Origin of the sequence: Streptomyces sp. NPDC056503 (assembly GCF_042794995.1) — a bacterium.
In the GTDB taxonomy this organism is placed as follows: Bacteria; Actinomycetota; Actinomycetes; order Streptomycetales; family Streptomycetaceae; genus Streptomyces.
On sequence record NZ_JBHTST010000055.1, the window covers coordinates 1 to 46,537 of the forward strand.

Here is a 46,537-nt window from a genome sequence, read left to right on the forward strand (position 1 = left end):
CCCACGAGCGACTCAGACGAGGAGCGCCTCGATCGCCGCGACGACCTCGGGGGCCTCCGGCTCGGTGCGCGGACGGAAACGGGTCACGGTGCCGTCGGCGGAGATCAGGAACTTCTCGAAGTTCCACTGCACGTCACCGGCCTCGCCCTCGGCGTCGGCGACCTGCGTCAGCTCGGTGAACAGCGGGTGGCGGGCGTCGCCGTTGACCTCGGTCTTCTCCAGCAGCGGGAAGGTGACGCCGTACGTGGTCGAGCAGAAGCTCTGGATCTCCTCCGCCGACCCCGGCTCCTGCCCGAGGAACTGGTTGCAGGGCACGCCGACGACGGTGAGCCCGCGCTCGCCGTACGCCTTCTGCAGCCGCTCGAGGCCCTCGTACTGCGGGGTGAGGCCGCACTTCGAGGCCACGTTCACCACCAGCACGGCGCGGTCGCGGTAGTCGGCCAGGGAGACCGGCTCACCGGCCAGGTTCTTCAGCGGGATGTCGTACAGACTCATGGGGGAGCTCCTCGTCGAGACTAGGGTGAGATGACAACATGAGTGAAGAACCGCTGGCAATCGCGGTCGATTCCGCCCCCGGCGCGTCGCGTCGCCTCGTCCGGTGCCGCCTCTGCGGTCGCCCCCTCACCGGAGCGGACTCCCGCCGCACCGGCCTCGGCCCCACCTGCGACGCCAAGCTCCACCCGCCGGCGCCCGACATCCGCAGCCGCCGCCACGAGGTCGACCAGGACCCCCTCCCGGGCCTGGGGACCGTCTGATCCCGCGCGCCGGGCAGGCCCTCAGGGAAGAAACCGCCGCGCCGGACCGTCGCCCAGCGGCGCCCGCGGCACCGCGAGGAGCGCCGGCTCCTCCGCCCCGTAGCCGTACGGGCATCCCTCGGCGGGGGAGGGGCCACGGCGTGGTCCTGACGGGACTCCGTCCGGGACGCGCCCGGCGAAGATTGCGACGGTACCAGCCGTCGAAAACGGTGGACCAGGCATTTCACGGCTTGTCAGGGTGGGCCGCGATGAGACCGAAACCCGCGTAACACCAGCGACCGGAGTCCCGAACATGTCCACCCTGCGCGTCACCGCCGAAGTCCTCACCGTCCATCCCCACCCCAACGCCGACGCCCTCGAACTGGCCCAGGTCGGCCTCTACCGCGCCGTCGTCGCCAAGGGCGCCTACCGGACCGGCGAGACCGCCGTGTACATCCCGGAGCAGGCCGTGCTGCCCGCCGCGCTCGTCGACGAGCTGGGACTGACCGGGCGGCTGGCCGGAAAGGCCTCGGACCGGGTGAGGGCCGTACGGCTGCGCGGCGAGCTGTCGCAGGGGATCGTCTGCCGGCCGGGCGCGCTGGCCGGCGTCGACCTGGAGCGGGCCGCCGCCGACGGCACCGACTTCGCGGAGGCGCTCGGGATCACCAAGTGGGTGCCGCCGATACCGCCGACCATGAGCGGGGACGTCGAGGCGACGTCCGACCTGCTGCCCTGGGTCGACATCGAGAACCTCCACCGCTACCCGGGCATCTTCGAGCCCGGCGAGGCGGTCGTCCTCACGGAGAAGATCCACGGCACCGCCTGCCTGCTCACCCACGTCGCCGACGGCGGCCGCACGCACGTCTCGTCCAAGGGCTTCGGCGCCAAGGGGCTCGCCCTCAAGGAGGACCCCCGCAACCTGTACTGGCGGGCCGTCCACGCGCACGGCCTGCCCGCCGTCGCCGAGCGGCTCGCCGCCCGCCTCGGGGCGACCCGGGTCGGCTTCTTCGGGGAGGTGTACGGCTCCGGCGTCCAGGACCTCGCCTACGGCGCCGACGCCCGACGCGAGGCCGTCGGCTACGCGCTGTTCGACGTCTCCGCCGAGATCGACGGCCAGGTCCGCTGGCTCGACCCGGCCGCCGTCCTGGAGCCGGGCGAGGTCCCCCTCGTACCGCGCCTGTACGAGGGGCCGTACGACCTCGACACCGTCCTCGCCCACGCGAGCGGCACCGAGACCGTCTCCGGGCGCTCCGCCCACCTCCGGGAGGGCGTCGTCGTCCGGCCGGCCGTGGAGCGGTACAGCCCGGTCACCGGCGGCCGGGCCGTCGCCAAGGCGGTCAGCCCGGCCTACCTGACCCGCAAGGGCGGCACCGAGTACGAGTGACCGGCCGGGCCGCCCCTTTCCGGATCCCGCCGGGCTCGCGGCGCGATCCGGAGGGAGCGGCCTACTCCAGCGAGCGGAACAGGCCCTCCTGGACCACCGAGACGAGCATCCGGCCCTCCCGGTCGTAGATCCGGCCCCGGGCCAGTCCCCGGCCGCCGGTCGCGACCGGGGACTCCTGCTCGTACAGGAACCACTCGTCGGCCCGGAAGGGCCGGTGGAACCACATCGCGTGGTCCAGGGACGCCATGTCGAAGCCGCGCGGGCCCCACAGCGGCTCGACGGGGATCCGCACCGCGTCGAGCAGGGTCATGTCGGAGGCGTACGTCACCGCGCAGGTGTGCACCAGCGGGTCGTCGCCCAGCGGGCCCACCGCCCGCATCCACACCGCGCTGCGCGGGTCCGCGTCCTTGACCTCGTCCTTCGTCCAGCGCAGCCGGTCGACGTACCGGATGTCGAAGGGCTGACGGCGGGCCATCCGCTCCAGCGCCTCCGGCAGGGCGCCGAGGTGGTCGCGGATCTCGTCCGCCAGCCTCGGCAGGCTCTCCGGGTCCACCAGGTGCCGGGGCGGCAGCTGGTGCGCGAAGGCGCCCTCCTCCGGCAGGTGGAAGGAGGCCGTCAGATTGAAGATCGTCCGGCCCTCCTGCACCGCCGTGACCCGGCGGGTGGTGAACGTCCGGCCGTCCCGCACCCGCTCCACCTGGTAGACGATCGGCACGCCCGGCCGGCCCGGCCGCAGGAAGTAGGCGTGCAGGGAGTGCACCGGACGGTCCCCGTCCACGGTCCGCCCGGCCGCCACCAGGGCCTGGCCGGCGACCTGCCCGCCGAAGACCCGCTGGAGCGACTCCTGCGGGCTGCGGCCGCGGAAGATGTTCACCTCGATCCGCTCCAGGTCGAGCAGATCCACGAGCCTCTCGGCGGGATTGGTCACCACGGAACTCCTCTACAGCTGTCCGACCGACGTCACGCGGACGACCGCCCGGCCCTCCTCGTCGGAGGCCGCCAGGTCCACCTCCGCGCTGATGCCCCAGTCATGGTCGCCGTTCGGGTCGGCGAAGGTCTGCCGGACGCGCCACAGGCCGTGCGCCGCGTCCTCCTCGATCGCGAGCAGCTTCGGGCCGCGCGCGTCCGGACCCGTGCCCAGGTCCTCGTACTCGTCCCAGTAGGCGTCCATCGCCTCGCCCCACGCGTCCGCGTCCCAGCCGGCGTCGGCGTCCATCTCGCCCAGCTCGCCGACCTTGTCGAGCGCCGCCAGCTCCACCCTGCGGAACATCGCGTTGCGCACCAGGACCCGGAAGGCGCGGGCGTTCGCCGTGACCGGCTTGACCTGGTCGGCCTTCTCCTGGGCCTCCTCGGCCGTCTGGACCTCCGGGTTGGCCAGCTGCTCCCACTCGTCGAGCAGCGAGGAGTCCACCTGGCGCACCATCTCGCCCAGCCAGGCGATCAGGTCCTCCAGGTCGTCCGTCTTCAGGTCGTCCGGGATGGTGTGGTCGAGCGCCTTGTACGCGCTCGCCAGGTAGCGCAGCACGATGCCCTCGGTCCGCGCCAGCTCGTAGTGGGAGGTGAACTCCGTGAAGGTCATCGCCCGTTCGTACATGTCGCGGATGACGGCCTTCGGCGACACCGGGTGGTCGCCGACCCACGGGTGCGACTTCCGGTAGACGTTGTACGCGTGCCAGAGCAGCTCCTCCAGCGGCTTCGGGTAGGAGATCTCCTGGAGCCGCTCCATCCGCTCCTCGTACTCGACGCCGTCCGCCTTCATCTGCCCGACGGCCTCGCCGCGCGCCTTGTTCTGCATGGCGGCGAGGATCTGGCGCGGGTCGTCGAGCGTCGACTCGACCACGGAGACCATGTCGAGGGCGTACGAGGGGGACTCCGGGTCGAGCAGGTCGAAGGCGGCCAGCGCGAAGGTGGACAGCGGCTGGTTCAGCGCGAAGTCCTGCTGGAGGTCGACGGTCAGCCGGATCGTGCGGCCCTCCGCGTCCGGGGTGTCCAGCTGCTCCACCACACCGCCGTCGAGCAGCGAGCGGTAGATCGCGATGGCCCGGCGGATGTGCCTCAGCTGGTTCCGGCGCGGCTCGTGGTTGTCCTCCAGGAGCTTGCGCATCGCCTCGAAGGCGTTTCCGGGGCGGGCGATCACCGACAGCAGCATGATGTTGGTGACCTTGAAGCGGGAGGTCAGCGGCTCCGGCTCGGCGGAGATCAGCTTCTCGAAGGTCGTGTCGCTCCAGGCGACGAAGCCCTCGGGGGCCTTCTTGCGGACCACCTTGCGGCGCTTCTTCGGGTCGTCGCCCGCCTTCGCCAGCGCCTTCTCGTTCTCGATGACGTGCTCGGGGGCCTGCGCCACCACGAAGCCGGCGGTGTCGAAGCCGGCCCGGCCGGCCCGGCCCGCGATCTGGTGGAACTCACGGGCGCGCAGCGTGCGCACCCGGTTGCCGTCGTACTTGGTGAGGGCGGTGAAGAGCACCGTGCGGATCGGCACGTTCACGCCGACGCCGAGGGTGTCCGTCCCGCAGATCACCTTCAGCAGACCCGCCTGCGCCAGCTTCTCCACGAGCCGCCGGTACTTCGGCAGCATGCCCGCGTGGTGCACGCCGATGCCGTGCCGGACGTACCGCGAGAGGTTCTGGCCGAACTTGGTGGTGAAGCGGAAGTTGCCGATCAGCTCGGCGATCCTGTCCTTCTCCTCGCGCGTGCACATGTTGATGCTCATCAGCGACTGCGCCCGCTCGACGGCCTGCGCCTGCGTGAAGTGCACGATGTAGACGGGCGCCTGCTTCGTCTCCAGGAGCTCGGTCAGGGTGTCGGTGATGGGCGTGAGCCGGTACTCGTACGAGAGCGGCACCGGCCGGGTCGCCGAGCGGACCACCGACGTCGGCCGGCCCGTGCGCCGGGTCAGGTCCTTCTCGAACATCGACACGTCGCCGAGCGTCGCCGACATCAGGACGAACTGCGCCTGGGGGAGTTCGAGCAGCGGGATCTGCCAGGCCCACCCCCGGTCCGCCTCGGCGTAGAAGTGGAACTCGTCCATGACGACCTGGCCGATGTCGGCGTCCTTGCCGTCGCGCAGCGCGATCGAGGCCAGCACCTCGGCCGTACAGCAGATCACCGGCGCGTCCGCGTTCACCGACGCGTCGCCGGTCAGCATGCCGACGTTCTCCGTGCCGAAGATCTTGCACAGGTCGAAGAACTTCTCCGACACCAGCGCCTTGATCGGCGCCGTGTAGAACGTGACCTGGTCGTTGGCGAGCGCCGTGAAGTGCGCGCCCGCCGCCACCAGCGACTTCCCGGACCCGGTGGGGGTCGACAGGATGACGTTCGCCCCCGAGACCACCTCGATCAGCGCCTCCTCCTGCGCCGGGTAGAGCGAGATGCCGCGCTCCTCGGCCCAGGAGGAGAAGGCCTCGAAGAGGGCGTCGGGGTCGGCGGTCGGCGGCAGCTGATCGATAAGGGTCACGTCCCCATCTTGCCTGCATTCCGCTCGGATGAGGGAACCGGCTGTCGGATGCGAAGATCACGCCCGATAGGCTGCTCCGTCGACCGGTCGTCAACTCGGCGCCGGCAGGGGAGAAACGGGGCGACACCGACCATGATGGGACCGGCGCACTCGCTGTCCGGCGCGGCGGCCTGGCTGGGCGTCGGAGCCGCCGCGGCCGCCTTCGACCACCCGATGCCCTGGCCGGTGCTGCTGGTCGGCGCGCTGCTGTGCGCGGGCGCGGCCCTCGCCCCCGACCTGGACCACAAGTCGGCCACCATCTCGCGCGCCTTCGGCCCCGTCTCCCGGGGCCTGTGCGAGATCGTCGACAAGCTGTCGTACGCCGTCTACAAGGCGACCCGAAGCCCCCAGGACCCCCGCCGCTCCGGCGGCCACCGGACCCTCACCCACACCTGGCTGTGGGCGGTCCTCATCGGCGGCGGCTGCTCGGCCGCGGCCGTCACCGGCGGACGCTGGGCCGTCCTCACGATCCTCTTCGTCCACCTCGTCCTCGCCGTCGAGGGACTGCTGTGGCGGGCCGCCCGGATGTCCAGCGACGTCCTGGTCTGGCTGCTCGGCGCGACCAGCGCCTGGATCCTCGCCGGCGTCCTCGACCAGCCGGGCAACGGCTCGGACTGGCTCTTCACCGGCCCCGGCCAGGAGTACCTGTGGCTGGGCCTGCCGATCGTCCTCGGCGCCCTCGTCCACGACATCGGCGACGCGCTCACCGTCTCCGGCTGCCCGATCCTGTGGCCGATCCCCATCGGCCGCAAGCGCTGGTACCCGATCGGCCCGCCCAAGGGCATGCGCTTCCGGGCCGGCAGCTGGGTCGAGCTGAAGGTCCTCATGCCGGTCTTCATGCTCCTCGGCGGCGTCGGCGGAGCCTCCGCCCTCGGCTTCTTCTAGGCCGTCTCTTTCGGATCCTGCCGGGCCCGATCCGAAAGAGACGGCCCAGCGCGCCACCTGAGCGCCGGCCCGGCGGCGGGGCGTCCCCCGGTCCCCTCCGCGACCCCGGCCCCCGGGGATAGCGCGGTGTTATGGACGAACGGGATTACCCGGGGGTCCGGCGCGTGACGACTCTGGTTCCACCCACTCCCCCACAGGCGGCGCTTCCGTGTGCCGTCGGAGACGAGGAACCTTGCGTACGCACCGCATATGGGCGTCGGCCGCCGCCGCCGCGCTCTCCGTGCTCGCCCTCTTCGCGCCCGCCGCCGCGGCGGCGGAGCCGCCCGCCCGCGCCGACGTCGCGGCCGTCCAGCCGATCATCGGCGGCGGCTACGCCCAGAGCGGCCCCTGGGCGGCCCGGCTCCTCTCCAACGGCAGGGAGACCTGTTCCGCGACGATCATCGCCCCCACCTGGATCCTGACGGCCAAGCACTGCGTCACCGGGGGCGGACTGTCCTTCCGGATCGGCAGCCTGGACCAGCACAGCGGCGGGACCCTCGCCAACGGCGTCCAGACCTACACCCACAGCTCGGATCTCGCGCTGGTCCGCCTGGACCGCTCCGTGACGGCGACCTACGCCCGGCTCGGCCAGCCCGGTTCCGTGAGCGTCGGACAGAGCGTCCAGGTCTACGGCTGGGGCGCCACCTCCCAGTGCGGCTCCGAGGCCACCTGTCAGTCCCGCTACCTGAAGGTCGCCAACGTGACGGTGACCGGGGGCTGCCGTGACGCGTACAACGGCTCGGCGATCTGCGCCCGGCGCGGCGACGGCATCACCGCCGGCGGCGACTCCGGCGGCCCGATGATGGCGAACGGCGTCCAGGTCGGGGTCGCCTCCACCAGCGACCGCCAGACGACCACCGCGTACACCAACGTGACGGCCTACCGTTCCTGGATCCAGTCGGTCGCGGGCGTCTGACCCGCCGCCCCGAGGACGTGACCCGCGCCCTGCCCCGGGCGCGGGTCACGGTCGTCGCCCGGGCCGGGGCGGGCCGGGCTCAGCCGTGCCAGGAGCGCCACAGCGCCGCGTACGCGCCGTCCGCCGCGACCAGGTCGTGGTGGCTGCCCAGCTCGCTGATCCGGCCCTCCTCGACCACCGCGATCAGGTCGGCGTCATGGGCCGTGTGCAGGCGGTGCGCGATCGCCACCACCGTCCGCCCGTCCAGGACCCGCCCGAGCGAGCGCTCCAGATGCCGGGCGGCGCGCGGGTCGAGCAGCGAGGTCGCCTCGTCCAGGACCAGCGTGTGCGGGTCGGCCAGCACCAGCCGGGCCAGCGCGATCTGCTGCGCCTGCGCCGGGGTCAGCGCCCGGCCGCCCGAGCCGACCTCGGTGTCGAGGCCCGCGTCGAGCGCCCGCGCCCACTCCTCCGCGTCCACCGCCGCCAGCGCCGTCCACAGCTCCGGGTCACCGGCCTCCGGGCGGGCGAGCAGCAGGTTGTCGCGGAGCGTGCCGACGAAGACGTGGTGCTCCTGGTTGACCAGCGCCACGTGCTCGCGGACCCGCTCGGCCGGCATCCGGGCCAGCTCGGCACCGCCGAGCGTGACCGCACCGGCGCGCGGCCCGTAGATGCCCGCGAGGAGCCGGCCCAGCGTCGACTTGCCCGCGCCGGAAGGACCGACGAGCGCGAGCCGGGTGCCCGGGGCCACCGCGAGGGACACCCCGTGCAGCACGTCCACGCCCTCCCGGTACCCGAACCGCACGTCGGCGGCCTCGACCGACCGCCCCTCCGGCCGCACCGACCCGTCGCCGGGCTCCGGCTCGATGTCCCGCACGCCCACCAGTCGGGCCAGCGACACCTGCGCCACCTGGAGCTCGTCGTACCAGCGCAGCACGATCCCGATCGGGTCCACCAGCATCTGCGCGAGCAGCGCGCCGGTCGTCAGCTGCCCGATGTCCATCCAGCCGTGGAGGACACCGGCGCCGCCGATGGCGAGCACCCCGCACAGCACCGTGGTGTGCGTCAGGTTGACCACCGGGAAGAGCGCCGACCGCAGGAAGAGGGTGTACCGCTCCCATCGCGTCCACTCCTGGATCCGCCGGTCCGAGAGCGCCACCCGGCGCGCGCCGAGCCGGTGGGCCTCGACCGTGCGGCCCGCGTCGACGGTCTCGGCGAGCGCGGCGGCGACCGCCGCGTACCCCGCCGCCTCCGAGCGGTAGGCCGAGGGCGCCCGCCTGAAGTACCAGCGGCAGCCGGCGATCAGCAGCGGCGCGGCGACCACCACCGCCAGGGCGAGCGGCGGCGCCGTGAGGGCGAGCCCGCCGATCAGCAGCCCCGCCCACACCACGCCGATGACCAGCTGCGGCACGGCCTCCCGCATCGCGTTGGCCAGCCGGTCCACGTCGGTGGTGATGCGGGAGAGCAGGTCACCGGTGCCCGCCCGCTCCAGCACGCCCGGCGGGAGGCCGACCGCGCGGACCAGGAAGTCCTCGCGCAGGTCGGCGAGCATCTCCTCGCCGAGCATCGCGCCGCGCAGCCGGACCAGCCGCACGAAGACCGTCTGCACCACCAGCGCGACGGCGAAGACCGCGACCGCGTTCCCCAGATGGAGCTCCCGGGCGCCTTCGGCAAGCCGGTCCACCACCTGGCCGAGCACGTACGGCCCCGCCATGGACGCGGTCACGGCGACCGCGTTCACGCCGATGAGCAGGGCGAACGCCCTGCGGTGCCGGCGCAGCAGGCCGCTGACGTAGGCCCGGACGGTCGTGCCGGCGGCGACCGGCAGGGTGGTGGCGGTCGTGGGGGCCGCCGGGTCGTACGCGGGCGGCGCCAGGCCGATCATGCGGTTTCCCCTTCCAGTGCTTCGAGCCGGTGGGCCGCCCGGGGATCCTCGGGGGGTCCGGCCGGCGCCGCGGCGTGTTCGTCGTCCGTCTCCCGGGTGACGACCGCCCGGTAGAGCGGCTCGTCCGCGAGGAGCGAGCGGTGGGTGCCGTGCGCGACGGCCCGGCCCTCGTGGACCAGGACCACCCGGTCCGCCAGGTCCAGGAGCAGCGGCGACGAGGCCAGCACCACGGTGGTCGCGCCGGAGCGCAGCTTGCGGACGCCGGCCGCGACCCGGGCCTCGGTGTGCGAGTCGACCGCCGAGGTCGGCTCGTCGAGGACGAGCACCTCCGGGCCGGTCGCCAGCGAGCGGGCGAGCGCGAGGCGCTGGCGCTGCCCGCCGGAGAGCGAGCGGCCCCGCTCGGTGATCCGTGTCCGCATCGGGTCGCCGTCGGTGTCCACCGACGCCTGCGCGAGCGCGTCCAGCACGTCGTCGCACTGGGCGGCGGCGAGCGCGTCCTCCGGCCGGACGGAGCCGGAGGAGGGCACGTCGAGCAGGTCGTGGAGGGTGCCCGACAGCAGCACCGGCTCCTTGTCCTGGACGAGGACGGCCGTCCGGGCGGCGTCCAGCGACAGCTCGTCGAGCGGGACCCCGCCCAGCCGGACGGAGACGTGGTCGTCGCCCGGCTCGGCCGGGTGCCCGCCGAGCCGGTCGGCGAGCCGTCCGGCCGCGTCCGGATCGCCGCACACCACGGCGGTGAGGAGCCCGGCGGGGGCGATGAGCCCGGTCACCGGGTCGTACAGGTCGCCCGACGCCTTCCGCACCCGGCCGTCCGGCCCGTGGCCGGCGGGCTCGGTGACCCGGCGGAGGGCCAGGACCCGCGCCGCGCGCTTCGCCGAGGGCCGGGAGAAGGCGTACGCCATGGCGATCTCCTCCACGTTCCGCAGCGGGTGGTGGGTGAGCGCGACCGCGCCGTAGACGGTGACGAGCGCGCCGACCGTGATCCGGCCGTCGAGCGCCAGGCCCGCCCCGTACACCACCACGGCGATGAGCAGCAGGCCCGGCAGCAGCACCTGCACGGCGGCGATCAGCGCCCACATGCGGGCGCTGCGCACGGCCGCCCGGCGGACCTCCTGGGAGGCGGCCCGGTAGCGGCCGAGGAACAGCTCCTCGCCGCCGATGCCGCGCAGCACGCGCAGCCCGGCGACCGTGTCGGAGGCGAGTTCGGTGGCCTTGCCGGCCTTCTCGCGCTGTTCGTCCGCCCGCCGGGTCGCGCGGGGCAGCAGCGGCAGCGCGGCCAGGGCGAGCGCCGGGACGCCGATCGCGACGACGGCACCGAGCGCCGGTTCGTACACGACGAGCCCGACGCAGACGGCCAGCAGGGTGAGGACGGCGGCGGCGAAGCGGGAGAACGCCTCCACGAACCAGCCGATCTTCTCGACGTCGCCGGTGGACACGGCGACCACTTCGCCCGCCGCGACCCTTCGCGTCAGCAGCGAGCCGAGCTCGGCGGTCCTGCGGGCGAGGAGCTGCTGGACCCGCGCGGCGGCGGTGATCCAGTTGGTGACGGCGGTGCGGTGCAGCATGGTGTCGCCGACGGCGATGCCGGCGCCGAGCGCCACGACCACCCCGCAGCCGAGCGCGAGCCGCCCGCCGTCGCCGTCGACGACCGCCTGCACGGCGATGCCGACGCCGATCGGCAGCCCGGCGATCGACAGCTGGAGCAACAGCCCCCACAGCAGCGACCGCACCTGCCCGCCGAGCTGCATGCGCCCCAGCCAGATCAGGAACCGGGTGCCCGAGCGGACGTCGGGCACCCCCGGGTCGGCGTACGGGAGTTGATGGATCTGCATGGCGTCCCCAGGGGGGCTCGGGGGCGGACAGGGGGGTGGGCCGGGGCACGCGGGCGCGCGTCGGCCGGGGTCCCGTCGAGGGACCCCGTGGGGAGGGACCCCGCGGTGCGGGATCGCTGTCAGGTTCGCCCCCCGCCGGGGCCCGCGGCAACGGGTTTTCCGGCTCCCGACGGTGCGGAGCCGGCCGTCCGGCCCCCGTCGTCCACCGCCCGTCACTCCTGTCCCGCGGGCTCCTCCGGCTGCCGCTGTCCGGGGATTCCCCGGTCGTTCTGGAGCTCCAGGAGCTCCCGGAAGAGCCCCGGCGAGGCCGAGAGTTCCTCGAACGTGCCCTCCTGCACGATCCGGCCGTGGCCGAGGACGACGATCCGGTCCGCCACCGCGACGTTCGCCAGCCGGTGGGTCACCAGCACGACCGGCCGCCCCTCGGCGACCTCCCGCAGCCCGGCGAAGATGCGGTGCTCGGCGCGGGCGTCGAGCGCGCTGGTCGGCTCGTCGAGGACGAGCACCCCGGGCCGGTAGAACGCCCGGGCGATCGCGATCCGCTGCCACTGCCCGCCGGAGAGCTCGACCCCGCCGAACCACTCCCGGGCCAGCAGCGTCCCCCAGCCGCTGCGCAGCCCGTCGACCACCTCGCCCGCGCCGGACCGCTCGGCGGCCCGCAGCAGCGCCGCGCTCCCGCCGCGCGGCTGGCCCAGCGTCACGTTCTCCTCGGCGGAGAGCGGCCAGTGCGCGAAGACCTGCGGGACGACCGCCGTGTGCCGCCACATCGCGTACGCGTCGAGCTCCCGGACGTCCCGCTCGTCCCAGGTGACCGTGCCCCGCGTCGGCAGGTACAGGCCGGTGAGCAGCCGGGAGAGGGTCGTCTTGCCGGAGCCGTTCTCGCCGACCAGGGCGACGATCTCGCCGGCCCGCACCTCCAGCGTGACGTCGCTGAGCGCGGGCCCGTCGGCGTCCGGGTAGGTGTAGCAGAGCCGTTCGGCGCGGACGGTCTTCGGCGGGTCCGGGACGACGGTGCCCCGGTCCAGGCGGTGGCCGCCCGCCTCCGCGATGAAGTCGGCCCAGTCGTCCACGTAGAGGCCGGTGCGGAAGATCCGGGTGCCGTAGCCGACGATCCCGTACAGGTTGTTGCCCACCGACTGGAGGGCGAAGACGGCGGTGCCCGCCGACGCCAGCGTCATCCGCCCGGAGGCGAGCAGCAGCACCAGCGCGCCCCACATCACGGCCGAGGCGACCCCGCCGGCCACCGAACCGGCCATCGCCCAGCGCGAGCCCCGGTGGATGGACCGGTCGGTGACGGCGTCCACGCGGGCGCCGATCTCGCGGTAGCGGCCGAGGAGGAAGCCGAACATGGTGCCGGAGCGGAGCTGGTCGGCGATCTGCCGGTCGGCGATGTACCAGCGCAGGTGGCCGAGGGTGCGGCGCTCGGCGGAGACGGCCCGGCTGCTCTCCCACTGGAGGTGCGCGCCCTTCATCCGGGCCAGCGCCTGGGGGAGCACGGCGAGGACGAGCAGCGGCAGCAGCACGGGGTGGAGGACGGCGACGACGCCGGCGGCGGCGATGATCGAGGCGAGGCAGGACATCAGCATCTGCGACTCGGTGATGAGGTCCTTGGCGACGTCGGCGCCCCGGTCGGCGTGGTCCCACTTGTCGTTGAAGCCGGGGTGGTCGTACGCGGTGAGTTCGGCGCCGGCCGCCGCGTGCAGCATCTCCAGCTCGGCCTCGCGGGAGATCCGGGGCGAGAGGCGCGAGGAGACGTCGGAGATCACGATGCCGAGGACGGCCCGCAGCCCCACGGCGGCGGCGATCAGGGCGATCGAGGGGAGCGCCTCGACGATCCGGTCCCGGATGTCGCCGGGGGCGACGAGCGAGGTGAGGGTGGCGCCGGTGGCGACGAGGCCGGTGGCCTCCAGGGCGGCCGAGAGCGCCTGGCAGGACAGCAGGAGGGTGACGGCCCTGCGGTCGACCCGCCAGCCGAGGGCGAGCCCCTTGCGGACGAGCTGCGGCAGCCGGCGGGCCATCACCCACGGCGAGGTGGGTCTGCCCTGGAGGGTGGCGAGCTTGCCCGCCTGGAAGCGGTACTCCTCGGCGGGCGGCGCCGGCGCCGGGTCCGGCACCGCGCTCTCGGTGGTCTTCTCTGCGGTCACGGTGGTGTGTTCCCCCGTCCGAGTGACGACACGGAAGGGGAGGAGCTACCCAGCCGCGTCCCCGGCGCACCGCCCCGCGGGCGGTTCACCCGCAGGGGGGAGCCGTTTCCGGCCAGCTCCCGGGGTCAGGGGCGGGTCGCCTGCTCCAGGGCGAGGAGGGCCGAGCGGTAGCGGCGGCCGGTGGCGCGGTCCATGCCGATCTCGCACATGCGGTTGGCGGAGAGGTGCGCGTCGAAGGGGCGGGCGGTGACCTCGGCGGCCTCGCGGGCCGTCGCCGAGGCGGTCAGCTCCGGATGGAGCATGCCCCGGTCGCCGGCGAAGGCGCAGCAGCCCGCGTCGACCGGCACGACGACCTCCTCGGCGCAGAACTCCGCGACGGCGGTGAGCCGGTCGTCGTCGCCGAGGTGCCGCATCGAGCAGGTGGGGTGGACGACCGCCGAGCCCACCTTCCGGCGGGCCTCCAGGCGGGGGAGGAGTTCGTCGGCCGCCCACACCAGGGAGTCCACCACGGTCAGTTCGGCATGCAGCGCGCGGTTGTCGTCGGTGAGGTGGGGGACGACCTCGTGGGCGATGCCGAGGGTGCAGGAGGAGGCGTCCACGACGAGCGGGAGCCGGCCGCCAGCGGTCCAGCCCCAGGCGGCCTCGACGATCCGGTTGGCCATCACCTCGTTGCCCCGCTCGTACCCCTTGGAGTGCCAGATGGTGGCGCAGCAGGTGCCGGCCACGTCGTCGGGGATCCACACGGGCAGCCCGGCCCGGGCCGAGACCGTGACGACGGCCTCCGGGAGGGAGGGGCCGGGGGTGCCGTCCGGATTGCCGAAGATGCGGTTGACGCAGGCCGGGTAGTAGACGGCGGCGGCCGCCGGACGGTGGGTGCGGGGCAGCCGGCGCCGCGCCGCGCCGGGGATCTCGGGCAGCCACTCCGGTACGAGGTCGGGCCGGACGGCCTTGCGGGCCAGGCCGGTCACCCGCTCCAGGAAGCCGTCGCCCATCCGGCCGGCGGCGCCCACCGCGAGCCGGGCCGAGGCCTCCACGGCCCGGAAGTGCCGGGCGGTGAGGGCGGCGATCCGCTCCTCGCGCGGGGAGTGCCGGTCGTGCCGGAACTCCTTCATCAGGGCGCCGGTGTCGATGCCGACGGGGCAGGCCAGCTTGCAGGTGGAGTCGCCGGCGCAGGTGTCGACGGCGTCGTAGCCGTACGCCTCCAGGAGCCGCTGTTCGACGGGGGAGCCGTCGGCCTGCCGCAGCATCTCCCGGCGCAGCACGATCCGCTGGCGGGGAGTGGTCGTCAGGTCGTGGCTGGGGCAGGTCGGTTCGCAGAAGCCGCACTCGATGCACGGATCGGCGATCCGCTCGACGGCCGGGATGGTCTTCAGGCCGCGCAGATGGGCCTGGGGGTCCCGGTCGAGGACGATGCGGGGGGCGAGGACCCCGTCCGGGTCGATGAGTTCCTTGGTCCGCCACATCAGTTCGGTCGCCTTCGGGCCCCACTCCAGCTCCAGGAAGGGGGCGATGTTGCGGCCGGTGGCGTGCTCCGCCTTCAGCGAGCCGTCGAACCGTTCGACGGTGAGCTTGCAGAAGTCGTCCATGAAGGAGGCGTACCGCTCGACGTCGGCGGGGTCGGCGGCGTCGAAGGCGAGCAGGAAGTGCAGGTTGCCGTGGGCGGCGTGCCCGGCGACGGCCGCGTCGAAGCCGTGCCGGCCCTGGAGGTCGAGCAGCTCCGCGCAGGCCTCGGCGAGCCGGGCCGGGGGCACCGCGAAGTCCTCGGTGATCAGGGTCGTACCGGAGGGGCGGGAGCCGCCGACGGCCGTGACGAAGGCCTTGCGGGCCTTCCAGTAGCCGCCGATGGCGCCCGCGTCACGGGTGAAGGCGTTGTCGGCGGAGGCCACCGGGGCGACCAGGTCGAGCCCGGCGAGCACCTCGCCCGCCGCCCTCTCGTACGCGGCGAGCGCGGGCTCGTCCGGCGCCCGGAACTCGACGAGCAGGGCCGTGGTCTCCTTCGGCAGCTCCGCCCAGTCGGCGGGGACGCCGGGGACGCTCACCGAGGCCCGCAGGGTGTTGCCGTCCATCAGCTCGACGGCGAGCGCCCCGGCCTCGTTGAAGCGCGGCACGGCCGCGGCGGCGGCGGGCAGCGTGGGGAAGAAGAGCAGCGCGGTGGAGACCAGCCGGTCGAGCGGCAGGGTGTCGAAGACGACCTCGGAGAGGAAGCCGAAGGTGCCCTCCGAGCCGACCATCAGGCCGCGCAGGATCTCCACCGGGGTGGCGCCGTCCAGGAAGGCGTCGAGGCGGTAGCCGTTGGTGTTCTTGATCAGGTACTTGGCGCGGATCCGGTCCGTCAGCTCCGCGTCGGCCTCGATCTCGGCCTTCAGCGCGAGCAGCCCCGCGCACAGCCGGGGCTCGGCCCGGGCCAGCTCCTCGTCGGCGGCCGGGTCGGCCGTGTCGACGACCGTGCCGCTCGGCAGCACGAAGGTGAGCGAGGAGACCGTCCGGTAGGAGTTCCGGGTGGTGCCGGCGGTCATTCCGGAGGCGTTGTTGGCGACGACCCCGCCGATCGTGCAGGCGACCGCGCTGGCCGGGTCGGGGCCGAGCACCCGGCCGTACGGCGCGAGGGCCGCGTTGGCGCGGACGACGGTGGTGCCGGGACGGATCCTGGCCCGGGCGCCGCCGTCCAGGACCTCCACCCCCGCCCAGTGGCGGCGGACGTCGACGAGGATGTCCTCGCCCTGCGCCTGCCCGTTGAGGCTGGTCCCGGCGGCGCGGAAGACCACCTCGCGGCCCTTGCCGTGCGCGTAGGACAGCACCGTCGAGATGTCGTCGACGTCCTCGGCGACCACGACCACCTGCGGCAGGAACCGGTAGGGGCTGGCGTCGGAGGCGTACCGCACCAGGTCGGAGATGCCGGAGAGGACCTTCTCGGGGCCGAGCAGCGCCGCCAGCTCCTCCCGCAGCCGCCGTGGCGTGCCCCGCGCCTGGAGGTCCGGGACCCGGTCGGGAGCCGGGGTCCGCTTCCGGCCCGGGCTGAGGGCCTGCGGGTTCGGTTCCAGCAGCGGCATGGCACGGCTCCCCTCGGCGCGGGCGCCGCGGGCGTCAGCAGCCGCTCTCCGGGACGGGCCCGGCCAGGGCGGTCAGCAGACCTCCGAGCACCTCGCGCTGTTCGACGGTCAATGGAGCCAGGATGTCCTCTGCGGCCGCCCGGCGCGCGCTGCGGAGCTCCCGCAGCGTGGCGCGCCCCTCGTCGGTGAGCTCGATGCGGATCACCCGGCGGTTGCCGGGATCGGGCACCCGGCGCACCCGCCCGGCGGCCTCCAGGCCGTCGACGAGGCTGGTCACGGCGCGGGGGACCACTTCGAGGCGGGCGGCGAGGTCGGCCATCCGCGGCGGGGCGTCCCCGAACTGGGCGACCAGGCGCAGCAGCCGGGACTGGGCCGGGGTGATGCCGACCGGCTCCAGATGGCGCTTCTGGATGCGGTGGAGCCGGCGGGTGAGCCGGAGCAGCTGCTCGGCGAGGAGCCCGTCGGGGTCGGGGGTGCTCACGGCGGGGATGTTCATGGGGGAACGATATCAGGACCTGGTTCATTGTGAACATAGGTAAGAGTGAGCTACAGTCCGATGTGCGGCCCCGATTCCGCTCGCCTTCCCGTCGCGAGCCCCGGACGGGGAGACTCGGACGGGAGCCCCCGGACGGAACCCCGGACGGGGAGCTTTCCGGACCGGGAACCTCCCGGGCGTCCCCCGGACGCCCCCGGACGCGAACCCATCGATCTCGAACCCTCGAAGGAGCCCATGCGCCCCCACGACGAGTCCACCTGGACACCCCCGCCGCGCGATCCCGCGCAGCCGAAGGAGCCCGCCCAGCTGCGGCGCATCCTCGGCCTCTTCCGCCCCTACCGTGCCCGCCTCGCGCTCGTCGGCCTCCTGGTCGGCGCCGCTTCGCTGGTCTCGGTGGCCTCCCCGTTCCTCCTCAGGGAGATCCTGGACACCGCGATCCCCGAGGGGCGCACCGGGCTGCTCAGCCTGCTCGCCCTCGGCATGATCGCCACCGCCGTGCTGACCGGCGTCTTCGGCGTGCTCCAGACCCTGATCTCCACCACGGTGGGCCAGCGCGTCATGCACGATCTGCGCACCGCCGTCTACGGCCGGCTCCAGCGGATGCCGCTGGCCTTCTTCACCCGGACCAGGACCGGCGAGGTCCAGTCCCGGATCGCCAACGACATCGGCGGCATGCAGGCCACCGTGACCTCCACGGCCACCTCCCTGGTCTCCAACCTCACCGCCGTCGTCGCGACCGTGGTCGCCATGCTCGCCCTCGACTGGCGGCTCACCCTCTTCTCCCTGCTGCTGCTCCCCGTCTTCGTCTGGATCAGCCGGCGGGTGGGCGACGAGCGGAAGCGGATCACCACCCAGCGCCAGAAGCAGATGGCCGCCATGGCGGCGACCGTCACCGAGTCGCTCTCCGTCAGCGGCATCCTGCTCGGCCGCACCATGGGCCGCGCCGACTCGCTGACCGAGTCCTTCTCCCGGGAGTCCGAGCGCCTCGTCGACCTCGAAGTGCGCTCCTCCATGGCCGGACGCTGGCGGATGTCCGTCATCGGCATCGTCATGGCCGCCATGCCGGCCCTGCTCTACTGGGCGGCCGGTTTCGCCGTGCAGGCCGGCGGCGCCGCGATCTCGCTCGGCACCCTGGTCGCCTTCGTCTCGCTCCAGCAGGGGCTCTTCCGGCCCACCGTGAGCCTGCTCTCCACCGGTGTCCAGATACAGACCTCGCTCGCGCTCTTCCAGCGCATCTTCGAGTACCTCGACCTGCCGGTGGACATCACCGAGCCCGACGAGCCCGTCCGTATCGGCTCCGTCCGCGGCGAGATCGGCTTCGAGGGGGTCCGCTTCCACTACGACCCCGAGGGTCCGGGCCGTCCCACCCTCGACTCCATCGACCTCACCGTGCCCGCCGGCGGCAGTCTCGCCGTCGTCGGTCCCACCGGCTCGGGCAAGTCCACGCTCAGCTACCTCGTGCCCCGGCTCTACGACGTGACCGGCGGCCGGGTCACCCTGGACGGTGTCGACGTGCGCGACCTCGGCTTCGACACCCTCGCCGGCGCGATCGGCGTCGTCTCCCAGGAGACGTACCTCTTCCACGCCTCCGTCGCCGACAACCTGCGCTTCGCCAAGCCCGACGCGACCGACGCGCAGATCGAGGCCGCCGCCCGGGCCGCCCAGATCCACGACCACATCGCCTCGCTGCCCGACGGGTACGACACCCTGGTCGGCGAGCGCGGCTACCGCTTCTCCGGCGGCGAGAAGCAGCGCCTGGCGATCGCCCGCACGATCCTGCGCGACCCGCCGGTGCTCATCCTCGACGAGGCGACCAGCGCCCTCGACACCCGCACCGAGCACGCGGTCCAGCAGGCCATCGACGCGCTCTCCGCCGGCCGCACCACGATCACCATCGCCCACCGCCTCTCCACCGTCCGCGACGCCGACCGGATCGTCGTCCTGGAGTCGGGCCGGATCGCGGAGAGCGGCAGCCACGAGGAGCTCATGGCCCGGGACGGCCGGTACGCCGCCCTGGTCCGCCGTGACGAACAGGCGAACGTGGGAGCGGTTGTTCCCACGAACGTGTGATCGTTCTGGGATTCATTGCCCAACTCCCGTACGGCGTCGGATGATTACGGTGCGCAAGCGACGGGCTGCAGACCGCGACTGCGCTGTCCCACGAAACACCTGTACGAGGAGAAGTACCACCATGAACGTCATCACCGATCTGCTCGCCGGCGTCCTCCACTTCCTGGGCTGGCTCGTCTGAGGCTCGCAGTTCCCGGCGCCGCCGGGTTACGGTGCGCCCATGCCGTACCGGCCGCCCTCCCCGTACGCACCCCGCCGCGCCCGCCGCCCCCGCTGACCCGCCGCCCCCGACTCGCCCGCCGCCCCCTACGACACCTACGCGCACAAGGGCCTCCCGCCGGCTCCCCTCGGCAACCCCGGCGAGCAGGCCATGGCCGCCGTGCTCCACCCCCGGCCGGTGACTGGCTCTCCTTCGTCACCGTCGCCCCCGGCGACACCCGCTTCACCGCCGACTACGCGACCCGCCGGGCGAACGTGGCCGAATTCGACGAGCTGCGGAGGCGGGAGACCCCGGAGTAACGAGGGAGGAGGGTGCCCCGATATCGACCGATTCGCATGGTATCGAGAGGGCGGTCGGCTCGTTGGGCAGCGCATGAAGCAGCTCAGACGACTCAGGCGGCGTCGCTGGATCTGGTCTCCCATCACCTCCTGGCAGGCCAGGAGGGTGGCGCGGGTGAGCGGGGTGGACTTCGACGACGCCTGGGTGGAGATCCGGCTGACCACCCACCCGGACGAGCGGCACTTCGCCCTCGCCCACGACGTCCTCACCCGGGTGCTCCTCGCCCGGAGCGCCGTCTGCCTGGACGAGGAGCCGCGGTACGCGCCGGAGGGGGAGTGGCGGCGGCCGCGCGACGGGTCGCTCAGACCGTGACCGCCTCCAGGGAGCCTTCCGGCCGGCGCGCGAGCAGCCGTCGGATCTCGGTCACCGCGGCCCGCCCGGCCCGGTTGGCGCCGATCGTCGAGGCGGAGGGGCCGTAACCGACCAGGTGGACGCGCTCGTCGAGGACCGCGCGGGTCCCCTCCACCTGGATGCCGCCCCCCGGCCCCCGCAGCCGCAGCGGGGCCAGGTGGTCGATGGCCGGCCGGAAGCCGGTCGCCCACAGGATCACGTCCGCCTCGACCGCGCGGCCGTCCGCCCATACGGCGCCGGTTGGCGTGATCCGCTCGAACATCGGCCGCCGGTCCAGGACGCCGCTCGCCAGCCCCCCGCGTATCGCGTCGTTGAGCGGCAGCCCGGTCACCGACACCACGCTCCGCGGCGGCAGCCCCTGCCGCACCCGCTCCTCGACCAGGGCGACGGCCGCCCGCCCCTCGGCCTCGCCGAAGGACCCCTCCCGGAAGACCGGCTCGCGCCGCGTCACCCAGGTGGTCGCGGCGGCGTACTCCGCGATCTCCAGCAGGTGCTGCGTGGCCGAGGCGCCGCCGCCCACCACGATCACCCGCCGCCCGGCGAAGGCCTCCGGTCCCGGGTAGCGGGAGGTGTGCAGCTGGCTCCCCAGGAAGGTCTCCTGGCCGGGGTAGCGCGGCCAGAAGGGGCGGTCCCAGGTGCCGGTGGCGTTGATCAGCGCCCGGGTCGCGTACACCCCCTCCGAGCTCTCCACCCGCAGCAGCCCGTCCGACCCCTCCCGGACGGCCGTCACGTCCACCGGCCGGTGCACCCGCAGCCCGAACCGCTGCTCGTACGTGTCGAAGTACCCGGCGATCACCTCGGAGGAGGGCCGGGCGGGATCGGCGCCGACCAGCTCCATCCCCGGCAGCGAGTGCATCCCGTGGACCTTGCCGTAGGTCAGCGAAGGCCACCGGAACTGCCACGCCCCGCCCGCGCGCGGCGCGTGGTCGAGGACGACGAAGTCCCGCTCCGGTTCGAGTCCCGCCCGCCGCAGATGAAAGGCGGCGGACAGTCCCGCCTGACCGGCACCGACCACCACGACGTCCACCACAGAATCGTTCACGTTTCTACCAACGGGGTCGAAGCCCGGGATCTTCCCGCCGAGCCCCGCCCCCGGCTCCGGCCCCTCGGCCCCGACCCCTCGGCCCCTCGGCCCCCAGTCCCTCGCCCCCCGGCCCCCGGTCCCCGACCCCGGACGCCGGGGCGGGGTACGGGTGTCGCGTGCGGCCCCGCACCGCCCCGGCGTCCGGTGGCTAGCGTCCGCCGCCCCCGATCCCCGCCACGCCCGCCAGGAGCGGCGACGCCGGCACCGTCGTCAGCAGCCCCCGCTCCGCGAGCAGCGGCGTCACGCCCTCGCCGAACCAGTACGCCTCCTCCAGGTGTGGGTAGCCGGAGAGGACGAAGTGCTCCACGCCCAGGTCGTGGTACTCCTCGATGCGGTCGGCGACGTCCGCGTGGCTGCCGACCAGCGCCGTACCCGCCCCGCCCCGTACGAGCCCCACCCCCGCCCACAGGTTCGGCGCGATCTCCAGGCGGTCCCGGCTCAGGCCGCCGCCCCCGTGCAGGGCGAGCATCCGCTGCTGGCCCACGGACTCGCTGCGGCCGAGCAGCGCCTGCGCCGCCGCGACCGTCTCGGTGTCGAGGTCGGAGAGGAGCCGGTCGGCCGTCGCCCACGCCTCACGGGAGCTGTCCCGCGAGATGGTGTGCAGCCGGATGCCGAAGCGGACGGTCCGGCCCCGTTCCGCCGCGAGCCGCCGGATCCAGTCGATCTTCTCCTTGACCTGCCACGGAGGCTCGCCCCAGGTGAGGTAGACGTCCGCGTGCTCCGCGGCGACCGGACCGGCCGCCGGGGACGAGCCGCCGAAGAACAGCTCCGGCAGCGGATCCGGCGGCAGCGCGGTGAGCCCGCCCTCGACCTCGTAGTGCTCGCCCTGGAAGTCGTACGGGCGTCCGCTCCACACGCCCCGGACGATCGACAGGAACTCGGCGGTGCGCGCGTACCGCTGGTCGTGGTCCAGGTGGTCGCCGAACCGGCGCTGCTCGACGGAGTCGCCGCCGGTCACCACGTTGAGCAGCAGCCGGCCGCGGGTGATCCGCTGATAGGTCGCGGCCATCTGGGCGGCCAGCACGGGGGAGAGCACGCCCGGCCGGAACGCCACCAGGAACTTCAGCCGTTCGGTGTGCTGCGCGAGCGCGACCGTCGTCAGCCAGGCGTCCTCGCACCACGTGCCGGTCGGCGTCAGCACGGCCTCGAAGCCGAGCCGCTCGGCCGCCTTCGCGATCTGTGCCAGGTACTCGATGTCGGGCGCGCGGACCCCGGCGACCGCGCCCGAGCGGTTCCGGGTGATGCCGCCGTCGGTGTAGGCGTGGCGGTCGACGAGGGTGCGCCCGTCACCGCCGGTCGGCAGGAACCAGTGCAGGTGGATCGTCATGGTCAGTCGTCCTTCTTTCCGTAGGAGCGCGCCGGGGTGGTCGACGGCGGCAGGTCCTTGTCGAAGCGGTCGTCCACGAAGTCGGCGAACCGGAACGGGCGCGGGATCAGCCCCAGCCCGGCGAAGGTGTCGGCGATCCGCTGCTCGGAGGCGATCGCCGCGTCGTCGAGGGCGACGGGGATGCGGGTGCCGCCGCTGCGCTTCACGGCGGCCAGTGCCACCTCGTACGGCAGTCCCGTCTCCTTCGACCAGACCTTCGCCCACTCCTCCGGGTGGTCGAACACCCAGTCCTGGGCGCGCCGCAGCCGCTCGACGTAGTCGCCGACGGCCTTCTCCTTCGCGGGGTCCGCGAGCGCGGCGGGCGCGGCCACCTGGAAGCCGAGGCCGTTGACGACCCCGCGCCCGTCGGTGAGGACCCGCCCGGAACCGGTCTGCAGCACCTGGGAGGTGTACGGGTCCCACACCGCCCAGGCGTCCACCTTCCCGCTGTTGAACGCGGCGAGCGCGTCGGCCGGCTGCAACAGGGTGACCCGGACGTCCTTCGGCTTCAGCCCGGCCTTCTCCAGGGAGCCGATCAGCTGGTAGTGCGCCGAACTCCCCTGGGCCACCGCGATCTTCTTCCCCTTGAGATCGCGCGGGGAGCGGAGCGTCGAGTCCTTCGGCACGAGGATGGTCTCGCCGGCCGAGTCGCCGTGGGTCGCGGCGACGACGGTGATCTTCGACCCCGCGCCGGCGGCGAAGACCGGCGGGGTGTTGCCGACGCCGCCGATGTCGACGGCCCCCGCGTTGATGGCTTCGAGGAGGGGTGGTCCGGAGCTGAACGTGGACCATTTCACCCGGTACGGCAGGTCGTCGAGTTCGCCGGCGGCGCGCAGCACGGCCTCGGCGCCGCCCTTCTGGTCGCCGACGTTCAGGACGAGGTCGCCCTTTCCGTCGGTGTTCCCACCGGCGTCGGCGCCGGAGGCGGGTGCGCAGGCGGTCGCGGCGAGCAGCGCGAGCGGCAGCAGCGCGGCGGCGAGGGGGAGTCGGAAGGACTTCACGGTGGGGCTCCTAGGGACGGGTGGCGGAGGTGAGGACGGGCGAGGAGGCGGGGCTCTTCTCCACGGACGGGGCGGACGCGGGGGCCTGCTCCACGGACGGAGTGGAAGCGGGGGCCTGCTCCACGGACGGAGTGGAAGCGGGGTCCTGCCCCACGGACGGGGCGGACGCGGGCGCGTTCTCTGGGTCGGACTCGCCCTCCCCGACGCCGAGTTCGGCGAGGAGGCGGCCGCGGAGGGCGGCGAAGGCGGGGTCGGCGGGTGAGCGGGGCCGGTCGAGGGCGATCGGCGTGTCGTAGGCGATGGCCCCGTCGCGCATCACCAGCGCCCGGTCGGCGAGGAGCAGCGCCTCGTCCACGTCGTGGGTGACGAGGAGGACGGTGCAGCGCCGCCGCCGCCACAGCTCGCCGACCAGTCGCTGGGCCTTGATCCGGGTCAGCGCGTCGAGCGCGCCGAACGGCTCGTCGAGCAGCAGAAGGTCGGGGTCGCGCACCAACGCCCGTGCGAGGGAAGCCCGTTGGGCCTCACCGCCGGAGAGGGTCTTCGGCCATGCGCCGGCGCGATGGCCGAGCCCGACCTCGTCCAGGGCGCGGTCGGCGACGGCCCGGTCCGGCCGGCCGGGCAGTCCCAGGAGCACGTTGCGCCAGACCCGCTTCCACGGCATCAGCCGGGGGGCCTGGAAGGCGACCGCGCGGCGGCGCGGCACGAGCACGGTGCCGGAGATCTGCCGGTCGAGTCCGGCGAGCACCCTCAGCAGGGTGGACTTCCCGCATCCGCTGTGGCCGAGCAGCGCGGTGAACTGCCCTGGTTCCAGCGTGAGATCGAGTCCGTCGACGACCGGCCGGCCGTCGAAGGAGCGGGTCAGGCCCTGGACGGTCACTGTCCGGTGAAGGTCGGTCGCCATTGCAGCAGCAGCCTTTCGAGAGTGCGGACGACGGCATCGGCGAGCAGGCCGAGGAAGGCGTAGACGACGAGGCAGACGACGATCACGTCGGTGCGGAAGAACTCGCGGGCCTGGTTCATCAGGAAGCCGATCCCGGCGTCGGCGTTGATGGACTCCCCGAAGACGAGGGCCAGCCACGCGGTGGCGAGCGCGTACCGCAGTCCCGTCATCGCCCCCGGGAGCGCGCCCGGCAGCACCACGTGCCGTACGAGCCCCCACCGGCCGAGCCCCAACGACTGTCCGGCCTCCACGAGTTGGGCGTCGACGCCACGGATCCCGGCGTACACGTTCAGGTACAGGTGGAAGGCGGTTCCGAGGGCGATCAGCGCGACCTTCGGCGCCTCCCCGATGCCCAGCCAGATGATCAGCAGCGGAATCAGTCCGACCCAGGGAACGGTCCGCAGCATCTGCACCGTGGCGTCGACGAGATCCTCGCCGAGCCGGGAGAGCCCCGACACCAGGGCGAGCCCCGTTCCGACGGCCCCGCCGATCAGCAGCCCCGCCGCCACCCGCCGCAGGGACACCCCCATGGCGGTCGGCAGCGTTCCGTCCGCGACCAGACCGGCGGCGGACCGCGCGATCGTCCCCGGCGAGGCGAGCACGTCCGGCGCGAGCGCCCCCGTGGCGCTGGCCACCTGCCAGGCCAGCAGGAGCAGCAGAGGGCCGACGGTCCGGCGCAGCCATCGCGGCACCCCGCGCCGACGGCCGGGGGGACGCGACGGAGTGAGCGATTCAAGATCCGGAATAACGGATATATCGGGCAGGAGAGGTGAAGGGGGTGGGGGCGCGTGACCGACGGCCATGACGGGGCTCCGGTGAGGGGGAGGAAGAGGGGTACGCGTCGACGTCACCGCACGCGGAAGACACACGCGTACGGCGAGAGGTCAGAGCGTCGGGGAGAAGCGTCCGGCCGGGAGGGTGGCCGGAAGGAAGAGGACGTCAGCAGCCGCTGGAACAGGCGGCGGAGGCCACCCGCAGCAGGTCGATGTGACCGCGCGTGGTGAGCAGGGCTGAACGCAACATGGCGTGAACCTAGCGACCCGCCGCCGACACGGTCAACGGCGTCTCGGAGCGTGGACGCGTGATCCTGCGCCTCGGACGGCAGGATTGACCCCATGTCACATTCCTTCACCACCCGCGTCCTCAGTCTCACCACCGGCTCCCGCGAGACGGTCACCGACCTGACGCGCGCCTGCGAGGACTTCCTGACCGAGACGGCCGCCGGCCGTGACGGCCTCCTCAACCTCTTCGTCCCCCACGCCACCGCCGGCCTCGCCGTCCTGGAGACCGGCGCCGGCAGCGACAGCGACCTCCTGGCCACCCTCCACCACCTCCTGCCCGCCGACGACCGCTGGCAGCACCGCCACGGCACCGCGGGCCACGGCCGCGACCACGTGCTCCCCGCCTTCCTCCCGCCCCACGCCACCCTTCCCGTCGTCGCCGGCGGCCTCAGCCTGGGCACCTGGCAGTCGGTCTGCCTGGTCGACACCAACAAGGACAACCCCCAGCGGCAGGTGCGGCTGAGCTTCCTGGGCTGACCGGGCGCGCGTGCCTGCTCGGAGAGGAGCGGTCGTCGCGCGGGAAGTCGGCCGCGCCATCCCCTGAGCGCCGGCGGGAGGACGCGCCGACAGGCCGCCGCGTCCACGGCCGGTGCGTGTCCGCTGTCGGTGTCGGCGGACGGCGGCGGTTCATGGGCGGATCGGGCGGCACGCGGGTGAGCGTCGGGCCGGTGGCCAGGCGGCCGGAATGCGACGGCGGCGTCCTGACCGTCTTCCGGGACGGGCCCGTGGACCCGACCTCCCCGCCGAAGTGCGTGGTGAACGTGTCGAGCGGCAGCCTCGATGTCGAAAAGGTCCGGGCCGGGGCGGAGACCAGCGCCTCACCGGTCCTCGACGTGACGCCCGATCAGGTCCACCGCGTCCGCATCACGATGCGTACCGCCGGAGGTCCTGGTCTCCGGCGGATCGTCCGTCTTCGAGCGGTCACCGGGGACGGGCTCGATCGCGGCGGCCACGCTCACCCGTGTCCGGATCGGCGTGCTGGGGGCGACGGGGTGTTCTCCCCGGCCGTCGCGAGCAGGCCGGAGGCGTTCGACCGTCGCGTCTGTGCGGGCGGCATTATACGCCTTATTGCCGACATTTCTTCCTTCCTGGTGTTTTTCTTCCTGAAAAGGGTGGATTGTTCCTCCTCGTGCGCCTAGCGTGGACACAGACGGTAATTCGAATACACATTCGATACGAGCGGCGGCCGCGCGGGAGCACGTCTGCCGGACGAGGACCGCGTCCCCTGCCGGCCAGGCCCACCCGGAACCGCCGTCGCGGATGCCAGGAGAACGGCGTGAACCTCACCTTCACCACCGCCACCAAGGAACAGGCCAAGGCCCGCGTCGCGCTCGCCGGTCCCACCGGGTCGGGCAAGACCTACACGGCCCTGGTCACCGCCGCCGGGCTCGGCGAGCGGGTCGCCCTGATCGACACCGAGCACGGCAGCGCCGCCAAGTACGCCGACGAGTTCGCCTTCGACACCCTCCCGCTCACGACGTTCGAGCCCACCACCCTCGTCGACGCGCTCGCGGTGGCCGCCCACGAGGGCTACGACGTCATGATCGTCGATTCCCTGAGTCACTTCTGGTCCGGCACCGGCGGCATGCTGGAGCAGGTCGACAACGCGGCCAAGCGTCTCGGAGCGGGCGGCAGCTTCGCCGGCTGGAAGGAGGCCCGCCCCCAGGAGCGGGCGATGATCGACGCCCTGCTCGCCTACCCCGGTCACCTCGTCGTCACCATGCGCACCAAGACCGAGTACGTCGTGGAGGCCGACGAGCGCGGCCGCAAGGTGCCGCGCAAGATCGGGCTCAAGCCCGAGCAACGGGAGGGCATCGAGTACGAGTTCGACATCGTCGGCGATCTCGACCACGAGAACACCCTGGTGATCTCCAAGTCCCGGGCGAAGCCGCTGTCCGGGACGGTGCTCCACAGACCGGGCCCGGAGTTCGCCGAGGCCGTCCTCGACTGGCTGGAGACCGGCAAGCCCGCCCTCTCCGTCTCCGACTGCGTCACGGCGGCAACCGCGCCGGGCGCCGGCCACGAGGAGCTGCGCGCCCTGTACGAGGAGGCCCGTCGGCACAACCTGCTGGGCGCCGCCGTCCTGGACGACACCGGGGAGACCCGCACGCTCGGCCAGCTGATCGTGCGCTACGGCACCGCGGCGGCGAGGAACAGGGTCGCCGAGGACGTCGAGTCCGGGGCCGGGGCCAGGCGGGAGAACGGGACCGAGCGGAAGGACACGTCCGCATGAGCCTCAAGGAGCACGCCACCCGGGTCGCCGTGCTCCGGGTGCTGCGCGACGCCGTCGACACCGAGTACCGGACCGAGCGCCACGAGGTCCTGGTGGCGCTGCTGGCGGCCCGCGCCGAGCTGAACCTGAAGTCGGTCCGGGTGACCCTGCCGGACGACACACCGGTCGCCACCCTCACCCTCGTCGACCCCCGACCGGCGGTCGTGGTCGCCGACGAAGAGGCCTTCACCGCCTGGGTGACCGACAACCACCCCGGCGAGGTGGAGACGCTGGTCCGGGTGCGCCCCAGCTGGCAGCGGCAGTTCCTCGCCCGGCTGGCCTGCCTCGATCCGGTCGCCGACCCGTACACCGGCGAGGCGATCCCGGGGCTGGGTGTGCTGTCGGCCTCCGAACCGCGGTCGTTCAGCCTGCGTCCCCTGCCCAGCGGGCGGGAACGGATCGCCCGCGCCTTGCACACCGGCACGCTCGACCTGCGCCGTCTGCTCCCCCTCAAGGTCGGTGAGGATCCATGACCACTGTCGTCGCCCACCCCGACCGGGACACGTTCGGCACGGTGTGGTTCCTGGTCTCCCGAGCCGGTCACCTCGATTGCGGCCGCTGGACGTTCGAGGACGACAAGCGGCTGCGGTGCGCCTGCGGGGCCGTCCTGTACGTGTACCAGCGGCCGGCGGACGCGGCGGGAAGCAGCGCACCGGCGTCGGCCGGGACGCTTCCCCGCGGAGAGGAGGAGCGCATGCTGCCGGCCGAGACGGCCCAGCTCGTCGCCCTGGTCGCGGCGATGTGCCCGTCGATGCACCTGGAGGACACCACGACGGACGCCTGGCACCTGCTGCTCGCCGACCTGGACGTCGCCGACGTGCGGGCGGCCGTGACCCGGCTGGGCAGGCAGCGGTCCCGCATCGCCGCCGCCGACATCCGCGCCGAGGTGCGCGCGATCCGGGAGGAGCGGCTCGCCCGCGACCCGCTGCCACTCCCGGACAGCGACCCTGACGACCCGCGCCGTTACCGTGCGGAGCTCCTCGAACTGGTGACCGCGATCGCCTCGGGGCGGCGGGTCCGCCGCGCACCCGCCGCCCCGGGCGGCCCGCCCTCCCACCTCGCCGGCTCGAAGTGCGACCCGCGCGCCCGCTCCCTCCGCGTGCCCTGTCCCTGGTGCGGGGCTGCCGCCGGCCGTCCCTGCACCGTGCCCCGGCTCGGAACCCCGCTGAGGAGGGCCCCTGCCCACCAGGCACGGCTCCTCGCGGCCGGGCTCGCCGCGCCCGGGCCGGGGCAGGAGGAGGAAGCGAGGTGGACCCGATGATCACCCCGACCCGGGGAAGGCCGCCGCACCGGCGCCCTGCCGCCCCTCGCCACCGGTACGAGGCCGCCCGTCGAACCCGAACCCGAACCCGAGCCCGAACCCGAACCGGCACGGGTGGGGAATCCACCCGTCGCACGAGAGGAAAGCCGCCATGGCCGGTGAAACCGTCGTCACCGTCGTCGGCAACCTGACCGACGACCCCGAGCTGCGCCTCACCTCGTCCGGCGACGCGGTCGCGCACTTCACCGTCGCGTCCACGCCCCGCACCTTCGACCGTCAGAGCAACGAATGGCGGGACGCCGAGACGCTGTTCCTGCGCTGCTCGGTCTGGCGGCAGGAGGCGGAGCACGTCGCCGAGTCCCTGACCCGCGGCACCCGCGTCATCGTCCAGGGGCGGCTGCGCCAGCGGACGTACGAGACCCGGGAGGGCGAGAGGCGGACCGTCGTCGAGCTGGAGGCCGACGAGATCGGCCCGTCGCTGCGGTTCGCCGCCGCGACGATCGTCAAACCCCCGCACACCGGCGTCCCCGCCGGTTCCCGCGGCGGTCCCCGTCCTCCCGCCGAGGACCTGTTCGTCCGGCCCGACGGCAGCGAGCGGCCGGTCCCCGCCGAGAGCGGACGACACGCCCCCCGCGAGGAGACGGAGCCCTTCTGACGGGCCGGCGCGCCCGTGCGCCGGCCGCGACCACACACCGCACCCATCCGAGGCGGACCCCATGAAGGAACGGAACCGCGAGGAAGCGCTCGAACTCGCCCTCGCCCAGATCGAAAAACGGTTCGGCACGGGCTCGGTGATGCGCCTGGGCGAGGACCCGGGGGTTCCCATCGAGGTCATCCCCACCGGCTCGATCGCCCTGGACCTCGCCCTCGGCGTCGGCGGCCTGCCGCGCGGCCGCGTGGTGGAGATCTACGGCCCGGAGTCCTCCGGCAAGACGACCCTGGCCCTGCACGCCATGGCCCACGCGCAGAAGGCGGGCGGGATCGCGGCGTTCATCGACGCCGAGTACGGCCTCGACCTCGAGTACGCCAGGCGGCTCGGCGTCGACACCGACGCCCTGCTGGTCTGCCAGCCGGACAACGGCGAACAGGCCCTGCAGATCGCCGACATCCTCATCCACTCCGGCGCCCTGGGCCTCGTCGTCGTCGACTCCGTCGCCGCGCTGGTGCCGCGTGCGGAGATCGAGGGCGAGATGGGCGACCCGCACGTCGGCCTGCAGGCCCGGCTGATGAGCCAGGCGCTCCGGAAGACCGCCGGCGCGCTGGGTCACTCCGGAACCACGTTGGTCTTCATCAACCAGCTGCGCGAGAAGATCGGCGTGATCTTCGGTTCGCCGGAGACCACGACCGGTGGCCGCGCCCTGAAGTTCTACGCCTCGGTCCGCCTGGACATCCGCCGGATCGAGACCCTCAAGGACGGCACCGGGCCGGTGGGCAACCGCACCCGCGTCAAGGTCGCCAAGAACAAGGTCGCCCCGCCGTTCAGGCAGGCCGAGTTCGACATCCTCTACGGCCGGGGCATCAGCCGCGAGGGCGAGCTGATCGACCTGGGCGTCCAGCACGGCCTCGTCCGCAAGGCCGGCACCTGGTACACGTACGAGGGCGACCGGCTCGGCCAGGGCAAGGAGAACGCCCGCGCCTTCCTCGGGGGCCGTCCCGACCTCGCCGACCGGATCGAGAAGAAGATCAGGGACGAACTGGGCATCGGGGCGAAGCCGGAGACCCCGGCGGCGGAACCCCGGGCCGATACGGCGAACCGGGTGGCCGCACCCGGCACCGTGCCGTTCGACTCGGCCGAGGCCGGTCGGCGCGCCACCGGGCCGACCTCGGCGGCCCTAACCGGTCCGGCCCCCCGCGTCCTCCTCGACGGCACCCCGGCCGGGCCGTGAAGACCAGCCCGCCGCTCCCTCGTCCCGGCGCGCGGCGAACGCCGGGGAACCGGGGCGGCCCCCTGTTCCCCGGCGCCACCACGCCCCGGGACGAGCCGTCGGCCCCGGGCGGGACCGCCGTCGGCCGGCCCACCGCGGCGGAGCCGGTCCACCCGCCGGTCGCACCCCCCGCCGACGGCGAGGACCGGGCCACCGAGGCGGCGTTGCGCCCCAAGGACCTGGACGGGTTCATCGGCCAGGAGCGGGTCCGCGAACAGCTCGACCTCGTCCTCAGGGCCGCGCGGCAGCGCGGCGCCACCGCCGACCACGTGCTGCTCTCCGGTGCCCCGGGACTCGGCAAGACCACCCTGGCGATGATCATCGCCGAGGAGATGGAAGCCCCGCTGCGCATCACCTCCGGCCCCGCCATCCAGCACCCCGGGGACCTGGCGGCGGTCCTGGCCTCGCTCGCCGGGGGCGAGATCCTCTTCCTCGACGAGATCCACCGGATGTCCCGGCCCGCCGAGGAGATGCTCTACCTGGCGATGGAGGACTTCCGCGTCGACATCGTCGTCGGCACCGGCCTCGACGCGACCGCCATGTCCCTCGACCTGCCGCCGTTCACCCTGGTCGGCGCCACCGTCCGGGCCGGCCTGCTGCTCCCGCCGCTGCGCGACCGCTTCGGCTTCACCGCCCACATGGAGTTCTACGACCCGGCCGAACTGGAGCGCGTCGTCCACCGCTCCGCCCGGCTGATGGAGGTGGAGATCGACACCGACGGCGCCGCCGAGATCGCCGGCCGCTCCCGCGGCACGCCCCGCATCGCCAACCGCCTGCTGCGCCGGGTGCGGGACTACGCCCAGGTCACCGCGGACGGCGTGGTCACCCGCCGGATCGCGTCCGCGGCCCTGGGGGTCTACGAGGTCGACGGCCGCGGCCTGGACCGCTTGGACCGGGCCGTGCTGCACGCCCTGCTGAAACTGTTCGGCGGCGGACCGGTGGGCCTGTCCACCCTCGCGGTCGCCGTGGGGGAGGAGCGGGAGACGGTGGCGGAGGTCGCCGAGCCGTTCCTGGTGCGGGAGGGGCTGCTGGCCCGGACGCCCCGGGGGCGGGTCGCGACGCCCGCCGCATGGGCCCACCTCGGGCTCGTACCGCCGCCCGGTCCGTCCTGGGCCGCGTCCCCGGGACAGCAGCGGAGTGACGATGTCGGACAGGACGAGCCGCCCGGAGGCCGTACCGGACGGGCCACCTCCCTGGCCGCCCCCCGGCACCGGCCCCCGCCACGGTGAGACCCCTGGCCGCCCGTACGTGGACCGCCCGGATCGCCTACGCCCCCTCGCACGGAGAAGGGGGCGTCCCGCACCACGGGCCGCCGCCGGACGGTCCGCCCCCGCGCCACGCGGTGATCGCCCCCGGCCGTGCCGCGGTGGCGGAGGACGAGGAGGTTCCGCGGACCTCCTGGGCCCGGGCCCCCTGAGGGGCGTCACCCGAGGGCGGCCGGGAGCTCCTCCGGAAACGCCGCGAGCCGGTCGGCCCGGCCCGCAGCCGGGCGGCGACCTCCTCGCTCTGCCGGCAGGGCGAGGAGCCTGACGTGTCCGGGGCCGCCGCGGCCCCGGACACGGCGTCGCCGCGCGGGTTCCGTTCCGCGCCGAGGACCGCGGGGGAGGCCGTGACCGGGCCGCGGACCGCGGCGCACACGGTGAAGTCGGCGCTGCCCGTGTCGCCCGCGCGGGCGAGCCGCGCCGATGCGGCGTGGTCGGCGGCGCGGCCGGCGTGGTGGTGCGTCGGCACGTCGGGCGCGGGTGCCTCCGAGTGGTCCCCGGCCCTTCCCCGGACCCCGGAGGAGAACACGCGCAACGGTCACGGCGCGGGGCCGCCGCGGGTGCGGTGCTCCTGCCGGTGGGCGAGGTTGGAGGTATGGCGAGCGCGAGGCGGGGCAGTCGGTGGGGCACGAGGTGCCGTCGCCGCGGAGGCGAGGCCCGCTACCCGAGAAGACCGTCCGATCGCAGGGAGTCACGGTGACCGTCCGCATCGGGGTCGAAGAAGGGTCCCACGTGATCGACGTCGAGAGCGGGCAGCCGGTCCCGCGCGCCGTGGAACGCCACGGCGAGACCTTCACCGGGGAGCCGCTCCGGTCCGTGGTCGCATCCGACAGCGGGGCGCACGCGCCCCCCGACGGACTCCTCGCCGACCTGACCACCACCCGCGCGCGGCCGGACCGCCCGGACCGCCCGGACCGCGCGGCCGCCGCGGAACGGCTCCGGTCCGCGGCCTCCGGGGCGGACCCGCTCGCGGGAGTGGACCGGCTCCTCGCGGACACGCGCGGGAGGGCCCGGCCCGCCGCCCGGCCCCCGCGCCCCCCGCCACGAGGGGCAAGCGGCGGCGGGAGCGCCGTGAACCGGTCCGACGCGCGCGAAGGACCGGGGAACCCGCCCGACGGGCGCCGGCCCGCCCGCGCCCGTCCCCCCGGAAGAAGCCCGGCCGGCCCGTCACCCGGCCACCCCGACCCCGACCCCGACCCCGACCCCGGCACCGACCCCGGCACCGACCCCGACCCCGGCACCGGCACCGACCTCGACCTCGACCCCGGCACCGGCCCCGACCGATGCGACATCCGACCGTCCGACCGTCCGACCGAGGAGGACGCACATGCGAAAACGTTCCCGTCTGCCCGTCCACGCCGCCGAAGCGGCCTCCCGCAGGAGCCGTACGGGGCAGTCCACCGTCCCGGGAGGTGGCGTCCCGTGTGCGGTCTGACCGGTGAGATGCGGTTCGACGGAAGCCGCCCCGACCTGGAGGCGGTGGAACGCATGGCCGACCGGCTGGCGGCCAGGGGACCCGACGGACGCGGCCTGTGGTCCGAAGGCGCCGTCGTCCTGGGCCACCGGCGGCTCAAGATCATCGACCTGAGCGACCGCGGCAGCCAGCCCATGACCGACACCGAGGCCGGTCTGACCTGCGCCTTCAACGGCTGCATCTACAACTACCAGGACCTCAGGGAAGAGCTCCGGGGACTCGGGCACACCTTCACCACCACCTCGGACACCGAGGTCGTGCTCAAGGCGTACCGCCAGTGGGGCACCGACTTCGTCACGCGCCTCATCGGCATGTTCGCCGTCGCGCTGGCGGAGCACCGTACCGGCCGACTCGTCCTGGTCCGCGACCGGCTCGGCATCAAACCCCTCTACCTCGCCGAGACCCCCGGCCGACTCCGGTTCGCCTCCACGCTGCCGGCCCTGCTCGCGGGCGGCGGCGTCGACACGGCCCTCGACCCGGTCGCGGCCCACCACTACATGAGCTGGCAGTCCACGGTCCCCGCGCCGCGCACGATCCTCGCCGGGGTGCGCAAGCTCCCCCCGGCCACCGTCCGCGTCGTGGAACCGGACGGAACCCACGCCGACCGCACCTACTGGCAGCCCTCCTACTCGCGCCGCGCCGAGTTCTCCGGCATGGGCGCCCCGGAGTGGCGGGACGCCGTGCTCGACGCGCTCCGCACCGCGGTGCGGCGCCGGATGGTGGCCGACGTGCCCGTCGGGGTGCTCCTCTCCGGCGGCCTGGACTCCAGCCTGATCGTGGCCCTGCTGGCCGAGGAAGGACAGGCGGACCTCGCGACCTTCAGCGTCGGCTTCGAGACGGAGGCGGACGAGGAGGGTGACGAGTTCTTCTACTCCGACCTCGTCGCCCGGCGCTTCGAGACCGACCACCACCAGCTGATGGTGCCGTCCGACCGGGTCTCCACCGCGCTGGACGCGGCGGTCGCCGCCATGAGCGAACCCATGACGAGCCACGACGTCGTCGCCTTCCACCTCCTCTCGGAGCTGGTCGCCAAGGAGGTCAGCGTCGTCCAGAGCGGCCAGGGCGCCGACGAGGTCTTCGCCGGCTACCACTGGCACCAGCGGCTCGCGCAGGTCCCGCGCGCCGACGAGCCCGCCCGGTACGCCGAGGTGTACTTCGACCGCACCCACGCGGACCTGGAGAAGATCCTGCAACCGCACATGCTGCCGCTCCGCGACGTGTCCCGGGAGTACGTCGAGGCCCACATGGCCGAACCGGGCGCCGAGACGGCGATCGACGCGGGACTGCGCACCGAGACCCACGTGATGCTCGTCGACGACCCCGTGAAGCGGGTCGACAACATGACCATGGCCTGGGGCCTGGAGGCCCGGGTGCCCTTCCTCGACCACGAACTCGTCGAGCTCGCGGCCGCCTGCCCGCCCGAGCTGAAGCTCTCCCAGGGCGGCAAGGGCATCCTCAAGGACATCGGACGGACGGTCCTGCCCCGCGACGTGGTCGACCGGCCCAAGGGGTACTTCCCCGTGCCCGCCATCCACCACCTCGCCCCGCCCGTGAGGGAGCGCGTCCGTGACGCCCTGGCCGCGCCCGCCGCCCGCTCCCGCGGACTGTTCCGCGAGGAGTACGTCGCCTCCCTCCTGGAGGCGCCCGACGACCACCGCGCCCACCGCGGGCAGAACGCCCTGTGGCAGGTAGCGTTGCTGGAGATATGGCTGCAGACGCACGGAATCGACTGATCGGAGAACGCCGGCCGGGCGCGCCCGCGGCGCGGCCCCTGCCCGTCGGGGCCGGGCACCACGACACCCCGCCGCTCCAACCGGCCCACGCCTGCTGGTACCCCTCCGCCGACCCGGGGGGCGAACGCGTCGCGTTCGTCTGCGACCGGGGCGGCTCGCCGCAGCTGTGGGTCGGACCGGCGGACGACGACCGGGCGCGGCCGCTCGACACCACGCCCGACCCCGTCACGGAGGTCGCCTGGTCGCCGGACGGCCGGTGGATCGCGTACACCGTCGCCCCCGGAGGCAGCGGACACACCCGCGTCCTGTGCGTCCGCCCCGACGGCACGGGCCGCAGGGTCCTCGCCGGGGCGGAGCCCGGCACCTCCGCCTACCTGGGATGCTGGGTCGGCGACGGTTCGGCGCTGGCCGTCACCGTCGCCGAGCCCGTCGACGAGGCGGGGAACCCGGTGAGGCGCCCGGAGGAGCCGCCGGGCGGCGCGGACCGCGACGGGCCCGCCACCCTCCTCGGCGCGGACGGCCGTCCGCTCACGGGCGACGGCCCGGGCCTCGTACGCGACCGCCTCACCGCCTACCTGATCGACCCGGACGGGATCCTCCCGCCCGTCCTCCTCGCCGACGAGTCCGAGGCCGCCACCCTGCGCGTCTGCGACGTCAGCCGCGACGGCGGGCTCGCGCTGCTGCGGCGCGGGCCGCGCGGCGGACGCGAGGCGGTCGTGGTCCGCGTCGCCGACCAGGCCACCGCCTGCACCCTCCCGGTCGCCGACGGCGACCCGTGGATCGGCCGCTTCTCGGCCGACGCCCGCACCCTGTGGCTGCGCAGCGACCACGGCGCCGAGTTCGCGGCCCTGCTCGCCGTCGACCTGGACGAGGACGGGCGACGCACCGGTCTCCGCGAGATCGCCCGGAGGGCCGCCCACGACCTGGAACTGTTCGCGCTCGTCGCGGACGGGCGCCGCGCCGCCCTCGTCTGGAACGCCGCCGGGACCAGCGAGATGGAGACCCTCGCCCTGCCCGGGCCGGAGGCGGTGCCGGTCCCGCCCCGGACGGTGGAGCTCGACCACGAGGTCGTCACCCGCGTCGCCGCCGCCGGCCCGCACGGCCTCGTGGCCTCCCTGGCCGGATCGCAGCGCCGCCCCGGGATCTGGCACCTGGCCGACGCGACGACCGCGCTCCGCACCCCGTGGACCGCGCGGGACGCCGACACGGTCCCGCCCGGCCCCGCGCCGGTACGCCCGGTCCCGATGCGGCCGAAGGCCCGCGACGGGCTGCGTCTGGGCGGCTGGTACCACCGCGCCCCCGGCCGCGCGCCCGGTGAACCCGCGCCCTGCGTGGTCCACCTGCACGGCGGCCCCGAGGACCAGGAACGCCCGGTCTTCGACCCGCTGTACCACGAGCTGACCGCTCGCGGCCTGGACGTCTTCGCCCCCGACGTCCGCGGCTCCTCCGGCTGGGGCCGCACCTTCCGCGACGCGGACCTCGGCGAGGGGCGCTTCGCCGCCATCGACGACGTCGCCGACTGCGTCGCCCACGCCGTCGAGGCCGGCCTGGCCGACATCAGACGCCTGGCCGTCATGGGCCACTCGTACGGCGGCTACCTGACGCTCGCCTCGCTCGTCTGGCACCCCGGACTCTTCCGCACCGGCGTCACCGTCTGCGGCATGTCCGACCTCACGACCTTCTTCGCCACGACGGAACCCTGGCTGGCCGAGTCGGCGGCCCACAAGTACGGCCACCCCGAACGCGACCGGGCGCTGCTGCGCGCCCTCTCGCCGATGAGCCGCGTCGACGCCCTGAGCGTTCCCCTCCTCGCCGTCCACGGGGCCCACGACACCAACGTCCCGCCGCGCGAGTCCGAGCAGATCGTGCGCGCCGCACGGGAGCGCGGCCACGAGGCGGAGCTGCTCCTCCTCCACGGCGAGGGCCACGACTTCCGCCGCGCCGACAGCCGCCGCCTGTTCCGCCGCACCGCGGCGGACTGGATCGAGAAGCGCCTCGCCTGAACCCGCGCGGCGCCGTCGGCCCCAGGGCCGTACCGCCGTCCTCCGCCCGGCCGGCCGGGGGCTCCCTCACCGCCGTCCTCCGCCCGGCCGGCCGGGGGCTCCCTCACCGCCGTCCTCCGCCTGGACGGCCGGGTGCTCCCTCGCCGTCGGGCGCGGCCGGGCGACCGCTGAACGGCCGGTGCCCCGGACGCCGTTCGCGTTCCGGGGCACCACCGCGTCCGCGCCGCCGCTTCGAGGCGGGGCGGTCATCGGGGTGGCGCGTCGCCCGGGGACACGTGCGCGAGGACGCGCGGCGACCCCGTGCGGGGCTCCTCCTCCGGGGCTCCGGGAGCCGTGCTCGGAGCGCGTCGTACCGGCCACCACATGCCGCGGCCCAGCAGGGCCGCGGCGGCCGGGACCAGCAGGAGCGACAGGACGAAGGCGGACAGGAGGATGCCGAGGGCCGTGGCGAAGCCCACCTGACGGGTGGAGGGGTCCGCGTTCACCGCGAGGCTGCCGAAGGAGGCCGCGAGGACCACGCCGGCCGTGGCGATGGCCGGCGCCGTGTGCCGTACCGCCCGGGACACGGCGGCGCGGGCCGGGCCCCCGCGGGCCATCTCCTCGCGCAGCCGGTCGCTGACGAGGATGTTGTAGTCGGTGCCGAGCGCCACCACGAACAGGAACAGCACCAGCGGCAGGACGAAGTTCACGCCCGGCTCGCCGCCGATGTGCTGGAAGACCAGCGCGGAGGCGCCGAACGTCGCCGCGAAGCACAGTCCGACCGCGAGCATCAGCACCACCGGGGCCGCCAGGCTGCGCAGCAGCACCACCAGGATCAGCGCGATCAGCGCCGCGGCCACCGGGAACACCGTCCGCAGGTCCCGGTCGACCGCCGTCGCCACATCGGCGAACACGGCCGCCGTGCCGCCCACGTGCGCGGTCAGTCCGGGCGGCGTCGCCTCCCGTACGGCCTGACGGACCGGGCCCGCCACGATGTCCCGGGCGCGCTGGGACCGGGCCTCCACCGTCAGGTGGGCGTCCAGCCGTGCGGCCGTGCGGTCGGCGTCGAACACCGGAGCCGCCACCGTGCCCACCCCGGCCACCCCGGCCAGTGCCCGGCGCAGGGCGCCCAGCCCGGCGGGGTCCAGGGTCCGCCCGTCGTCGGCGGTCACGTACACCGTCGTCGGGTCGGACACCCCCGGCGGCAGGGCGCCCGCGATCTCCCGCGCCGTCGCGGCGGCCGCCGTGTCGCGCGGGGTGCCACCGGTGCCGAAGTCCATGCGGACGCCCGCCACTCCGGCCGCGAGCGTGCCGAGAAGGGCGATCGACGCCACGAGCACCGGCAGCGGACGGCGCGCCACCAGCTCGCCGGTGCGCCCGGCCAGACCGGGGAGCCCGGCCTTCGAGAGGCTCCGCGACGGCCAGAACATCTTCCGTCCGGTCACCGCCAGCAGCGCCGGCATCAGGGTCAGGCTCGCCACCAGCATCACCAGTACCGACACCGCCACCGAGGGACCGAGTACCCGGAACTGGCCGAAGGTCGCCACGCCCAGCGTCGCGAAGGCCGCCACGATCGTCAGCGCCGCCGAGGTCACCGCGGTGCCCACCCGCCCGGCCACGTCCGCGGCCACCACGCGGTGGTGCTCCTCCGGCCGTCGTCGCAGCTCCTCGCGGAAGCGGAACAGCAGGAAGAGGAAGTAGTCGACGCCGATGCCGATCAGTACGGTGCCGATCATGCTCGGAGTGCCCGGGTCCAGTTCGAAACCGGTCAGGAGGGCCGCTCCCACGACCGTGCCGGCGGCGGCGCCGCCCACCACGGACACCGCGAACAGCGGGACGAACGCGGCCAGGACGCTGCGGAACACCAGCACGTTGACCAGCACGATCAGTCCGACCATCACCAGACCGATCACCGTCTGCGTGGTCTTCTCCGAGTCGGCGCGGTCCACCACGTCCGCCAGGCCCCCGGTGAACCCCGTGCGCAGCCCGGCTTCGCCGAACTCCTGCTCGGCCCGGTCCTGGAAGGCCCGGTAGAGGGAGTGCATGCCGGGGTCGGTGGAGTTGCCCCGCAGCCGTGCGCCGAGCAGCGCGAACGACCCGTTGGGAGCGGTCGTCGCCGGTGCCACGGCGGGGACCTGGGAGTAGTCCTCGGAGAGCCCCGGCAGCTGCTCGTCCGTCCACGGCATCTCCACGCGCGTGACGCTCAGTTCGCGCGCCACCTCCTGTACGCGCTTCCTGTCCGCGTCCTCCAGCGGCTTGCCGTCGCGCCGCGCCACCAGGACCGTCACCGCGTCGGCGTCGGGCTCCGCGCCGAACTCCTCCCGGGCGACCCGCAGCGCCGCGGCCGCGTCGTACTCCGCGGGCAGGAAGCCGGCGCTGTCGGTGTTCGTCACACGGAAGACGAGCGCCTGACCCATGATCGTCAGGAAGATGCCGACCACCGCCCACACGGCGATGACCCGCCATGGTCTGCGGGTCGAGAATCCGGTCAGGGCACGGATCACGGAAAGCCTCCGGGAAAGGAAAAGGAAGGGGAAGAGACGAGAGGGAAGGACACGGGTGCACGGGTGTACGGGGATACGGGTGTACGGGGGCCGCGAGTCGCGGACGTCCGGGGCGCCCTCGCGCCGGGCGGTCCCGGCACGTGTCCAGCACATCAGCGGCGCACGCCCGTCACCTCGGAGCCGAGGACGAGAAACCCGCTGGGAGCACGGCCCCGGATCCTCCGGCGCCTGGGAGCCTGCTCCCGGTCCCCGCTCCCTCCCGGTCCCGACGCCGCGCCCCGCGGCGTACCGGCACCATGGGAGACTCGGCGGACGAACCGCAGGTCCATCGGGACTCCGCGGTGGCGTCCGGGACGACGTGGACGCGCACAGGGGGCGGAGATGGAACGACGCGCGGGGGACGAGACGGGCCCCGGACCGTCGAGTCGGCACGCGGGGCCGGGATGGAGCCAGCACGACGGGCTCGTCACCGTCGGCGCCGCGGCCGTCGACCTCGTGGGCTTCACCGTCACCAGCCAGATGGACCAGGGCCACGTGCCGGTGGCCGGCTGCCTGATCGTGGTCGTCGCCGCGCTGTTCCTGCTGCTCCGCCGTCGCGCGCCCCTGGGCGTCCTCGCCTGCGTCCTCGCGGTGAACCTGTCGCTCGACTGGTTCAGTTCCGTGGGCCAGCACTACGGAGCCGCCACCGTCGTCGCCCTCTACACCGTCGTACGTCACCACAGCGCCCCGGTCGGCGCGGCGGCCGTCGCCGGCTGCGTCGGGGTGCTCCAGTTCGTCCACCCGGGACTGCCCGCGCCGACCACGCTGGAGCTGACCGGCAACATCGCGTCCGGGCTGTTCGTGGGCGGCGCCGCCCTTCTCGTCGGCCGGTGGCAGCGCAACGCGGAGACCCAGCGGCGGCTGCTCGCCGAACGGGCCGTCTCCGACGAGAGACGCCGCATCGCCCGGGAGCTGCACGACATCGTCGCCCACCACCTGACCACGATGCAGCTGCTCGCCGGAGGCGCCCGGGCCAACCTCGACCGGTCCCCGGACACGGCCCGCGAGGCGCTCGTCACCCTGGAGGGCTCCGGCCGCACCGCGCTGCGCGAGATGCGCCACCTGCTCGACGTGCTGCGGGCCGGCGACGAGAGCGACGAGGGCGAGGCGACCGCACCACAGCCCGGCATCGGCGACCTCGACCGCATCGTCGGTGACAGCCGCCGCGCGGGCCTCCCCACCACCCTCACCACCGACGGCGACCCCCGGTCGCTCCCGCCCGGCGTCGAGCTCACCGTCTTCCGCATCGTCCAGGAAGCCCTCACCAACGCCCGCAGGCACGCGGGCGACGGCGCACACGTCGACGTGCGGCTCACCTTCACGGCCCGCGAGGTGCGGGTCGCCGTCACCGACGACGGCCCGCGTGCCGGCCGCCCCGCCGCACGCGGGTCGGGTTACGGGCTCATGGGAATGCGTGAGCGCGTCGCCCTCCACGGCGGCATCCTGCGGACCGGACCGGAGGGCGCGGGGTTCGCCGTCCGCGCCCGCCTGCCCCTGCCCGCCGACCGTCAGGAGGAGTACGCGTGAGCACGACCGTGAAGGTCCTCATCGCCGACGACCAGCCCCTCGTCCGCCACGGCCTCGCCCTCATGCTCGCCCCCGAACCGGGCTTCCGGGTCGTGGCCGAGGCCGCCGACGGCGCCGAGGCGGTCCGCCTCGCCCACGAGCACCGGCCCGACGTGGTCGTCATGGACATCCGCATGCCGGTCCTGGACGGCATCGCCGCCACCGAACGGCTCACCGCCGAGCTGCCCGACTGCCGGGTCCTGGCCCTGAGCACCTTCGACATGGACGAGCACGTGGTGGGCGCCCTGAGGGCCGGGGCGTGCGGCTTCCTGCCCAAGGACATCTCGCCCGAGGACCTCGTCGCCGCCCTGCACGTGGTCCGCGAGGGGGAGGCGATCCTCGCCCCCCGGCTCCTGACCCGGCTCATCTCCACGCACGTCACGGCCCCGGAGCAGCGGACGCCGCCGCCGGCGCCCTCCGGCACCGAGGGGCTCACCCCGCGCGAGCGGGAGGTGTGGCGGCTGATCGCCGGCGGCTCGGACAACACGGAGATCGCCGACCGGCTCGGCCTGAGCGCGTCCACGGTGAAGAACCACATCACCGGCCTCTTCGCCAAGCTGCGGGTCCGCGACCGTGCCCAGGCGGTCATCGCCGCGTACGAGACGGGCCTGGTGACGGCACGTCGGGAGGGATGAGCGGAGGGGCGGGGCGCGCGCCCCTCGTGGAACGCCGAGCGGTGAACGCCGTGTGAGCCCGACATGCTCCGTGACGCCGAGCCGCGCGTGCGCCCGTGACGCCGAGCCCCCACGCTCCGTTCGCCTTCCGCGCACCGGGGCGCGAACCCTCCGGCCCGGCGCCCGGCGGCCTGTACGCGACGTATGGGCGTTCGGTTAACCTGACCTGTGCCGGGGGAGCCCGGCTCGGCGTCAGGCTCGGGATCCGGTGCCGTCACGGTGGGGACGCAGGGAACGGAACGGGCAGAGGCGGGCCGCAGGTGAGAGACGGAGACCGGGATCGCGCGACGGGTCGCACGGGACGGGTGACGGGGGCCGCGGCCCCCGGGCCGGGGTCCGGAGCGGGGCGTCGTGGATAAGATCGCGCTCACCGCGGGCGCCCTGTACGTGATCGTGCTGCTCCGCGCCGGAGGCACGTTCGCCGTCGGATGGCTCGCCGGCGCCGGCGCCCGGCGCAGCAGGTTCGCCGGACGGATCTCCTCGGCCAGGTTCCAGCGCGCGGAGCGCGCGATCCAGCGCTGGGGCGCGCCCGTCGTCGCCGTCTCCTTCCTGACCGTCGGCTTCCAGACCGCCGCCAACTTCCTCGCCGGCAGCATGCGCATGCCCCTCCCGCGCTACCTCCCCGCGCTGTTCCTCGGCGGAGCCGCCTGGGCGCTGCTCTACGCCACGGCCGGCCTCGGGGTCCTCGAAGTGCTGACCCGCCTCTTCGCCGACCACCCGGCTCTCGGGGCGGCCGCCGTCACGCTGCTCCTCCTCGCGGGCTGCGGCGCGGTGGTGTACCGCAGGCGGAGGGCCGGCCGGGTCCTCGGCGACGCCACCCCCGAGGACGCGTAGGCCGGTCCGGCGCCCCTCGGCACCGGGCCGACCGACACGGCCCGGAAGCGGACCGGGATCGTCACAAGGGCTGCCTCGCCCGGCCCCGGGCCGCTACCGTGGGGCCATGGCACGGGAGATCCGCATAGAGGTCAGCGACGAGACGTACGCGGCGCTGGAGCAGGCCGCCGCCGCGAGGCACGTGGCGGCCGAGGACTACGCCGGTGACGTGCTGCACGCCGACCTCACCCGGACCCGCTTCATCGAGGGTGCCCGCTCCTTCGTGCACGAGCACGCCGACGCCTTCGCCGCCCGCTACGGGGTCCGCCCCACCGGCGCCGCCTGATCCGGGGAACCGGCCCGTGACCGTCCACGTCGACCTGGCCTGGCTCCTGGGCATCGCGCAGAAGGTGATCCCCAGCGACCCGGAGATCACCGACTGGGGATCGCTCGAAGCCGCCCGCGCCCGGCACGCCTTCCGCATCATGGACACGCCCGTCTACGACCTCCCCCACCACCGCGCCGCCGCCCTCCTCCACCAGCTCGTACGCGTCCCCGCCCTGGAGCACTCCAACGAGCTGTTCGCCGTCGCCGTGGCCGCCGCCTACCTGCACGCCTCCGGCCACCCCGTCGACGTCACCAGCCAGGAGGCCATCACCCTCGTCGACCGCGTCCTCACCGGCGAAGCCGACGCCCGTCAGGTCGCCGCCACGCTGAAGACCTGGGAGTCGCCCTCGCCGAACTGACGCGGCGGGGCCGCGAGACGGGGGGTGGCGCGCCGCTCCACCGGGGCGGGGTGTCAGGCCCGCAGGCCCTGGAGGGACGCGACCGTGAGGCGTACCGCCCGGTCCGTCACCGCGTCGTAGTCGTCCCCCGCCTCCAGCGCGGTCGTCGCCGCGTTCACGAAGCCCTGCAGCAGACGCGCCGTCATCAGGGGCGCGTCGTCGCCCAGTTCGCGCAGGGCGTCGACGAGGGGGTCGAGGAGCGCCCGGTGCGCCGCGTCGGCCCCGGCGCGCAGCGCGGCGGCGTCCTGCGCGTCGGCGGTGGCCCGGGCGATCCGGTGCTCCCCGTCCCGCACCATCTCCAGCTGCGCGGTGACGTAGGCGGCGACGCGCTCCTCGGGGGCGTCGCCGGCGGCGGCGAGGGCGGCGCGGATGCGCTCGGTCCAGCGCGGGGCCGCCTCGCGGACCACTTCGGTGAGGAGGTGGCCGCGGTCGGGGAAGTACTTGTAGACGCTGTTGCGGGCCAGGCCGGTGCGGCGTGCCACCTCCGCGAAGGTCACCTGCGAGGCGTCGCCCTCCGCCAGCAGCTCCCGCGCCGCGTCGAGCAGGGCAGCACGCTGCCGTGAACGGTGGTCGGCGACCGTGGCAGCGTCGATCTTGGGCACGGACCCAGTCTAGGTGTCACCCCCACCCCCACGTGGGGACGCCGCGTCGCCATCTTCTATCTTAGGGACGCACCGTCCCTATCTTTGGAGGGAACGCCATGTTCCTCGCCCTTCTGGAGCTGAAAGCGGCCCGAGGCCGCTTCCTGCTGATGGGCAGCGTCGTCGTGCTCGTCGCCGCGCTCGTCGGCATCGTCTCCGGCTTCACCACCGGCCTCGGCGACGACACCGTCTCCGCCCTGCGCAAGCTCCCCGCGACCCACATCGCCTTCGCCGCCGGCTCGGACTCCGACCAGTTCGCCCGCGGTCTGATCGACGACCGGACCGCCGCCGGCTGGCGCCGCGAGGAGGGGACCGAGGCCACCCCGCTCGGCGTCTCCCTCACGCGCGGCACCACCGGCCGGGGCACCGAGGTGGACCTCGCCGCCTTCGGCGTCGAACCCGGAGCCTTCACGGACCCCGGCGCCGACGACGGCGCACCCCTGGACGCCGCCGTGCCCCACGGCGTCGTCGTCTCGCGCCAGCTCGTCACGGAAGGCGTCCGCATCGGCGACACCCTGACCGTCGACCGCCTCGGCATCACCCTGGACGTCGTCGGCACCACCGGCCGCTCCTCCTACGGCCACGTCCCCGTCGCGTACGTCACGACCGACACCTGGCGCCGGATCCGCTTCACGGCCCCCGGCACCGAGGACCTCCCCGCCGACCTGCCCACCCAGTACAGCGCCATGGCCCTCAGACTCCCGGCCGCCACCGACACCGACACCGGCGCCGCCACGCTCGCGGAGGCCGACCGCCGGCACGACACCACCACGGTCCCCCTGGAGGAGGCCTTCGCGGCGGCCCCCGGCTACGAAGGCGAACGCCTGACCATGACGTCCATCCAGACCTTCCTCTTCCTCATCGCCCCGCTCGTCGTCGGCGCCTTCTTCGCGGTGTGGACCGTCCAGCGCACCCCCGAGCTCGCCCTGCTGCGCGCCCTGGGCGCGTCCCGGCGCCGCCTGCTCGGCCACACCCTCGTCCAGGCGGCCGCGGTCGTCGTCACCGGGACCGCCGCCGGCGCCGCGCTCGCCTCGGCCGTCGGACTGCTCGTCGGCGAACAGGTGCCCTTCAGCCTCCCCGCCACGACCCTCACGGCCACCATGGCCGCGGTGGCCCTCGTCGGCCTCGCCGGCTCCGCGCTCACCCTGCGCCGCGTCACCACCGTCGACCCGATGACCATGCTGGGAGCCGCGCGATGACCCTCCACCTCGACGACGTCACCGTCACCCTGGGCCGGGGCGACGCCCGTACGACCGCCCTGCGCGGGCTCGACACGACCTTCCGCCCGGGAGTCCTCACCGCACTGGTGGGCCCCTCGGGCTCCGGCAAGTCCACGCTCCTCGCCGTCGCCGGCGCCCTGCTCCGCCCCGACCGCGGCCGAGTCCTCCTGAACGGCTCCGACCTCGCGGCCCTCACCGACGGCGAACGCGCCCGGGCCCGCCGCGAACGAGTCGGCTACGTGTTCCAGAGCGGCAACCTCCTGACCGGCCTCACCGCCGAGGAACAGCTCCTCGCCGCCGCCTCCCTCGCCGGCCGCAGGCCCCGCACCCTGCGCACCAGGGCCCGCGAGCTGCTGACCGAGGTGGGCCTCGAACACCGCCTCACCCACCGTCCCGACCAGCTCTCCGGCGGCGAACGCCAGCGGATCGCCCTGGCCCGCGCCCTCCTCCTCCAGCCGGAACTCCTCCTCATCGACGAACCGACCGCCGCCGTCGACCGCACCCGCGCCGACGACCTCACCGCCCTGATCGCCCGCACCACCCACCAGTACGGCTCCGTCACCATCGTCGCCACCCACGACCCCGTGGTCACCGACGCGGCGGACGCCACCGTCGACATGCTGGAGCAGGCGACTCCGAGCGCCGTCTGACCCCGCGCCCCGCACGGTTCACCCGGGGTGGAGCGCGGTGTCTCTCCACCCCGGAGCGAAGTTGACAGGCGTTACCCCGCTCCGTAATGTCCTCCGGGTTGTCCGACGTGAGCACCGGCCCCGGTCGGCCCCGGACAGCCACTCCGCAAGATCCGCACAGCCTGACGGTTGCGATTCGTCGTGCCGTCCTGCTTTCCGTGCGGTTCCGAAGGAATGAGGAATCCCCCGATTAGCGTCGGGAGCAGGGAATCCGTTAATGTCTCACTCGTCGGAACGGCCCGAACAGCCGCGAAGACAAATTCCCTCCGACTGGGAATCAGGCGCCGAAAGGCTCTGATAGAGTCGGAAACGCCGGAAGGGCCCGGAGCGAAAGCAAAAGGGACCGGAAAGCACCGAGGAAATCGGATCGGAAAGATCTGATAGAGTCGGAAACGAAGGAAGCGCCCGGAGGGCCTGGAAACAGGAACGAA

At 74.1% G+C, this 46,537-nt stretch carries 39 protein-coding genes and 1 pseudogene; 24 read left to right on the forward strand and 16 right to left on the reverse strand.

Translation table 11 applies throughout. From position 1 onward, the window contains the following. Positions 1–12: 12 nt before the first annotated feature. Positions 13–495 (reverse strand): glutathione peroxidase, encoded by a 483-nt coding sequence (locus ACFQ8C_RS18350; RefSeq protein WP_383458327.1) that lies wholly within the window; start codon positions 493–495, stop codon positions 13–15. A 38-nt stretch (positions 496–533) separates the two neighbouring features. Here ACFQ8C_RS18350 and ACFQ8C_RS18355 point away from each other — a divergent pair, with 38 nt between their 5' ends. Next, on the forward strand, positions 534–755 hold the full coding sequence (locus tag ACFQ8C_RS18355) for a DUF6011 domain-containing protein (protein ID WP_383458329.1): 222 nt from the start codon (positions 534–536) through the stop codon (positions 753–755). Between the two features lie 292 nt (positions 756–1,047). After that, positions 1,048–2,118: an RNA ligase (ATP) gene (locus ACFQ8C_RS18360; RefSeq protein ID WP_383458331.1), complete on the forward strand. Its 1,071-nt coding sequence runs from the start codon at positions 1,048–1,050 to the stop codon at positions 2,116–2,118. Positions 2,119–2,179: 61 nt separating this feature from the next. Here ACFQ8C_RS18360 and ACFQ8C_RS18365 read toward each other — a convergent pair whose 3' ends face one another. After that, positions 2,180–3,046 carry an acyl-CoA thioesterase gene (locus ACFQ8C_RS18365; RefSeq protein ID WP_383458334.1) on the reverse strand — a complete coding sequence of 289 codons (867 nt, stop codon included), beginning with the start codon at positions 3,044–3,046 and terminating at the stop codon, positions 2,180–2,182. Between the two features lie 12 nt (positions 3,047–3,058). Next, positions 3,059–5,572, reverse strand: a complete 2,514-nt coding sequence (locus ACFQ8C_RS18370) for a DEAD/DEAH box helicase (RefSeq protein WP_383458336.1) — start codon at positions 5,570–5,572, stop codon at positions 3,059–3,061. Positions 5,573–5,704: 132 nt separating this feature from the next. Between ACFQ8C_RS18370 and ACFQ8C_RS18375 the strand changes: the two genes are divergently transcribed. Beyond that, entirely contained in the window at positions 5,705–6,496 is a 792-nt protein-coding gene (locus ACFQ8C_RS18375; protein WP_383458338.1) for a metal-dependent hydrolase, read from the forward strand. Between the two features lie 232 nt (positions 6,497–6,728). Continuing rightward, positions 6,729–7,451, forward strand: coding sequence for a S1 family peptidase (locus ACFQ8C_RS18380; RefSeq protein WP_383458341.1), 723 nt, complete (start codon positions 6,729–6,731; stop codon positions 7,449–7,451). 79 nt (positions 7,452–7,530) lie between these two features. Here the strand turns inward: ACFQ8C_RS18380 and ACFQ8C_RS18385 are convergent, their stop codons facing one another. The 5 genes from ACFQ8C_RS18385 to ACFQ8C_RS18405 all read right to left on the reverse strand — a co-directional run bounded on the left by ACFQ8C_RS18385 (position 7,531) and on the right by ACFQ8C_RS18405 (position 16,834). After that, positions 7,531–9,312, reverse strand: a complete 1,782-nt coding sequence (locus tag ACFQ8C_RS18385; protein WP_383458344.1) for an ABC transporter ATP-binding protein — start codon at positions 9,310–9,312, stop codon at positions 7,531–7,533. Then, the gene (locus ACFQ8C_RS18390) at positions 9,309–11,144 is read right to left on the reverse strand and encodes an ABC transporter transmembrane domain-containing protein (protein ID WP_383458347.1); all 1,836 of its coding nucleotides are present in this window, start codon (positions 11,142–11,144) and stop codon (positions 9,309–9,311) included. The genes ACFQ8C_RS18385 and ACFQ8C_RS18390 overlap by 4 nt, the downstream gene beginning before the upstream one ends. A gap of 212 nt (positions 11,145–11,356) precedes the next feature. Further along, a complete protein-coding gene (locus ACFQ8C_RS18395) occupies positions 11,357–13,288 on the reverse strand; it encodes an ABC transporter ATP-binding protein (protein WP_383458350.1) in 1,932 nt (643 codons plus the stop codon). A gap of 125 nt (positions 13,289–13,413) precedes the next feature. After that, on the reverse strand, positions 13,414–16,338 hold the full coding sequence (locus ACFQ8C_RS18400; protein WP_383458353.1) for an FAD-binding and (Fe-S)-binding domain-containing protein: 2,925 nt from the start codon (positions 16,336–16,338) through the stop codon (positions 13,414–13,416). A gap of 34 nt (positions 16,339–16,372) precedes the next feature. After that, on the reverse strand, positions 16,373–16,834 hold the full coding sequence (locus tag ACFQ8C_RS18405) for a MarR family winged helix-turn-helix transcriptional regulator (RefSeq protein ID WP_383458354.1): 462 nt from the start codon (positions 16,832–16,834) through the stop codon (positions 16,373–16,375). Between the two features lie 234 nt (positions 16,835–17,068). Between ACFQ8C_RS18405 and ACFQ8C_RS18410 the strand changes: the two genes are divergently transcribed. The 3 genes and pseudogenes from ACFQ8C_RS18410 to ACFQ8C_RS18420 all read left to right on the forward strand — a co-directional run bounded on the left by ACFQ8C_RS18410 (position 17,069) and on the right by ACFQ8C_RS18420 (position 19,775). Continuing rightward, positions 17,069–18,904, forward strand: a complete 1,836-nt coding sequence (locus tag ACFQ8C_RS18410; RefSeq protein WP_383458357.1) for an ABC transporter ATP-binding protein — start codon at positions 17,069–17,071, stop codon at positions 18,902–18,904. A 301-nt stretch (positions 18,905–19,205) separates the two neighbouring features. Next, a pseudogene (locus ACFQ8C_RS18415) lies at positions 19,206–19,423 on the forward strand (endolytic transglycosylase MltG); the annotation flags it as partial. 154 nt (positions 19,424–19,577) lie between these two features. Continuing rightward, complete coding sequence (locus ACFQ8C_RS18420; protein WP_383458359.1) at positions 19,578–19,775, forward strand: hypothetical protein; 198 nt, start codon at positions 19,578–19,580, stop codon at positions 19,773–19,775. On the opposite strand, the gene ACFQ8C_RS18425 is transcribed toward ACFQ8C_RS18420, so the two are convergent. From ACFQ8C_RS18425 to ACFQ8C_RS18450, 6 genes are all read right to left on the reverse strand, one after another. Next, positions 19,765–20,856 carry an NAD(P)-binding domain-containing protein gene (locus ACFQ8C_RS18425; RefSeq protein WP_383458362.1) on the reverse strand — a complete coding sequence of 364 codons (1,092 nt, stop codon included), beginning with the start codon at positions 20,854–20,856 and terminating at the stop codon, positions 19,765–19,767. The two genes, ACFQ8C_RS18420 and ACFQ8C_RS18425, sit on opposite strands and share 11 nt — an antisense overlap. A 190-nt stretch (positions 20,857–21,046) precedes the next feature. Beyond that, positions 21,047–22,225 carry an LLM class flavin-dependent oxidoreductase gene (locus ACFQ8C_RS18430; protein ID WP_383458365.1) on the reverse strand — a complete coding sequence of 393 codons (1,179 nt, stop codon included), beginning with the start codon at positions 22,223–22,225 and terminating at the stop codon, positions 21,047–21,049. Between the two features lie 2 nt (positions 22,226–22,227). Next, the gene (locus ACFQ8C_RS18435) at positions 22,228–23,265 is read right to left on the reverse strand and encodes an ABC transporter substrate-binding protein (RefSeq protein ID WP_383458368.1); all 1,038 of its coding nucleotides are present in this window, start codon (positions 23,263–23,265) and stop codon (positions 22,228–22,230) included. 10 nt (positions 23,266–23,275) lie between these two features. Then, positions 23,276–24,166, reverse strand: a complete 891-nt coding sequence (locus ACFQ8C_RS18440; RefSeq protein WP_383458371.1) for an ATP-binding cassette domain-containing protein — start codon at positions 24,164–24,166, stop codon at positions 23,276–23,278. After that, a complete protein-coding gene (locus ACFQ8C_RS18445; protein ID WP_383458373.1) occupies positions 24,139–25,008 on the reverse strand; it encodes an ABC transporter permease in 870 nt (289 codons plus the stop codon). Before ACFQ8C_RS18445 ends, ACFQ8C_RS18440 begins: the two co-directional genes overlap by 28 nt. Positions 25,009–25,144: 136 nt before the next feature. Beyond that, positions 25,145–25,228: a putative leader peptide gene (locus ACFQ8C_RS18450; RefSeq protein ID WP_383458421.1), complete on the reverse strand. Its 84-nt coding sequence runs from the start codon at positions 25,226–25,228 to the stop codon at positions 25,145–25,147. 92 nt (positions 25,229–25,320) lie between these two features. Between ACFQ8C_RS18450 and ACFQ8C_RS18455 the strand changes: the two genes are divergently transcribed. The 10 genes from ACFQ8C_RS18455 (at position 25,321) to ACFQ8C_RS18500 (ending at position 37,196) form a co-directional block, all read left to right on the forward strand. Beyond that, positions 25,321–25,743 (forward strand): YjbQ family protein, encoded by a 423-nt coding sequence (locus ACFQ8C_RS18455; RefSeq protein WP_383458376.1) that lies wholly within the window; start codon positions 25,321–25,323, stop codon positions 25,741–25,743. Between the two features lie 116 nt (positions 25,744–25,859). Then, positions 25,860–26,405, forward strand: coding sequence for a hypothetical protein (locus ACFQ8C_RS18460; RefSeq protein WP_383458378.1), 546 nt, complete (start codon positions 25,860–25,862; stop codon positions 26,403–26,405). A 137-nt stretch (positions 26,406–26,542) separates the two neighbouring features. Next, a complete protein-coding gene (locus ACFQ8C_RS18465; RefSeq protein ID WP_383458381.1) occupies positions 26,543–27,499 on the forward strand; it encodes an ATP-binding protein in 957 nt (318 codons plus the stop codon). Then, positions 27,496–28,011 (forward strand): hypothetical protein, encoded by a 516-nt coding sequence (locus ACFQ8C_RS18470; RefSeq protein ID WP_383458382.1) that lies wholly within the window; start codon positions 27,496–27,498, stop codon positions 28,009–28,011. Before ACFQ8C_RS18465 ends, ACFQ8C_RS18470 begins: the two co-directional genes overlap by 4 nt. Beyond that, positions 28,008–28,799: a hypothetical protein gene (locus ACFQ8C_RS18475; RefSeq protein WP_383458385.1), complete on the forward strand. Its 792-nt coding sequence runs from the start codon at positions 28,008–28,010 to the stop codon at positions 28,797–28,799. Before ACFQ8C_RS18470 ends, ACFQ8C_RS18475 begins: the two co-directional genes overlap by 4 nt. Positions 28,800–28,950: 151 nt before the next feature. Next, a complete protein-coding gene (locus tag ACFQ8C_RS18480; RefSeq protein WP_383458388.1) occupies positions 28,951–29,454 on the forward strand; it encodes a single-stranded DNA-binding protein in 504 nt (167 codons plus the stop codon). A gap of 61 nt (positions 29,455–29,515) precedes the next feature. Next, positions 29,516–30,685: a recombinase RecA gene (gene recA, locus ACFQ8C_RS18485; protein ID WP_383458391.1), complete on the forward strand. Its 1,170-nt coding sequence runs from the start codon at positions 29,516–29,518 to the stop codon at positions 30,683–30,685. A gap of 62 nt (positions 30,686–30,747) precedes the next feature. Then, positions 30,748–31,953, forward strand: a complete 1,206-nt coding sequence (ruvB, locus tag ACFQ8C_RS18490; RefSeq protein WP_383458423.1) for a Holliday junction branch migration DNA helicase RuvB — start codon at positions 30,748–30,750, stop codon at positions 31,951–31,953. A gap of 1,455 nt (positions 31,954–33,408) precedes the next feature. Next, a complete protein-coding gene (locus ACFQ8C_RS18495) occupies positions 33,409–35,193 on the forward strand; it encodes an N-acetylglutaminylglutamine amidotransferase (protein ID WP_383458393.1) in 1,785 nt (594 codons plus the stop codon). After that, a complete protein-coding gene (locus tag ACFQ8C_RS18500; protein WP_383458396.1) occupies positions 35,166–37,196 on the forward strand; it encodes a S9 family peptidase in 2,031 nt (676 codons plus the stop codon). Before ACFQ8C_RS18495 ends, ACFQ8C_RS18500 begins: the two co-directional genes overlap by 28 nt. Positions 37,197–37,441: 245 nt before the next feature. On the opposite strand, the gene ACFQ8C_RS18505 is transcribed toward ACFQ8C_RS18500, so the two are convergent. Next, complete coding sequence (locus ACFQ8C_RS18505) at positions 37,442–39,679, reverse strand: MMPL family transporter (protein ID WP_383458399.1); 2,238 nt, start codon at positions 39,677–39,679, stop codon at positions 37,442–37,444. A 381-nt stretch (positions 39,680–40,060) separates the two neighbouring features. Between ACFQ8C_RS18505 and ACFQ8C_RS18510 the strand changes: the two genes are divergently transcribed. The 5 genes from ACFQ8C_RS18510 (at position 40,061) to ACFQ8C_RS18530 (ending at position 43,517) form a co-directional block, all read left to right on the forward strand. Then, positions 40,061–41,245 (forward strand): sensor histidine kinase, encoded by a 1,185-nt coding sequence (locus ACFQ8C_RS18510; protein ID WP_383458402.1) that lies wholly within the window; start codon positions 40,061–40,063, stop codon positions 41,243–41,245. Beyond that, positions 41,242–41,919, forward strand: coding sequence for a response regulator (locus tag ACFQ8C_RS18515; RefSeq protein WP_383458405.1), 678 nt, complete (start codon positions 41,242–41,244; stop codon positions 41,917–41,919). The genes ACFQ8C_RS18510 and ACFQ8C_RS18515 overlap by 4 nt, the downstream gene beginning before the upstream one ends. A 390-nt stretch (positions 41,920–42,309) precedes the next feature. Next, a complete protein-coding gene (locus ACFQ8C_RS18520; protein ID WP_383458408.1) occupies positions 42,310–42,792 on the forward strand; it encodes a DedA family protein in 483 nt (160 codons plus the stop codon). A gap of 106 nt (positions 42,793–42,898) precedes the next feature. Further along, positions 42,899–43,117 carry a hypothetical protein gene (locus ACFQ8C_RS18525; protein WP_383458410.1) on the forward strand — a complete coding sequence of 73 codons (219 nt, stop codon included), beginning with the start codon at positions 42,899–42,901 and terminating at the stop codon, positions 43,115–43,117. A gap of 16 nt (positions 43,118–43,133) precedes the next feature. Further along, entirely contained in the window at positions 43,134–43,517 is a 384-nt protein-coding gene (locus ACFQ8C_RS18530) for a fic family toxin-antitoxin system, toxin component (RefSeq protein ID WP_383458412.1), read from the forward strand. A 53-nt stretch (positions 43,518–43,570) separates the two neighbouring features. Here the strand turns inward: ACFQ8C_RS18530 and ACFQ8C_RS18535 are convergent, their stop codons facing one another. Next, positions 43,571–44,158: a TetR/AcrR family transcriptional regulator gene (locus ACFQ8C_RS18535; RefSeq protein WP_383458414.1), complete on the reverse strand. Its 588-nt coding sequence runs from the start codon at positions 44,156–44,158 to the stop codon at positions 43,571–43,573. Positions 44,159–44,256: 98 nt separating this feature from the next. Between ACFQ8C_RS18535 and ACFQ8C_RS18540 the strand changes: the two genes are divergently transcribed. Together ACFQ8C_RS18540 and ACFQ8C_RS18545 are read left to right on the forward strand one after the other, a co-directional pair. Next, complete coding sequence (locus ACFQ8C_RS18540) at positions 44,257–45,396, forward strand: ABC transporter permease (protein WP_383458417.1); 1,140 nt, start codon at positions 44,257–44,259, stop codon at positions 45,394–45,396. Further along, a complete protein-coding gene (locus ACFQ8C_RS18545) occupies positions 45,393–46,067 on the forward strand; it encodes an ABC transporter ATP-binding protein (RefSeq protein WP_383458419.1) in 675 nt (224 codons plus the stop codon). The genes ACFQ8C_RS18540 and ACFQ8C_RS18545 overlap by 4 nt, the downstream gene beginning before the upstream one ends. Positions 46,068–46,537: the final 470 nt, after the last annotated feature.

Bases quoted from the DNA above. Each gene is read 5' to 3' on its own strand.
- ACFQ8C_RS18350 (WP_383458327.1), bottom strand. From the start codon at position 495: ATGAGTCTGTACGACATCCCGCTGAAGAACCTGGCCGGTGAGCCGGTC.
- ACFQ8C_RS18355 (WP_383458329.1), top strand. From the start codon at position 534: ATGAGTGAAGAACCGCTGGCAATCGCGGTCGATTCCGCCCCCGGCGCG.
- ACFQ8C_RS18360 (WP_383458331.1), top strand. From the start codon at position 1,048: ATGTCCACCCTGCGCGTCACCGCCGAAGTCCTCACCGTCCATCCCCAC.
- ACFQ8C_RS18375 (WP_383458338.1), top strand. From the start codon at position 5,705: ATGATGGGACCGGCGCACTCGCTGTCCGGCGCGGCGGCCTGGCTGGGC.
- ACFQ8C_RS18385 (WP_383458344.1), bottom strand. From the start codon at position 9,312: ATGATCGGCCTGGCGCCGCCCGCGTACGACCCGGCGGCCCCCACGACC.
- ACFQ8C_RS18390 (WP_383458347.1), bottom strand. From the start codon at position 11,144: ATGCAGATCCATCAACTCCCGTACGCCGACCCGGGGGTGCCCGACGTC.
- ACFQ8C_RS18400 (WP_383458353.1), bottom strand. From the start codon at position 16,338: ATGCCGCTGCTGGAACCGAACCCGCAGGCCCTCAGCCCGGGCCGGAAG.
- ACFQ8C_RS18405 (WP_383458354.1), bottom strand. From the start codon at position 16,834: ATGAACATCCCCGCCGTGAGCACCCCCGACCCCGACGGGCTCCTCGCC.
- ACFQ8C_RS18410 (WP_383458357.1), top strand. From the start codon at position 17,069: ATGCGCCCCCACGACGAGTCCACCTGGACACCCCCGCCGCGCGATCCC.
- ACFQ8C_RS18430 (WP_383458365.1), bottom strand. From the start codon at position 22,225: ATGACGATCCACCTGCACTGGTTCCTGCCGACCGGCGGTGACGGGCGC.
- ACFQ8C_RS18440 (WP_383458371.1), bottom strand. From the start codon at position 24,166: ATGGCGACCGACCTTCACCGGACAGTGACCGTCCAGGGCCTGACCCGC.
- ACFQ8C_RS18445 (WP_383458373.1), bottom strand. From the start codon at position 25,008: ATGGCCGTCGGTCACGCGCCCCCACCCCCTTCACCTCTCCTGCCCGAT.
- ACFQ8C_RS18450 (WP_383458421.1), bottom strand. From the start codon at position 25,228: ATGTTGCGTTCAGCCCTGCTCACCACGCGCGGTCACATCGACCTGCTG.
- ACFQ8C_RS18455 (WP_383458376.1), top strand. From the start codon at position 25,321: ATGTCACATTCCTTCACCACCCGCGTCCTCAGTCTCACCACCGGCTCC.
- ACFQ8C_RS18470 (WP_383458382.1), top strand. From the start codon at position 27,496: ATGAGCCTCAAGGAGCACGCCACCCGGGTCGCCGTGCTCCGGGTGCTG.
- ACFQ8C_RS18475 (WP_383458385.1), top strand. From the start codon at position 28,008: ATGACCACTGTCGTCGCCCACCCCGACCGGGACACGTTCGGCACGGTG.
- ACFQ8C_RS18480 (WP_383458388.1), top strand. From the start codon at position 28,951: ATGGCCGGTGAAACCGTCGTCACCGTCGTCGGCAACCTGACCGACGAC.
- recA (WP_383458391.1), top strand. From the start codon at position 29,516: ATGAAGGAACGGAACCGCGAGGAAGCGCTCGAACTCGCCCTCGCCCAG.
- ACFQ8C_RS18500 (WP_383458396.1), top strand. From the start codon at position 35,166: ATGGCTGCAGACGCACGGAATCGACTGATCGGAGAACGCCGGCCGGGC.
- ACFQ8C_RS18510 (WP_383458402.1), top strand. From the start codon at position 40,061: ATGGAACGACGCGCGGGGGACGAGACGGGCCCCGGACCGTCGAGTCGG.
- ACFQ8C_RS18525 (WP_383458410.1), top strand. From the start codon at position 42,899: ATGGCACGGGAGATCCGCATAGAGGTCAGCGACGAGACGTACGCGGCG.
- ACFQ8C_RS18540 (WP_383458417.1), top strand. From the start codon at position 44,257: ATGTTCCTCGCCCTTCTGGAGCTGAAAGCGGCCCGAGGCCGCTTCCTG.
- ACFQ8C_RS18545 (WP_383458419.1), top strand. From the start codon at position 45,393: ATGACCCTCCACCTCGACGACGTCACCGTCACCCTGGGCCGGGGCGAC.